The 57671-nt window shown below is 41.6% G+C and carries 55 protein-coding genes and 1 pseudogene (2 of these 56 only partly in view); 34 read left to right on the top strand and 22 right to left on the bottom strand.

What is annotated here, in order from left to right:
• Positions 1-324, top strand: the 3' portion of a protein-coding gene (locus ACSSTM_RS07040) for an EcsC family protein (protein WP_034663574.1). 384 nt of this gene lie to the left of the window's left edge; the window shows 324 of its 708 coding nt (coding positions 385-708); its start codon lies beyond the left edge, outside the window; the stop codon is at positions 322-324.
• A 225-nt stretch (positions 325-549) separates the two neighbouring features.
• Here the strand turns inward: ACSSTM_RS07040 and ACSSTM_RS07035 are convergent, their stop codons facing one another.
• Positions 550-1737: a M20 family metallopeptidase gene (locus tag ACSSTM_RS07035; RefSeq protein ID WP_034663572.1), complete on the bottom strand. Its 1188-nt coding sequence runs from the start codon at positions 1735-1737 to the stop codon at positions 550-552.
• Positions 1738-2020: 283 nt separating this feature from the next.
• On the opposite strand from ACSSTM_RS07035, the gene ACSSTM_RS07030 reads away from it, so the two are divergent.
• Positions 2021-2173 carry a hypothetical protein gene (locus ACSSTM_RS07030; protein ID WP_223249501.1) on the top strand — a complete coding sequence of 51 codons (153 nt, stop codon included), beginning with the start codon at positions 2021-2023 and terminating at the stop codon, positions 2171-2173.
• Between the two features lie 64 nt (positions 2174-2237).
• Here ACSSTM_RS07030 and ACSSTM_RS07025 read toward each other — a convergent pair whose 3' ends face one another.
• Positions 2238-2723 carry an antibiotic biosynthesis monooxygenase family protein gene (locus tag ACSSTM_RS07025; RefSeq protein WP_034663569.1) on the bottom strand — a complete coding sequence of 162 codons (486 nt, stop codon included), beginning with the start codon at positions 2721-2723 and terminating at the stop codon, positions 2238-2240.
• Positions 2724-2850: 127 nt separating this feature from the next.
• Between ACSSTM_RS07025 and ACSSTM_RS07020 the strand changes: the two genes are divergently transcribed.
• From ACSSTM_RS07020 to ACSSTM_RS06990, 7 genes are all read left to right on the top strand, one after another.
• Positions 2851-4986 (top strand): transglycosylase domain-containing protein, encoded by a 2136-nt coding sequence (locus ACSSTM_RS07020; RefSeq protein ID WP_034663567.1) that lies wholly within the window; start codon positions 2851-2853, stop codon positions 4984-4986.
• Positions 4987-5110: 124 nt separating this feature from the next.
• Positions 5111-6169 carry a uroporphyrinogen decarboxylase gene (hemE, locus tag ACSSTM_RS07015; RefSeq protein ID WP_095284974.1) on the top strand — a complete coding sequence of 353 codons (1059 nt, stop codon included), beginning with the start codon at positions 5111-5113 and terminating at the stop codon, positions 6167-6169.
• 32 nt (positions 6170-6201) lie between these two features.
• Positions 6202-7140 (top strand): ferrochelatase, encoded by a 939-nt coding sequence (gene hemH, locus ACSSTM_RS07010; RefSeq protein WP_095284975.1) that lies wholly within the window; start codon positions 6202-6204, stop codon positions 7138-7140.
• A 22-nt stretch (positions 7141-7162) separates the two neighbouring features.
• A complete protein-coding gene (gene hemY, locus ACSSTM_RS07005) occupies positions 7163-8575 on the top strand; it encodes a protoporphyrinogen oxidase (protein ID WP_095284976.1) in 1413 nt (470 codons plus the stop codon).
• A 174-nt stretch (positions 8576-8749) separates the two neighbouring features.
• Positions 8750-9328: a TetR/AcrR family transcriptional regulator gene (locus tag ACSSTM_RS07000; protein WP_034620016.1), complete on the top strand. Its 579-nt coding sequence runs from the start codon at positions 8750-8752 to the stop codon at positions 9326-9328.
• 64 nt (positions 9329-9392) lie between these two features.
• On the top strand, positions 9393-11702 hold the full coding sequence (locus ACSSTM_RS06995) for a YhgE/Pip domain-containing protein (RefSeq protein ID WP_095284977.1): 2310 nt from the start codon (positions 9393-9395) through the stop codon (positions 11700-11702).
• Between the two features lie 143 nt (positions 11703-11845).
• On the top strand, positions 11846-12895 hold the full coding sequence (locus ACSSTM_RS06990) for a M42 family metallopeptidase (protein ID WP_034663552.1): 1050 nt from the start codon (positions 11846-11848) through the stop codon (positions 12893-12895).
• A gap of 33 nt (positions 12896-12928) precedes the next feature.
• On the opposite strand, the gene ACSSTM_RS06985 is transcribed toward ACSSTM_RS06990, so the two are convergent.
• Positions 12929-14218 (bottom strand): cation:dicarboxylate symporter family transporter, encoded by a 1290-nt coding sequence (locus ACSSTM_RS06985; protein ID WP_034663550.1) that lies wholly within the window; start codon positions 14216-14218, stop codon positions 12929-12931.
• A gap of 339 nt (positions 14219-14557) precedes the next feature.
• The gene (gene yhfH / locus ACSSTM_RS06980) at positions 14558-14695 is read right to left on the bottom strand and encodes a protein YhfH (protein ID WP_008359029.1); all 138 of its coding nucleotides are present in this window, start codon (positions 14693-14695) and stop codon (positions 14558-14560) included.
• Positions 14696-14851: 156 nt separating this feature from the next.
• On the opposite strand from yhfH, the gene ACSSTM_RS06975 reads away from it, so the two are divergent.
• The 3 genes from ACSSTM_RS06975 (at position 14852) to ACSSTM_RS06965 (ending at position 18312) form a co-directional block, all read left to right on the top strand.
• Positions 14852-15595 (top strand): MBL fold metallo-hydrolase, encoded by a 744-nt coding sequence (locus tag ACSSTM_RS06975; protein ID WP_170938370.1) that lies wholly within the window; start codon positions 14852-14854, stop codon positions 15593-15595.
• A gap of 2 nt (positions 15596-15597) precedes the next feature.
• Entirely contained in the window at positions 15598-16587 is a 990-nt protein-coding gene (locus tag ACSSTM_RS06970; RefSeq protein ID WP_095284979.1) for a lipoate--protein ligase, read from the top strand.
• 171 nt (positions 16588-16758) lie between these two features.
• Positions 16759-18312 carry a fatty acid--CoA ligase family protein gene (locus ACSSTM_RS06965; protein WP_095284980.1) on the top strand — a complete coding sequence of 518 codons (1554 nt, stop codon included), beginning with the start codon at positions 16759-16761 and terminating at the stop codon, positions 18310-18312.
• A gap of 118 nt (positions 18313-18430) precedes the next feature.
• On the opposite strand, the gene ACSSTM_RS06960 is transcribed toward ACSSTM_RS06965, so the two are convergent.
• Positions 18431-18838, bottom strand: coding sequence for a sporulation protein (locus ACSSTM_RS06960; RefSeq protein ID WP_095284981.1), 408 nt, complete (start codon positions 18836-18838; stop codon positions 18431-18433).
• A 177-nt stretch (positions 18839-19015) separates the two neighbouring features.
• On the opposite strand from ACSSTM_RS06960, the gene ACSSTM_RS06955 reads away from it, so the two are divergent.
• Positions 19016-20299 (top strand): M48 family metallopeptidase, encoded by a 1284-nt coding sequence (locus ACSSTM_RS06955; protein WP_095284982.1) that lies wholly within the window; start codon positions 19016-19018, stop codon positions 20297-20299.
• Between the two features lie 45 nt (positions 20300-20344).
• Here ACSSTM_RS06955 and ACSSTM_RS06950 read toward each other — a convergent pair whose 3' ends face one another.
• The 5 genes and pseudogenes from ACSSTM_RS06950 to ACSSTM_RS06930 form a co-directional block, all read right to left on the bottom strand.
• Positions 20345-21490: a serine alkaline protease SapB gene (locus tag ACSSTM_RS06950; RefSeq protein ID WP_034663897.1), complete on the bottom strand. Its 1146-nt coding sequence runs from the start codon at positions 21488-21490 to the stop codon at positions 20345-20347.
• A gap of 385 nt (positions 21491-21875) precedes the next feature.
• Positions 21876-22460, bottom strand: a complete 585-nt coding sequence (locus ACSSTM_RS06945) for a histidine phosphatase family protein (RefSeq protein WP_034663536.1) — start codon at positions 22458-22460, stop codon at positions 21876-21878.
• A 61-nt stretch (positions 22461-22521) separates the two neighbouring features.
• Positions 22522-23037, bottom strand: a complete 516-nt coding sequence (locus tag ACSSTM_RS06940) for a methyl-accepting chemotaxis protein (RefSeq protein ID WP_407707228.1) — start codon at positions 23035-23037, stop codon at positions 22522-22524.
• A 240-nt stretch (positions 23038-23277) separates the two neighbouring features.
• Positions 23278-23817: pseudogene (locus ACSSTM_RS06935) on the bottom strand (protoglobin family protein); the annotation flags it as partial.
• Between the two features lie 91 nt (positions 23818-23908).
• Entirely contained in the window at positions 23909-25441 is a 1533-nt protein-coding gene (locus ACSSTM_RS06930; protein ID WP_095284984.1) for an FAD-dependent oxidoreductase, read from the bottom strand.
• A gap of 145 nt (positions 25442-25586) precedes the next feature.
• Between ACSSTM_RS06930 and ACSSTM_RS06925 the strand changes: the two genes are divergently transcribed.
• Positions 25587-26447: an SDR family oxidoreductase gene (locus ACSSTM_RS06925; RefSeq protein ID WP_095284985.1), complete on the top strand. Its 861-nt coding sequence runs from the start codon at positions 25587-25589 to the stop codon at positions 26445-26447.
• A gap of 56 nt (positions 26448-26503) precedes the next feature.
• On the opposite strand, the gene ACSSTM_RS06920 is transcribed toward ACSSTM_RS06925, so the two are convergent.
• The gene (locus tag ACSSTM_RS06920) at positions 26504-26740 is read right to left on the bottom strand and encodes an IDEAL domain-containing protein (protein ID WP_008348804.1); all 237 of its coding nucleotides are present in this window, start codon (positions 26738-26740) and stop codon (positions 26504-26506) included.
• 289 nt (positions 26741-27029) lie between these two features.
• Between ACSSTM_RS06920 and ACSSTM_RS06915 the strand changes: the two genes are divergently transcribed.
• From ACSSTM_RS06915 to ACSSTM_RS06905, 3 genes are all read left to right on the top strand, one after another.
• Positions 27030-27608: a competence protein ComK gene (locus tag ACSSTM_RS06915; protein WP_095284986.1), complete on the top strand. Its 579-nt coding sequence runs from the start codon at positions 27030-27032 to the stop codon at positions 27606-27608.
• 168 nt (positions 27609-27776) lie between these two features.
• Positions 27777-28883 carry a D-TA family PLP-dependent enzyme gene (locus ACSSTM_RS06910; RefSeq protein ID WP_034663522.1) on the top strand — a complete coding sequence of 369 codons (1107 nt, stop codon included), beginning with the start codon at positions 27777-27779 and terminating at the stop codon, positions 28881-28883.
• Between the two features lie 354 nt (positions 28884-29237).
• The gene (locus tag ACSSTM_RS06905) at positions 29238-29720 is read left to right on the top strand and encodes a hypothetical protein (RefSeq protein ID WP_060595940.1); all 483 of its coding nucleotides are present in this window, start codon (positions 29238-29240) and stop codon (positions 29718-29720) included.
• Between the two features lie 32 nt (positions 29721-29752).
• On the opposite strand, the gene ACSSTM_RS06900 is transcribed toward ACSSTM_RS06905, so the two are convergent.
• Positions 29753-31192: a PLP-dependent aminotransferase family protein gene (locus tag ACSSTM_RS06900; protein ID WP_034663517.1), complete on the bottom strand. Its 1440-nt coding sequence runs from the start codon at positions 31190-31192 to the stop codon at positions 29753-29755.
• Between the two features lie 145 nt (positions 31193-31337).
• Here ACSSTM_RS06900 and ACSSTM_RS06895 point away from each other — a divergent pair, with 145 nt between their 5' ends.
• From ACSSTM_RS06895 to ACSSTM_RS06865, 7 genes are all read left to right on the top strand, one after another.
• A complete protein-coding gene (locus tag ACSSTM_RS06895; protein ID WP_106041503.1) occupies positions 31338-32507 on the top strand; it encodes an MFS transporter in 1170 nt (389 codons plus the stop codon).
• 64 nt (positions 32508-32571) lie between these two features.
• The gene (locus tag ACSSTM_RS06890; RefSeq protein ID WP_060595943.1) at positions 32572-32847 is read left to right on the top strand and encodes a barstar family protein; all 276 of its coding nucleotides are present in this window, start codon (positions 32572-32574) and stop codon (positions 32845-32847) included.
• Between the two features lie 165 nt (positions 32848-33012).
• Complete coding sequence (locus tag ACSSTM_RS06885; protein WP_066031073.1) at positions 33013-33963, top strand: ABC transporter permease; 951 nt, start codon at positions 33013-33015, stop codon at positions 33961-33963.
• Positions 33956-34906, top strand: coding sequence for an iron chelate uptake ABC transporter family permease subunit (locus tag ACSSTM_RS06880; protein WP_034663507.1), 951 nt, complete (start codon positions 33956-33958; stop codon positions 34904-34906). The genes ACSSTM_RS06885 and ACSSTM_RS06880 overlap by 8 nt, the downstream gene beginning before the upstream one ends.
• Positions 34897-35655, top strand: a complete 759-nt coding sequence (locus ACSSTM_RS06875) for an iron ABC transporter ATP-binding protein (protein ID WP_106037877.1) — start codon at positions 34897-34899, stop codon at positions 35653-35655. Before ACSSTM_RS06880 ends, ACSSTM_RS06875 begins: the two co-directional genes overlap by 10 nt.
• Before the next feature lie 22 nt (positions 35656-35677).
• Positions 35678-36622 (top strand): siderophore ABC transporter substrate-binding protein, encoded by a 945-nt coding sequence (locus ACSSTM_RS06870; RefSeq protein WP_034663500.1) that lies wholly within the window; start codon positions 35678-35680, stop codon positions 36620-36622.
• Between the two features lie 140 nt (positions 36623-36762).
• Positions 36763-37719 (top strand): LCP family protein, encoded by a 957-nt coding sequence (locus ACSSTM_RS06865; RefSeq protein ID WP_034663498.1) that lies wholly within the window; start codon positions 36763-36765, stop codon positions 37717-37719.
• 68 nt (positions 37720-37787) lie between these two features.
• On the opposite strand, the gene ACSSTM_RS06860 is transcribed toward ACSSTM_RS06865, so the two are convergent.
• Complete coding sequence (locus tag ACSSTM_RS06860; protein ID WP_034663496.1) at positions 37788-38150, bottom strand: hypothetical protein; 363 nt, start codon at positions 38148-38150, stop codon at positions 37788-37790.
• 158 nt (positions 38151-38308) lie between these two features.
• On the opposite strand from ACSSTM_RS06860, the gene ACSSTM_RS06855 reads away from it, so the two are divergent.
• Complete coding sequence (locus ACSSTM_RS06855; protein ID WP_034663493.1) at positions 38309-38926, top strand: TVP38/TMEM64 family protein; 618 nt, start codon at positions 38309-38311, stop codon at positions 38924-38926.
• Complete coding sequence (lepB, locus tag ACSSTM_RS06850) at positions 38926-39438, top strand: signal peptidase I (RefSeq protein ID WP_034663490.1); 513 nt, start codon at positions 38926-38928, stop codon at positions 39436-39438. Before ACSSTM_RS06855 ends, lepB begins: the two co-directional genes overlap by 1 nt.
• Before the next feature lie 34 nt (positions 39439-39472).
• Here the strand turns inward: lepB and ACSSTM_RS06845 are convergent, their stop codons facing one another.
• Positions 39473-40618 carry an AbrB family transcriptional regulator gene (locus ACSSTM_RS06845; protein WP_034663485.1) on the bottom strand — a complete coding sequence of 382 codons (1146 nt, stop codon included), beginning with the start codon at positions 40616-40618 and terminating at the stop codon, positions 39473-39475.
• A gap of 266 nt (positions 40619-40884) precedes the next feature.
• On the opposite strand from ACSSTM_RS06845, the gene ACSSTM_RS06840 reads away from it, so the two are divergent.
• The 3 genes from ACSSTM_RS06840 to ACSSTM_RS06830 are packed head-to-tail and all read left to right on the top strand — an operon-like array spanning position 40885 to position 42606.
• A complete protein-coding gene (locus ACSSTM_RS06840) occupies positions 40885-41307 on the top strand; it encodes a BlaI/MecI/CopY family transcriptional regulator (RefSeq protein ID WP_024425495.1) in 423 nt (140 codons plus the stop codon).
• Positions 41300-42139 carry a M56 family metallopeptidase gene (locus tag ACSSTM_RS06835; RefSeq protein WP_034663481.1) on the top strand — a complete coding sequence of 280 codons (840 nt, stop codon included), beginning with the start codon at positions 41300-41302 and terminating at the stop codon, positions 42137-42139. Before ACSSTM_RS06840 ends, ACSSTM_RS06835 begins: the two co-directional genes overlap by 8 nt.
• A 56-nt stretch (positions 42140-42195) precedes the next feature.
• On the top strand, positions 42196-42606 hold the full coding sequence (locus tag ACSSTM_RS06830) for a DoxX family protein (RefSeq protein WP_034663477.1): 411 nt from the start codon (positions 42196-42198) through the stop codon (positions 42604-42606).
• 196 nt (positions 42607-42802) lie between these two features.
• Here ACSSTM_RS06830 and ACSSTM_RS06825 read toward each other — a convergent pair whose 3' ends face one another.
• Entirely contained in the window at positions 42803-43249 is a 447-nt protein-coding gene (locus ACSSTM_RS06825) for a ferritin-like domain-containing protein (protein ID WP_034663474.1), read from the bottom strand.
• A gap of 167 nt (positions 43250-43416) precedes the next feature.
• On the opposite strand from ACSSTM_RS06825, the gene addB reads away from it, so the two are divergent.
• The 5 genes from addB to ACSSTM_RS06800 are packed head-to-tail and all read left to right on the top strand — an operon-like array spanning position 43417 to position 55521.
• Positions 43417-46926 (top strand): helicase-exonuclease AddAB subunit AddB, encoded by a 3510-nt coding sequence (addB, locus tag ACSSTM_RS06820; protein ID WP_420735066.1) that lies wholly within the window; start codon positions 43417-43419, stop codon positions 46924-46926.
• Positions 46904-50608 carry a helicase-exonuclease AddAB subunit AddA gene (gene addA, locus ACSSTM_RS06815; protein WP_420735067.1) on the top strand — a complete coding sequence of 1235 codons (3705 nt, stop codon included), beginning with the start codon at positions 46904-46906 and terminating at the stop codon, positions 50606-50608. The genes addB and addA overlap by 23 nt, the downstream gene beginning before the upstream one ends.
• A 26-nt stretch (positions 50609-50634) precedes the next feature.
• Positions 50635-51810: an exonuclease subunit SbcD gene (gene sbcD, locus ACSSTM_RS06810; RefSeq protein WP_034663467.1), complete on the top strand. Its 1176-nt coding sequence runs from the start codon at positions 50635-50637 to the stop codon at positions 51808-51810.
• Positions 51807-55202: an AAA family ATPase gene (locus ACSSTM_RS06805; protein WP_034663465.1), complete on the top strand. Its 3396-nt coding sequence runs from the start codon at positions 51807-51809 to the stop codon at positions 55200-55202. Before sbcD ends, ACSSTM_RS06805 begins: the two co-directional genes overlap by 4 nt.
• Positions 55203-55221: 19 nt before the next feature.
• On the top strand, positions 55222-55521 hold the full coding sequence (locus ACSSTM_RS06800) for a hypothetical protein (RefSeq protein WP_034663464.1): 300 nt from the start codon (positions 55222-55224) through the stop codon (positions 55519-55521).
• A 46-nt stretch (positions 55522-55567) separates the two neighbouring features.
• Here the strand turns inward: ACSSTM_RS06800 and ACSSTM_RS06795 are convergent, their stop codons facing one another.
• From ACSSTM_RS06795 to ACSSTM_RS06765, 7 genes are all read right to left on the bottom strand, one after another.
• Positions 55568-55786 (bottom strand): spore germination protein, encoded by a 219-nt coding sequence (locus ACSSTM_RS06795; RefSeq protein WP_003211468.1) that lies wholly within the window; start codon positions 55784-55786, stop codon positions 55568-55570.
• 22 nt (positions 55787-55808) lie between these two features.
• Positions 55809-56240: a spore germination protein GerPE gene (locus ACSSTM_RS06790; RefSeq protein ID WP_034663462.1), complete on the bottom strand. Its 432-nt coding sequence runs from the start codon at positions 56238-56240 to the stop codon at positions 55809-55811.
• A complete protein-coding gene (locus tag ACSSTM_RS06785) occupies positions 56240-56416 on the bottom strand; it encodes a germination protein GerPD (protein WP_003210893.1) in 177 nt (58 codons plus the stop codon). Before ACSSTM_RS06785 ends, ACSSTM_RS06790 begins: the two co-directional genes overlap by 1 nt.
• On the bottom strand, positions 56413-57027 hold the full coding sequence (locus ACSSTM_RS06780; RefSeq protein WP_095284995.1) for a spore germination protein GerPC: 615 nt from the start codon (positions 57025-57027) through the stop codon (positions 56413-56415). Before ACSSTM_RS06780 ends, ACSSTM_RS06785 begins: the two co-directional genes overlap by 4 nt.
• A 31-nt stretch (positions 57028-57058) precedes the next feature.
• Positions 57059-57292 carry a spore germination protein GerPB gene (locus ACSSTM_RS06775; RefSeq protein ID WP_034663458.1) on the bottom strand — a complete coding sequence of 78 codons (234 nt, stop codon included), beginning with the start codon at positions 57290-57292 and terminating at the stop codon, positions 57059-57061.
• A 14-nt stretch (positions 57293-57306) separates the two neighbouring features.
• Positions 57307-57528, bottom strand: coding sequence for a spore germination protein (locus ACSSTM_RS06770; RefSeq protein WP_003211745.1), 222 nt, complete (start codon positions 57526-57528; stop codon positions 57307-57309).
• A gap of 127 nt (positions 57529-57655) precedes the next feature.
• A protein-coding gene (locus ACSSTM_RS06765; RefSeq protein ID WP_012009503.1) for an aspartyl-phosphate phosphatase Spo0E family protein crosses the window boundary here: on the bottom strand, positions 57656-57671 show its 3' end. Its footprint extends 146 nt past the window's final position; only the last 16 of its 162 coding nucleotides appear in the window; its start codon lies off the right edge, out of view; its stop codon occupies positions 57656-57658.

Genomic DNA, 57671 nt, shown 5'->3' with positions numbered 1-57671 from the left:
CTGGCATGTATTTATGGCTTTGATTTGTCTCAAAAAGAGGAAAGACTCTTTTTGCTCTGTATATTTCAACTCGCCTTTTCCGGCAGTGCACATCGTCAAAAAATGATGTACATCATAGATGATTGGGAAACGAGCCGCGAGGAAATGGATTGGTACAGCTTTCAGCAGGAGTATCGAGATTACATTGACCTAGTGAAGCTATTTCAATTAATGCCGATCGTCGGAGCCGCTGTTGGCGGTGTGGCAAATCATCAGCTGACAGGACAGCTCGGAGATGTCGCTCGTCATGTGTTTCACTTACGAGTGTTGAAAGAAATGAAATAGAAAAGCCGCTGGTGACAGCGGCATCAGCGTGTAGACAAACCCTCGCATTCGTTGTCAGGTCTGCGTTCCGGTACTCACGAATGTTCAATTCGCTCCGCTCCGGTACTCGTCCTTCCTAGACTTCAAAGGTTTTCTATCACACTGAAAAGAAGACAAAGGGCTAAAATAAAAATCATTTTAGCCCTTTGTCAATAATCTAAAGCCGCTGGCGACAGCGGCTTTTTTTCATTCATCGTAGGAAAGGACGGCACGGGCGAGTACCTTTGCTGCGACAGGCATTGCTTTTTCGTTGATATCAAATTTTGGGTGATGATGGGGATACACGTCTTGGCTGTTTTCAGGCATGGCGCCTGTGTAAAAGAAGGTACCAGGAACATGCTGAAGGTAGTAAGCAAAATCTTCTCCACCCATTTGGGTTTCCGCTTCTTTTACTTCTGTGACACCTTCTGTCTGTTTTGCGATGTCAGCAATATATTCAGTCGGCTTTGGATGATTTTTGACAGCAGGATATCCTCTCACATATTCATATGTGTAGTCGGCATCATGCATGTTGCACACCCCTTTCACGACCTGTTCAATTTCTCGTTCGATGGTGTGTCGTGCACTTTCTTCAAAGGATCGTGCAGTACCAGTTAAAACAGCTGAATCTGCAATGACGTTAAAAGCATTCTCTGCCACAAAACCTCCAACAGATACAACAGCAGAATCAACTGGATTGACTTTACGGGCAACGACTTGCTGCAGGTTTGCGACGATTTGTGAACCGATGAGTACAGCATCTTTCGTTAAGTGAGGCTGGGCGCCGTGTCCGCCTTTCCCCTGAACTCGAATAGAGAAGCGGTCGGCGGCTGCCATAAAGTTCCCGCTTTTATAAAGAACGGTGCCACAAGGCTCTGGAGACCAAAGGTGCGTACCGAATATGACATCGACACCGTCTAAGCAGCCGTCTTCAATCATTGGTTTTGCACCGCCTGGCGCATATTCTTCTGCGTGCTGATGAATGAGGACGATTTTCCCTTTTAATTGATCGCGGTGCTCATTCAAGATTTTCGCTAAGACAAGTAGTGTCGCTGTGTGCCCATCGTGCCCGCATGCATGCATCACACCTGGCTTTGTTGATTTGTAAGGCACTTCCTTTTCATCATGGATGGGAAGTGCATCAAAATCAGCCCTGAGGGCAATCGTCGGCCCCGGAGAAGCTCCTTCGATAAAGGCGAGTACACCATGGCCGCCCACCTGTGTGCATGTTGGTATATGTAATGTGTCATAGTAGTTGGCGATGAAAGCGGCTGTTTCTTCTTCCTGGAAAGAAAGTTCAGGATTCATGTGGAGATGGCGTCTAATTTCAACCATTTCCTCATAATGTTCATCAAGACGTTCATTAATGCTTTTTTGTAAAGTGGATATTGTCATTGAGTCGAAAACCTCCTTCATGCTCTTTTACTGATTGTATGGTAATTGTTAGAATCTTTCAACAGAAGAGGATTTCGCATGCTGCATCAAAAGGTCATTTTACATAAAAGTCGAAGTTGATATGAAGCGGGGAAAGGGAGGAATCGTGTTGGGAAGCTGTCCAAATTGTTCAAAAGCATTTTCTTTCGTTGAAAAGTTTCATCTATCACATACGAAAATGATGATGTGTCCAAGCTGTCGTCATCAAGTCAAAGAAACCTTTGTCTCCAAGATGAGTTTTTTCATGATCTGCTTGATTCCGCTATTGGTGATGCTCATTCAATTGAAAGGTGCTTCACCTATGTTGAAGTGGCCGATCTTATTAGGGTGGATACTATTGAATTTCTATGTGCTTCAGCCGATCATTCATCGGTACGAGCTGACATCACGACGATAAAATGAAAAGCCCAGCTATTGGGCTTTTTTTCATGAAAAAAAGAAGTGCTGCTTTCAGCACTTCCTTAATTGTCTGTAACGGCATGATAGGATGTGAGAAAAGCAGGACGAGAGAAGATGGAGCCAGTATCCTCATTTGGCTGAAAGAACGCTTCTGATTCTTGAAAGTCTTCAAATAAGTCCTCTGATTCCCAAAGTGTCATAATCAAATACACTTCTTCATCTTTTTTCGGTCTTAACACTCGAAGAGCCTGGAAGCCCCGCTGATGTTCTGAGATGTTCGTCTTCTTCTGAAAAGTAGATTCAAAAAGTGCTCTGCTTTCAAGCTTCACAGGGATATGATTCAAGGTGACGAAGCCAGATTGGACTAGCTCACCTTTCGCATAAATCACATCATAGGCATGAGGGGCTTTAAAAACAGTCTCGCCCTCCGTCTCATGGAAAAGAGCTGCTTGTTCTTTTCCGACCATATAAAGCAGATTCTCCTGATCGTGTTTCTTTGCGATTTTATGCAAGAAATCTGCTGTTCCATATGTGATATAGACATTCATCTAAACCGCCTCCTGCTTGATAGTATAACAAAAGAATGATATATAATTCTTTGGTAGTCAATCCATAAAACATATTATGAAGCAATACATCCCATACTATCCGTATAAAGGAATGAGGTGACCTAATTTGAAGAAAAAGAAGATAATCATTCCATTAGTCATTGCAGGAAGTACCATCGTACTTTCATTTATTGGCTATCTGACCATTTTATTTTTAGGACATTATGTCATAGATGAAAAGAAGCTTGTTTTTCACGCTTCATCCCAAATCATTGATCAGAATGGAAAAGAACTTACAAGTATGTATTCAGAAAATCGGGACCCTGTCTCATTAAAGGATGTACCTGATAAAGTAGCGAAAGCTTTTGTGGCTGTCGAGGACAAACGATTTTATGAGCATCATGGTATTGATGCACAGTCAATTTCAAGGGCGGTTTATCGAGATATATTAGCAGGAGGAAAGGTAGAGGGCGGCAGTACAATCACTCAGCAGCTCGCAAAAAATATTTTTCTCACAAATGACAAAACCTTTCTTCGAAAAACAAAAGAAGTCATTATTGCCATTAATTTAGAAAGAGATTATTCAAAGGATAAACTGCTCGAGATGTATCTGAATCAGCTTTACTTCGGTCATGGCGTCTACGGTATTCAGGCAGCAGCCAATTATTACTTTAGTAAAGATGTGAAAGATTTAACTGTCAGTGAAGGGGCTACACTCGCTGCGATGCCAAAAGCGCCGTCTACTTACTCGCCTGTTTTACACCCTGATAAAAATAAACAAAGGCGGGACACCATCCTTAATTTAATGAATGAGCAAGGATATTTATCATCAACAGAAACAGTAGAAGCAAAAGGGAGAACACTAGGCATTCATTTGAAAAAGAAATCAGAAACACCTTGGGTGGACAGCTATGTCGATCTCATCATTAAGGAAGCAGAATCAGAGTATGCCATTTCACATGAACAATTGCTTCAAGGCGGTTATACCATTACAGTTCCGATCGATATGAATCTGCAAAAGATCGCCTACGATGCGATGAAAAACAACCGTTATTTCCCGGGAAAAAGCGGTTCTCCTGAAAGCAGTGCCGTCTTTATTGATAACGAGTCTGGCGGAGTAAAAGCAGCGATTGGAGGACGAGAATATCAAGCAAGGGGCTATAACAGGGTTACCGCTGTTAGACAGCCTGGATCTGTTTTCAAGCCGATCGCGGTATATGGTCCGGCAATGCAGGAGAAAAAACTCCGGCCTTATTCCCTGCTTGAAGACAAAGAAAAAAGCTATGACGGCTATTCACCAAAGAATTACGATGGGCAGTATGAAGGCAAGGTCACGATGGTGGAGGCCCTCATGAAAAGTAAGAATACAGCTGCGGTGTGGACATTAAGCCAGCTTGGCATTGATACCTCGAAATCATATCTCGAGAAAATGGGAATAGATATTTCGGATCAAGGACTTGCCATGGCGCTTGGCGGTTTAGAAAAAGGGGTTTCTCCACTTCAAATCGCTGGAGCTTTCCACACATTTGCAAATGAAGGCGTATATAAAAAGCCTTTCTTCATTCAGAAAATCACCAATGATGAAGGAGAAACGGTAGAGAAGAATCACAGTAAGTCAGAACGAGTGTTTAGCGTTCAGAATGCTTGGAATATGACAAGAATGCTGCAACAAGTCGTCAAAGGCGGAACAGCTCAGAGCGGTTCATATGCTGGAGATTTAGCAGGTAAAACAGGCACGACCACATATTCAGGTGTGAAAGGTGCAACAAAAGATGCTTGGTTTGCCGGCTATACGCCAAGTACAACAGGTGCCATCTGGATGGGGTATGACAAAACCGATAACAGTCACTATTTAACTGGCGGCAGTCAATACCCGGTTCAGCTGTTTAAGGATATTTTAACGGCAGGCCAAATCACCAATGAAACATTTGAAAAACCAGAGGGGATTAAAGAACTTCAAGCGCCAATCCATTTAGAGGGACTTTCAGGATTTGAAGCCCGCTATGCGTTTAAAATCAAAGGGTTGTTTACATTAGAGCTGTCTTGGGACAAGCAAGAGGATAAACGGGTTGAATACCGTATTTATGAAAAGAGAAATGGAAACGAGACGATGATCGATTCAGTGACAGGCGTGGGCAGCTACACAATGCCGTATGCCAATGTGTTTTCAGATGCGGAGTATAAGGTGGTTCCATATAATACCCAAACGCAAGAAGAAGGAGAAGGCAGTCCATATGTCAAGCCAGAGGCTTTTGGACGTTAATATTCGGCGATTTTTTGAACAATGAGCCGGTTTAGTATACCGTGCCTTGAAAAAGCGGTATAGTAAAAGCAGTGTTTGAGCCTTATACAAAGAGAGTGTAAGGCGAAAGGTGGAATGAAAGGTAATGGGAAAAACGAAGGCTTTTAATGACACGTTCTTAAAGGCGTGCAAAGGGGAAAAAACAGACCATGTACCAGTTTGGTATATGAGGCAGGCAGGACGCTCACAGCCTGAATATCGTGCCCTTAAAGAAAAATACGGGCTATTTGAAATTACGCATCAGCCAGAATTATGCGCTTATGTAACACGACTTCCTGTAGAACAATATGGTGTAGATGCCGCGATTTTATATAAAGATATTATGACCCCGCTTCCGGCTATTGGAGTGGACGTTGAAATTAAAAATGGAATTGGACCTGTGATTGATTCACCGATACGGACAAAAGCAGATATCGAACGTCTTGGGGCACTTCATCCTGAAGAAGACCTGCCATATGTGCTTGACACCATTCACCTTTTAACGAAGGAGCAGCTGAATGTACCGCTCATCGGTTTTGCTGGTGCACCATTTACGATGGCTAGCTATATGATTGAAGGCGGCCCATCTAAAAACTATCATAAAACAAAAGCGCTAATGTACAGTGAGCCTGAGACATGGATGCTGCTCATGAACAAATTAGCTGATATGACGATCACGTACATACGCGCGCAGGTAAAAGCAGGGGTCAGTGCGTTTCAAATCTTTGACTCATGGGTTGGTGCTTTAAATGCAGCAGATTACCGGACATTCATTAAACCTGTCATGCAGCGAATTTTCACAGAGTTGAAGAGTGAAAATGTACCAATGATCATGTACGGAGTTGGGGCAAGTCATCTGGTGAAAGATTGGCATGACCTGCCGCTAGATGTCGTTGGACTGGATTGGCGTATGAGTGTAGACGAAGCTCGAAAAGAAGGGCTCGCAAAAACGTTACAAGGGAATCTTGATCCAACGATCTTACTTTCTCCTTGGGAAGTCATTGAAGAGAGAGCAAAAGATATTTTAGATCAAGGGATGAAATCAGATCACTTCATCTTTAACTTAGGTCATGGGGTATTTCCAGATGTTTCACCAGATACGTTAAAGAAGCTGACCGATTTTATTCACGACTATTCAGCTAAACATAAAAAAACATCCATCTAAACTATTTCAAATGATCTGAAGGAGTGTTGGTTGTGGAGAAAAAGAAAATGGGGCTTCTTGTCATGGCATATGGCACCCCATATAAAGAAGAAGACATTGAGCGTTATTATACACATATTCGTAGAGGCAGAAAGCCGGAGCCAGAAATGCTGCAAGATTTAAAGGATCGCTACAAGGCAATCGGCGGTATTTCTCCTTTATCAAAAATTACAGAGCAGCAGGCAAATGGTTTGTGTGAGCACTTGAATGACATTCAAGACGACATTGAATTTCATGTCTACATTGGCTTAAAACATATCGAGCCTTTCATTGAGGATGCAGTTGCTGAAATGCACAAGGACGGCGTTACAGAAGCCGTGAGTATCGTTCTTGCGCCGCATTTCTCAACCTTTAGTGTGAAATCGTATAACAAACGTGCACAAGATGAGGCAGACAAGCTGGGCAATTTACAGATTACGTCGGTTGAAAGCTGGTACGATGAGCCGAAGTTTGTGGACTATTGGGTGAAACAAGTGAAGGATACGTATGCATCAATGAGTCAAGAGGAACGAGATTCCGCGGTACTTATTGTGTCTGCACACAGTCTGCCTGAAAAAATTATTGCAGCAGGAGATCCATATCCTGATCAGCTCGCACAATCGGCCAAAATGATTGCGGAAGGTGCGGGAATTGAACACTATGAAATTGGCTGGCAAAGTGAAGGCAACACGCCGGATCCATGGCTTGGACCAGACGTGCAAGACTTAACGCGGGATTTATTTGAACAAAAAGGCTATCAAACATTCGTGTATGTGCCTGTTGGTTTTGTCGCTGATCATCTTGAAGTGTTATACGACAACGATTATGAATGTAAAGTCGTGACAGATGAAATTGGTGCAGCCTACTATCGTCCAGAAATGCCAAATGCGAAACCAGCATTTATTGATGCTCTGGCAACAGTCGTATTAAAGAAGCTTGACGAAAGCAAGTAATCATATAAAAGAAGGCGATCCTATGCATGACAATCAAAAACACCTTGTCATCATTGGCGGTGGCATCACTGGTTTAGCCGCCGCCTTCTATTTGGAAAAGGAAGTCGAAGAAAAAGGTCTTCCGATTCAAATATCTCTTATTGAAGCGAGCCCTAGGCTAGGTGGAAAAATACAAACATTATATAAAGACGGCTACATCATCGAACGTGGACCTGATTCATTTTTAGAAAGAAAGGTCAGTGGACCGCAGCTGGCTAAGGATGTCGGTTTGTCCGATCAGCTCGTCAATAATGAAACTGGGCAAGCGTATGTACTAGTCAACGAAACCCTTCATCCGATGCCAAAGGGTGCTGTGATGGGTATTCCAACTCAAATCAGCCCATTTATTACAACTGGTCTTTTTTCAGTTGCGGGAAAAGCGAGAGCGGCGATGGATTTCGTGTTGCCAAAAAGCAAGGAGACCGAAGATCAGTCGCTTGGTGAATTTTTTAGAAGACGTGTGGGTGATGAGGTCGTTGAGAATTTAATCGAGCCGCTTCTATCAGGCATTTACGCAGGGGATATTGACCGCCTGAGCTTAATGTCCACCTTCCCGCAATTTTATCAAACAGAACAGCAGCATCGCAGTTTGATTCTTGGGATGAAAAAATCACAGCAGCATGCGAAAGCACAGCAAGTGACTGCGAAAAAACAAGGACAGTTCCAAACGATCAATCAAGGACTGCAGTCGCTTGTGGAAGCAGTAGAAAGTAAGCTCAAGCTGACAACGGTGTATAAAGGGACAAAAGTGAAGCAGATTGAAAAAACAGAGGGAGGCTATGGTGTGCAATTAGACAGCGGTCAAACGCTTTTTGCCGATTCAGCCATTGTCACGACTCCGCATCAATCGATCTATTCCATGTTTCCTCAAGAAGCAGGGCTTGAGTATTTGCATGACATGACTTCTACTTCTGTTGCAACGGTAGCACTTGGTTTTAAAGAAGAGGATGTTCATAATGAATATGACGGCACTGGTTTTGTCATCTCAAGAAACAGTGATTTCTCTATTACGGCCTGTACATGGACAAACAAAAAATGGCCGCATACAGCTCCGAAAGGAAAAACGCTATTGCGTGCGTACGTCGGAAAAGCTGGCGACGAATCGATTGTCGAGCAGTCAGACAGTCAAATCGTCAGCATCGTGCTTGAAGATTTAAAGAGAATCATGGATATTAAAGCAGATCCAGAATTGACGACAGTGACTCGCTGGAAGACCAGTATGCCGCAATATCACGTCGGTCATCAAAAAGCTATTTCGAACATGCGAGAAACGTTTAAGCAATCATATCCTGGTGTTTATATCACAGGTGCTGCTTTTGAAGGTGTTGGAATCCCTGATTGTATTGATCAAGGAAAAGCCGCCATCTCAGAAGCTGTATCGTATCTATTTTCATAAAAAACAACTCCCTTTTCTGTCATGGAAAGGGAGTTTTTCATGTTCGAATCATTCGAAAAGAGTTGGGAATCATAAATGTGAACAAAGTTGTTGCATCCGGGGAAAAGGATATGGTATATTACTTTCTGTACTTAATGACCAAAACGTTCAAATAGTCATTTCGGGAGTGAGATCATGAGTGTTGATAGGAGACAAATGATTTTAGATGGTGCGACGAAGGCATTTACTCAATTCGGGTATAAAGCGACCACAATGGACCTCGTGGCGAAGCTTGCCAACGTCGGGAAAGGTACCATTTATACATTTTTCAAAAACAAAGAAGAGTTGTTCGATGAAATTTTCACATCCCTTTTACTAGAGATGAGGAAAATTGCGGATGAGGCGATTGATGAGAAGAATAGTTTCTCTGAAAACCTTCACTTAGCACTCTTTGCAATTTTAGAATTTCGAAAAAACCACCAGCTCACAATTAAGATTTTTCAGGAAAATGCGGAGCTTGGCACGTCAGCGGTCAAGGAAATGATCGAAAAGATGGAGCAGATGATCATTCGCTATATCAAAATGAAAGTACAAGAAGCGATGGATAAAGGCGACATTAAGCCTTGTGATCCTGAATTGACTGCATTTGTGATGGTGAAACTATATATTGCACTGATTTTTGATTGGGAAAAGCGATACGAGCCTTTAACAAAAGAAGAGGTAGCCGAATCGCTGGAGCTTTATGTCTTAAAAGGACTATCTGCAACAACATAATTTTTTTTGAGTTCATATGACCAAATTTTATATTTAGTCATTCATCTATGGGAGGAAAACAGCAATGAATTTAATTCGGAATCAATGGAAAGACATTGTAACGAGCAAAAAACTACTGATCCCGATTTTAGCTGTCTTATTTATTCCGCTGATTTACAGTGGTGTATTTTTAAAAGCATATTGGGATCCATATGGTACAGTTGATCAACTGCCTGTAGCGGTTGTCAACTTGGATGAAGGCAGTCATTATGACGGGAAAACCCTTCATGTCGGCGATGATTTAGTGAAGGAATTAAAGAAAAACGATAATTTCAAATGGAATTTTGTCGATAGTGAAGAAAAGGCCGTAAAGGGATTAAATAACGAGGATTATTATCTCGTTGTGGAAATACCAAAAGACTTCTCGAAAAATGCAAGTACAGTGTTAGATAAACATCCGAAAAAATCGAATCTGAAATATTATACGAATCCAGGCGCAAACTATGCGGCGTCACAAATTGCGAATAATGCCATTATCAAATTAAAAGATTCGGTTTCAAAGGAAGTCACAAAAAATTACGCCGAGGTCATCTTTGATAACTTCAAAACGATTGCAAAAGGATTAGATCAAGCAAGCGATGGCGCGAAGAAAATTGATGACGGAACAAAAAGCGCAAAAGATGGCAGTACAAAGTTAAAAGACAACTTAGCCAAATTGGCTGAAGGTACGTTAACCTATAGCGAAGGTGTTCATCAGTTCGCAGGGAAAATGGGTGAACTGAACACAGGCATACAGTCTCTAGACAGTGGGCTCGGTCAGCTCTTAACAGGCTATCAAACCATTGATCAGAAATTTGGAGATCTTGGTACAGGAATTGATACATTAACCGAAGGATTAAACACAAGCCGTGAAGGACATCAGCAGCTCGCTTCTAAAATGCCGCAATTCACAGCGGGCATTGAGCAGCTAAACAATAAAGCACAATCCTTTTCAGAAAAAATTGCAGCAGTAGAAAAAGTCTTATCGTCACCAGAATTAGCGAATCTTGAAAAGATGGCGCCTAAACTCGATCAGGTGAAAAAAGACGCAAAAACGTTCAGTACAAAACTTGCTTCATTAAAAGAAGCACTATCAAATCGAGATGCTAAAGTAAAAAGCATTATCCAAAACAGCTCTATGACAGATGAAGAGAAAAAGGCGGCAATGGATCAGCTGAACAGTCTGCCTAAAATCGAACTGCCTGATCTGTCTGGACTCGAACAAAGCTTAGCGGCCTTGCAGGAACTGCCTGATGCAAGTGAGGTTCAATCAGCAGTTGCATCTGCAAAAGCGCAGCTGCAGCAAGTCAAACAGCTGCCAAAGAAAACAGAACAGCTGTACACGTCTACCGTCGCGATACAAAACGCGATCGACCAAATGACATCAGGTACGAATAAATTGTATCAAGGTGCACTGAAGCTTCAAACAGGTCAAGACCAATTACAAGATGGTCTGCAAACAGCAAATGGAAAGCTTGATACGGCGAAAAGCGGAGCGGATAAGCTTGCAAGTGGATCAAGTCAGCTTAGCGCAGCGTTAAATAAGCTAGAAAGTGGTTCAACAAATATCCAAAGCAATACATCTAAGCTTGCCGAAGGCTCAAAATCGCTTGATAAAGGATTGGGAGATTTAAAGAGCGGTACAGGTAAACTGTCCAATAAATTGAAAAGCGCTGCTGATGAAACAGGTGAAATTGATGCAAATCAAGACAATTACAATATGATTGCAAGCCCTGTTAAAACAGAAAACGATACAGCGAAAAAGATTGATAATTATGGAACAGGGCTCACGCCTTATATTTTATCCATGGGACTCTTTGTTGGGGCTCTAATGCTCACCGTTGTATTCCCAATGAAAGACCCTGCTGGACGCCCTAGAAATGCGTTTGAATGGTTTGTCAGCAAATATAGCGTGCTTTTGCTTGTCGGTATCCTGCAAGCAGTCATTGCAAGTACTATGCTCATCTTTGGGCTTGGTCTTGAGGTGGAAAGTCTCTGGCGCTTCTATCTCTTTGCGATCGTCGTCAGTCTGACATTCTTAGCGATTATTCAGCTGCTAGCCACAACAATGGGGAACCCAGGACGCTTCATTGCCGTCATTATCTTAGTTCTTCAGCTCGCAGCAAGTGCTGGTACATTCCCGCTTGAGCTTGTGCCGAAATTCTTCCAAGTCATTCATAGTCTGCTTCCAATGACATATACAATCAATGGATTTAGAACGATCATTGCAAGCGGTGATGACAGCTATTTATGGCACCAAGCAGCGATTCTTGGAACAGTTGCGATCATCATGATGGCGGCAACAACCGCATACTTTGCTTGGAACGTAAGAAAAATGAAACAAGACGAAGCTTAATCAATGAATCCTTTCTCTTGATAGAGGAAGGATTTTTGATTTGAAATTAGACATCTTGAACCCGAAGCGATATATTTTAAGAAGAGATGCTATAAAAGGCATACATGGAAGGAATTGCTTTCAGACAAAGGAGGAAATGCCGAATGACAACTGAAGTAAACGAAACCGTTCAGCTGATTCAAAAGCTCGTATCGATCCCAAGTCCGTCAGGGAATACAGAAAAGGTGATTGGCTTTGTTGAACGCTTTTTACAGGATGTAAATATTGAGACAAAACGAAATCGAAAGGGCGGCTTAATTGCCACTATTAAAGGAACCGATGATAAGGAACACCGCATGCTGACAGCACATGTCGATACGCTTGGTGCGATGGTAAAGGAGATTAAATCAAATGGACGGCTTCGTCTTGCACTTATTGGAGGCTTTCAGTATAACTCAATCGAAGGTGAATACTGTGAAATTGAAACCGCTTCAGGCCATACATACACAGGAACCATTCTCATGCATCAAACGTCAGTTCATGTCTATGCGGATGCGGGAAAAGCAAAACGAAACCAAGAGAATATGGAGATCCGACTCGATGAAAAGGTGCAAAATGCAGACGATGTCAAAGCACTTGGCATTCAAGTAGGGGACTTTATCTCATTTGATCCTAGAGTGGAAGTGACGTCTTCAGGTTTTATTAAATCAAGACACCTTGATGACAAGGCAAGTGTGGCGCTCTTGCTGCGACTCATCCACCGCATTCAAAAGGAAAACATCACATTGCCGCATACGACGCACTTCTTAATTTCCAATAATGAAGAGATTGGCTACGGTGGAAATTCCAATATTCCAGAAGAAACGGTGGAATACCTCGCTGTCGATATGGGAGCTATCGGCGATGGTCAATCAACAGATGAATACAGTGTGTCTATTTGTGTGAAGGACTCAAGCGGTCCTTATCATTATGGATTACGCAAGCATTTAGCCGCATTAGCAGAGGAGAACAATATTGATTACCGTCTAGATATTTACCCTTATTACGGCTCTGATGCATCAGCAGCCATTAGAGCAGGGTATGATATCATTCATGGACTGATTGGTCCTGGCATAGATTCCTCGCATGCATTTGAACGAACACATGAAGATTCTCTCGTCCATACAGCGAATCTCCTTTATCACTATGTTCAATCAGAATTAATCACGGCATAAAAAAAGAACCCCGATAGATGGGGTTCTTTTTCGTTAGCTTGAAAGCTGTGTCGGTTCAGGTACTTCTTGTCCAGTCATCACGCGATGTCCTTTTTCAGGGTCATATTGTCCTTCCCATTTAGACATCACAACAGCTGCAAGTGCATTTCCTGTTAAGTTAACAACTGTTCGCGCCATATCCATGATACGATCCACACCTGCAATAAATGCAAGACCTTCAGCAGGTACACCGATCGTTCCTAATGTTGCGAGTAATACAACAAAGGAAGTGCCAGGAACGGCAGCCATTCCTTTAGATGTCACCATCAGTACAAGAACAAGTGTGAGCTGCTGGACGATCGTGAGGTCAATGCCATATACCTGTGCAAGGAAAAGCGCAGCAATAGCTTGATACAGTACGGAGCCGTCTAGGTTAAACGTATAACCGATTGGGATAACGAAAGAAACAATTCCCTTCGGACATCCAATGCGCTCCATTTTATCCATGACTCTTGGTAAAACTGTTTCAGAGCTGGATGTACTAAAGGCAAGAAGCATTTCGTCTTTCATGTAAGCAAGAAATCTGAAAATATTGACGCCAATCATCTTTCCAATAATTCCGAATACAACGATAAGGAAGAGAGCGAGCGCAAAATAAACAAGACCTACAAGCTTACCTAATGAAATAAGAGATTCAAGACCAAATTTTGATACAGTCACACCAATGAGTGCGAAGACACCAAATGGTGCAGCTTTCATCACAACATTGACGACATGGAACATGGCGTGTGATACACCTTCGAAGAAGGCGAGCACTGGTTTGCCGCGTTCACCAATGGCTGAAACGCCAAGAGCAAATAACACAGTGAAGAAAATAATCGCAAGCAAATCACCTTCCGCCAATGATTGGAAGAAGTTCGTTGGAACGATATGAAGGAACGTATCAGCAACTGATTTGCTGCTTTGCTCTTTTTCCGTTTCAACATACTGGCTAATATCTTGTTTTTCCGTATTTCCAAAGTCAACGCCTGCACCAGGTTGAACAAAGTTTGCAAGCGCAAGACCAAGAATAATCGCAAATGTTGTGATAATTTCAAAATAAAGAATAGTCCTAAAACCAAGTTTCCCTACTTTTTTACCATCACCGGCACCTGCAACACCTAAAATTAAGCTAGATACGACAATTGGTATAACAATCATCTTAATGAGTCTTAAGAAGAAGTCTCCAATTGGTTTTAAATAAGTCTCAACGCCTGGGTTACCGAAAAAGATTGCCCCAACAACGACACCGAGAATAAGACCGATTAGGATTTGTGTAGCTAATCCAAATTTTAATTTTTTCATAGATTTCCTCCCTAACATATTCATTAAAGGAATATTCCCATCATATTAAGTTTTAATATATGAATTAAAGTATAACTAAAATTAAAGAGGCTCGTCCACGATTAAATTATATTAAGAAAATACAAAATTGTTTGAAAAAATGAACATTTAGAACCTCCTTTATTGATTCAAGTCAATAAAAAGTGTCTTCAGAACTAAAACTCATCATATAAAAATACTAAAAAACCCTTTTATGACAAGGGTTTTACCTTTTTACCTATTTTTCAGAAAAAATAAAAAGCACTTTTGACTCCAACTGACGATGGAGGAAAAAAGTGCTTTTTATTTCAATTTTTTACCTTATTTAAGATAACTTACTTGTGAGCATTCCTCACATTCATTACCGTAACACTCGTGTTGTTCCATTAAATCATTTCCACATTTTGTGCATTTCTTTGAGGGCAAATTTCTAAAAAACTCAGTGATTTTTCCTAGCATTTGTCATCCTCCAATACGTTTTGTTGCTATTATTGTATTATAACAGATTGATAATTGTCAATCTGTTTTGTAACAATAGGCAAGAAGAATGCTTTTTTCATGAAAAATGGGTATATTGTAAGAAGGGGATTTTTAGAAAAGGAGGGAAAAATGACGATGAAATTAACTGTCATTGGATGCTACGGAGGGTTTCCGGCCGCTGGTGAAGCGACGTCAGGGTACCTTTTTGAATCAGATGGCTTTCGTCTGCTTGTAGACTGCGGGAGCGGTGTTCTTTCCAAACTGCAGCAATACATTGATATAGAAGAACTAGATGCTGTTTTCCTTTCTCATTATCACCACGATCATATTGCGGATATCGGACCACTCCAATATGCGAAGCTAGTGGGATATCATTTAGGAAAAAGCAGCGGTCCGCTTCCGATCTATGGACATACGGGTGATCAAAAAGTATTTGGGCGACTTGCGGATGATGTACATACTAAGGCAGAGGCTTATCAGCCAGAAGAGGGTATTCAAATTGGTCCATTTCAAATTGATTTTTTGAGAACGGTTCATCCGGCAGAATGCTATGCTATGAGAATTCAGGCAGGGGATGCTGTGGTGGTGTATACAGCAGACTCAAGTTATCAGGACGCATTTATCCCATTTAGCAAGGATGCAGATCTACTGATTGCTGAAAGCAATTTTTATGCTGGACAGGACGGATCGAGTGCAGGACATATGAACAGTACAGAGGCGGGCAAGCTTGCAAAGGAAGCAAATGTTGGGGAACTCATCATCACCCATCTGCCCCATTTTGGCCGTCATAAAGACCTAGTCAATGAAGCACAGGCGTTATATACTGGCAATATACAGCTTGCCCATTCAGGGCTTAGATGGAACAAGGAAGGAAGATAGAGATGCTGTTTATCGATAACGAACAACATTATGATCCAATGATTAATTTGGCAATAGAAGAGTATTGCTTAAAATATTTAGATCCTGATGAAACGTATTTGCTGTTTTACATCAATCAGCCGTCGATTATTATTGGAAAGAACCAAAATACAATAGAAGAAATCAATACGAAGTATGTAGAAGACAACGGCATCAAAGTTGTCCGCCGCCTGTCTGGTGGTGGCGCAGTTTATCATGACAAAGGAAACTTAAACTTCAGCTTTATCACAAAAGACGATGGGGACAGCTTCCATAACTTCAAAAAGTTCACCGAGCCAGTCATCAAAGCGCTTGAAAAGCTTGGTGTCAAAGCGGAATTAAGCGGGAGAAATGACATCATGGCAGATGGGCGGAAAATTTCTGGAAATGCCCAGTTCGCTACAAGAGGACGTATTTTCAGCCATGGCACGCTGCTATTTGATTCAGAAATCGAACATGTCGTTTCGGCTTTAAATGTGAAAAAAGAAAAGATTGAATCAAAAGGCATTAAATCCATTAGAAGCAGGGTTGCCAATATTAGTGAATTGATGGATCAAAAGATGACAACAGAAGAATTTAGAAAAATTCTTCTAAGTTACATTTTCGATACGAATGGGGATGTCCCTCAATATCAGTTGACTGAGAAGGATTGGGAAAAGATTCACGAGATTTCTCGGGATCGATATCAAAAATGGGAATGGAACTACGGCCGTTCACCGAAATTTAATTTACAGCATTCTAAAAGATTCCCAGCCGGCTCCATTGATCTTCGATTAGAAGTGAAAAAAGGCATCATCCAAGACTGCAAAATCTTTGGTGATTTCTTTGGTGTAGGGGATATTGCTGATATTGAAAAAAGACTCATTGGGGAGCAATATGATCGCAAAACGATCAGCGGCGTATTAGAAGATATGGATATGCGCCACTACTTCGGCAACGTATCAAAAGAGGATTTTCTTGATTTGATTTATTAAAAGGGACAAGCACGGCTAGAGATAGCGGTGCTTTTTTGATTGAAAGAAATGAAAGCGATTCACATTTGATCTTGTGGATTTTTTCGATTGTCTATTATAATAGAAAGGAGGAATGTTTGGCTATAAAATGAATGGCTATTCATTCATTGATGACATGTAAGGGGTGGGAGAATGGATTTGATCAAAAATCTAGAGCAGACGGCGATGACGAAAGGAGAAAATATCGCATTGATCTTTGAAGGAAATAAGTGGACCTATCGAGAGCTGATGACAAGTATCGAGCGATTTGCAGATGGAATAGTCAACGAAGGGTTTCAAGCTGGGGATCATATCGCGCTTATTTTAGGAAATTCACCGCATTTTGTCATTTCTTTTTTTGGTGCCTTAAAGGCAGGACTTGTCGTAGTACCAGTCAATCCAACATACACACCTAGTGAAATTGGCTATATGCTGATTACAGGTGATGTAAAAGGGATTGTTGCCCCTGAACAGCTACTGCCAGTGTACGAGCAGGTGTACGAACAGCTTCCGTCTATTGAACGAGTGATTATTTGTGCAGAAAATGAATCTGCATGCAGATCAAGTTTTAAGGAAGTATCTGATCGTCTTGTCTTCTTTGGAAAGCTTGTGTCTGGTCATGCGAAAGAGAACGTGCATCCTTCTATTCATCAGGACGATACGGCAGTTATTCTATTTACATCTGGCACGACAGGAAAACCAAAGGGTGCGATGCTGACTCATTTCAACCTTTATTCAAATGCCAGAGACGTCGCTGAGTACCTATCCATTGATGAAAAGGACAAGGTCATTGCCGCTTTGCCGATGTTCCACGTATTTTGTTTAACGGTTTGTATGAATGCACCATTGATTCATGGCGCGACCATTTATGTCATGCCGCATTTCAGCCCATCGGAGCTTTTGCGTATGATGGAAAAAGAGAAGCCAACGTTATTTGTTGGTGTTCCGACTATGTATAACTATTTGTACCGCCAGGAAGGGCACGAGGAAGCGATGTCCTCAGTGAGGATTTGTATATCTGGCGGTGCCTCAATGCCTGTTGCCTTACTTCACGGTTTTGAGAAAAAATTTGGTGTCACGGTGCTGGAGGGCTACGGATTATCAGAGGCTTCCCCAGTAACTGCATTCAATCCTCTTGATGGAAAAAGAAAACCCGGTTCAGTTGGGACCGACATTATGAATGTGAAGAATAAGATCGTGAATGAACTGGGAGAAGAAGTCGGTCCAAATGAAGTCGGAGAGCTGACAGCAAAAGGACCAAACATTATGAAAGGCTACTATCAAATGCCAGAAGATACTGAAGCTGCACTAAGAGGCGGCTGGCTGTATACCGGTGATTTAGCGAGAAGAGATGAAGAAGGATACATTTATATTGTCGACCGGAAAAAGGATATGATTCTCGTTGGCGGGTATAATGTTTATCCAAGAGAAGTAGAAGAAGTGCTTTATCAACATGAAGCTGTAGCAGAAGCCGTCGTCATCGGTGTGCCAGATCCGAACACCGGAGAAGCTGTCGTCTGTTACATTTCCCCTAAGAAACATGCTCACATCGATCAAGAAGACATCATCACACATTGTTCACGCTTTTTAGCGAAATATAAGCAGCCCCAAACGATCCATTTCATAGATGATATTCCAAAGAACACAACAGGTAAAATTTTAAGAAGAGCACTAAAGGAAAAGTATCAAGCAGAGGAAAGTAAATAAAAAAAGGGAGTCTCTTATGAGGAGGCTCCCTCAGCATGTAGACAAACCCTCGCATTCAGGTCTGAAAAGGTTTTCTATCGCGCTGAAAAGAAGACAAAGGGCTAAAATAAAGATCATTTTAGCCCTTTTGAATCGCTTCTTTTAACTGTTTCTGAAAAGAATTAGACTGTTTTTGATTCAGTTCATAATACGTGCCATCTACTAAAAAAACGACCTGTGAACGGCTCGTCCAGAGCTGAAAGGTGGTGCCGTTTGTTCGGCCGTACATCACCTTGGCGATATAATCTGGTTCCTTTAAATTTTTCTTAAGATGATTGCTTGTTTGTTTGCCTTTGTTTAATTCTTCTATTAAATCTTCTGCTGTGTCCTTATCATCTATTTCATAAGATATGGACTCGTTTACAGGTGAAAGCAGCAATTTTTCTGCTCGATTCTCATCAAAGATTTCGCTCGTCCGGCTGAACACATAAAAGAAGGTAATGAGTAAAAGTCCAAAGATCACAACTCCTGCAAGGATTTTCTTCATTTTAATCCTCCAACTCTCTGTTTTATATGTAGCATCTCCGATTTTCGAGTAGCATAATCATTTTTTTCGCGAAAGCTTTTTCAGATGGGGCATGCTATGATGGAGCCACATGAGACAGGTTCTAAACAAAAAAATGGTTGATTAGAATAGAGAGAGGGATGGAAAGGAGGCTGACCAGTGCGAGTACGTAAATGGGTAGCTCTTGCAACGGTAGCTTACATATTGTACGGTCTTTTTATTTATTCTTATTTGTTTCTATTTGGGGATTCATCGGTTCCTGAAAGTGTAAAAGGAACAAGTGCAGATCCGCATACCTTTATGACAAGCCATGAACTTGTCATCAGCGAGAATTTCTCGAACATACGTAATCTGCTGTATTTCATGACAATTCCATTAGATTGGTATGTTTTTTTTCTTCTGCTCATTTCAGGGTTTTCACGAAAAATAGCAGACTGGAGCCTGGCAGCAGCTCGTTTCACATTTTTAAGCAAACTTGTATATGTGTTTGTGTTGTCGCTTTTGACAATGCTGATTTCATTGCCCATTAAGTGGATTGGCTATCAGCTGTCTTTGCACTACGGAGTATCTGCTCAAAGTACGGCAAGCTGGTTTAAAGATCAAATACTGGATTTCTGGATTCAATATCCACTTCTTGCCCTATGTGCTATTGTATTCTTTTGGCTCATTCAAAAAAGAAGAAAGCGTTGGTGGCTGTATGCTTGGTGTTTGACAGTCCCCTTCACGCTATTTCTCTTCTTTATACAGCCGGTCGTCATTGATCCGTTATATAACAATTTTTATCCACTAAAGGATCAAGCTCTTGAGAACAAGATCTTAACGCTTGCAGACAAAGCACATATCCCGGCAGATCATGTATATGAGGTCAATATGTCTGAGAAAACGAATACAATGAATGCTTATGTCACAGGGATTGGTGAAAATAAGCGTATTGTGTTATGGGATACGACACTGCAAAAGCTGAAAGATCGCGAAATTTTATTTATTATGGCACATGAAATGGGACATTACGTCATGAAGCATGTCTATATAGGATTAGCAGGATATCTAGTGCTGTCACTTGCCGGATTTTTTGCGATCGACCGTCTCTATTTTTATTTTTATCAAAAGGGAGCAGTTCCATTTCGGCTGAGGGTGTCAAACGACATCGCTGCTCTTCCGCTTCTTCTCATTATCGTATCGATGCTGTCATTTGCAGCTTCACCTTTTACAAATGCAGTTTCAAGACAACAAGAACGAGCAGCTGACGAATATGCGGTAAACCTGACAAAAGACGGAGAGGCAGGGGTGACGTCTTTTCAAAAGCTTGCAAAATCAGGGCTGTCTCAGGTGAATCCACCGCTTTTAGTGAAGGTCTTCCGCTATGGACACCCAACCATGATGGAGAGAATCATGGAGATGGAAAATGCAGCGGAAAAAGAGGAAACGTCGAGGAAGCAATAAACAAATAAAATCCGGCTGGATCAGCCGGATTTTTTTCGCGCTTGTTTAGTTAGAAGCCGCTTGAGCGTTGATTAACCCTTTGCCGTAATAGAAGGAGTTACCAAGCGGTGTTGCCGTGTTTTCTAAGCGCTGGCGAACCTGTGAATTTGATAGGTTCGGATTTTTAGAAAGAATAAGCGCTGCTGCTCCTGCTACATGAGGAGACGCCATAGAAGTTCCAGTATAAGATGTGTATCCACTGCTTGGTACTGTACTTAAAATAGAAGTACCAGGTGCAGAAACATCTAATTCAGGACCTGCGCTGGAAGACGAGTTTCTGACATTGCTGCTGTTTACATTGGCAACGGCAATTGTAGAATCATATTTTGCTGGATAGCCAACTGTACTTGTAGAGCCAGTGGAACCTGAATTACCTGCGGCCGCCACAACAACGACTCCGCGGTTATTTGCTGTATCAACGGCATTTTTAAGCGCTGTTGAACCGTTTGGTCCACCTAAGCTCATATTGATGACATCCATGTTATTGGCTACAGCCCATTCAATACCGCTAATGATCCAGCTGTATTGTCCGTCGCCATTGCGGTCTAATACTTTAACAGCATATAGGGAAGCACTTGGAGCGACCCCAAGAACACCAATTGTGTTATCAAGGGCAGCAATGGTTCCGGCTACGTGAGTTCCATGTGATTGAAAGTCTTGGGTGGCATTTGGCTCTGAAGGGACGAAGCTGGCACCGCCTGCAACATTTAAGTCAGGATGTGCAGCGTGGATTCCAGTATCAAGGACAGCTACTTTGACATTAGCACCTTTATAACCTTGAGCGTGTACAGCTGGAGCTTTGATTTGAGGGATTCCATAAGGGACGGTTTGTGCATATGCTTCTGCTTTGTGGTCTTCTTCTACGTAAGCAATGCTAGGGTCATGTTCAAGTTTTTTTGCGGCTTGTTCGGACATCTTTACTTGTGCGGCATTAATAAGACGATATTGCTTTTCTAGTTTTCCGCCATTTTGAGTGACGGCTTGTTTCTTAGAGCTGTTTGTGGTGGCAGAGGCTTTAAAGCCAACAATATAGCTCTTTTCACTAGCTGACTTTGAGACCGTCTCGGCATTTGCCATGGAGCCTCCAAACCCTGCTGAAAACAGAAGAGGGACAGCCAATAAAACACTTGTCATCACATTTTTCTTTTTCACGCACAATCCACATCCCTTTTTTCTTATTTCAGAATAATCATTCGTAGTCTATAAGAATGATTCGTTTGATTATTCTGTATATTCAGTTTAAGGGAAGTAGGCAAATAAGAGTAGACCCGAATTTTTGTGAAAGTCCTAGCGAAAATTGGGGAATTAAGCCACTTGGAAACGTTGGGAAAATATGTTTGTTCTGCTGTTTCAGCGGTTATCTATTAAAAAGGAAGTGTGCTTTTTTTCTTATGATCCATTTTCGGACAAATATTCGATACCCGAAAAGCCTTAAAATAGGTAGAAACGTCTAGCATCTATTTCGAATTTCGATATAAAAAAATATTATTTTTTTGTTTTTGTCATTTAAAAAGAACCTGTTACAATAACAGGTTCTTTAAGAAGGGGAGGATTGAGTTAAATGGCTGACCACGTTGTAATCAAGGACCTTCCATTCACCATCTTTCCATTCCACATAATTTAAGCAAGCATTGACAAGTCTCGTGTTCTCTAGACCCAGATGTTCATCCGCTAAGGTGGTAAGTAAAGCATGGATAGCAGCGCCGTGTGCCACGATCAGGACTTGTTGATTTGGATAGGCTGCTCTGACTTTCTCAATGCCTTCTACCATTCGATCTTGAATCGCCTCAAGCGGCTCCATGTTTGGATACTGTTTATCTGGAAACAGCTTTTGGCGCTCCTCAAACGACATGCCTTCAGCGTCACCATAATCACGTTCAATGAAATCATCCATGATGACAAGAGGCGCATCTACATGTTTTAAAATCAAGTGAGCCGTTTCTTTTGCCCTTGTGAGTGGACTGGAAATGACAACATCCCAATGGGCATTCTTTAAGTAAAGTCCCGTTTGTTCAGCCTGCCATTTACCAGTGTCGTTTAAAGGGATATCTGTTCGCCCTTGAATTCGTTTCGCTGCATTCCAATCTGTTTCCCCGTGTCTGACTAGGCAAATTGTTGTCAAGCAAATCCCGCCTTTTCTATCTTTTCTTCTATTATACTAAAGCAGAAGAAAAAAGACTGGATCAGCGATTTGTGAGACTTGTTAAGGATTCGACTGAGCTGGCAACTTGGGACACCGTTTGTTTGACTTCCTTCAATTCGTTAAGGAAGGTTTGAAGGTCGATTTCAATTTTTCCATTTTGGTTTTTACTTAAGTTCATGCTGCTGACGATATCATCGAAGAGCGAATTGATTTGAGTCATTTTTTCTTTACTGTCTGTCACGAGTAAATTCACGTCCCCAATGTGCTGAGACACAATGGAGATTTGTGAATTGGTATTGTTGACGAGTTCAGACACGGTTGAAACCGTTTTCTTTGTGTCCTCTGACAATTTACGAACCTCGTTTGCGACGACAGCAAAGCCTTTACCATGTTCACCAGCTCGTGCAGATTCGATTGAGGCATTTAAAGATAACAAATTCGTCTGCTCTGCAATGCCTGTGACAATCCCAAAGATTTGTTCAATCTGTTTGGCGATTTCTTCTAAACGCTTAATTTCTGTTTCAATCTTTGTCATGCTGCCATCAATTTGGTTCATTTGTGTTTGTTGAATTTCTAATTCTTTTTTACCGCCGATCGATTTTTCCTCGACCTGTGCTGAAATTTGCGTTCCAGCTTGCGACATGTCCGCCATCTCATCAGATTTTGATACAAGCTTGTCCACTGCATTTGTTGTGTTTGAGAAGAGAGAAGCAAGCGAATTTGATGTTTCTGTGATTTTTGTATGAAGCTCCTGCTGCTGCTGTTCTGCTTCATCACGAATTTTAGAATATTCATTTTGGAATGTATCCAGGACAAGCTGCTGCTCTAAATTTAAGATTTTCGTCGTCGCTTTGACTGCTGTCTGATATTCTTTGAAATCTTGGATATGCTGAGCAAATAAATCCATAATCGATAGCAGAAGATCCTGGAATGCTGCCATATACCATTTAGGCTGGAGGCCAATCCGTAAATGAACTTGCGCAATTTTAATTCGTTTTGCCACATAGGCTTCATCAACCACACCTGCAAACATTTCACTAATATGAATGCGGAGTGTTTTTTTCAAACGTTCGACAGAACTATTATCTTGAATGATATGCATCAAGGAAGATTCGACTTCTAAATTTTTATAAAATTTATCAACGATATGTGCAATATCCTCCTGAACAATTGGATTGAGCTGTTTTAGAATAAAGAGGTCATGCTGCGTCAGGTCTATCATTTTGATTTGTTTCGCGATATCCGTATTGTTTAAAAAGTTGATTCGTTTTATTCCATCATCCTGCTGTGTGAAAAAAGCAGTGTTTTTTCTTTTCGTCTCTTTTTTAAATAACAATGTTTTGGTCCCCCCATAATCATCACAAATTATCAGACTTTATATTATTTATCGGATAATATTGGATTTTTTAAAGGGAATCAGTAAAATTTTACTGTTCTTTATAAGACCTTTTTAGTGGTTTCTTTGCTGGGCCTTCTACTACCTCTCCAGTAATGGAAAAACGTGAGCCGTGACACGGGCAATCCCAAGTGCGGTCGCTATTATTCCAAGCGACTTCACAGCCTAGGTGAGTACACGTTGTATCCACAAGAAAGATATTCCCGTCCTCTGATTTAAAGGCGCCGCATTTTTTATGTTCGTAAGATACAATGCCGCCTTCGCCTGGCTTTAAATCATCAATTGTTTGATCGGTTCGTTTTAATTTACCACTGATCAGCTTGGCAGCGACATTGCTGTTTTCTTTAATAAAATCTTTGACGAAAGAGTCAGAAACAGGTCTTGATGGCGTAAAAATCGATTCGTATGGATTCGATTTTCCCTCAATTAAATCACTGATAAGAGTGGCTGCGACATGGCTTGTCGTCATGCCCCATTTTCTAAAACCGGTCGCAACGAAGATATTTTGGTGGTGTTTGGTCAGGCGGCCAATGTAAGGGATTTGATCCATTGTGACCATATCGTGTGTCGACCAGCGATACAGCACCTCTTCAATTCCAAGGGTGGCGTCTCCAAACCTTTCTAATCCTTCATAGTGAGCAGATTCATCCCCGCCTTGTCCAGTTTTATGGCCTTCTCCTCCGATGAGAACCACTTCCTCACCATGCCATTCTGCGGTTCTTAAAGAATGAGCAGGCTGGTCGATTCCTAAATACATCCCGTCTGGGAGCGGCTTCGTTGTTTTGGCTGCTACCACATAAGATTGCTCTGGGTGAATTCGCGTGAAATAAAGTCCTTTCCCATCATAAAAAGGAAAGTGCGAACAGGAAATGATATAGCGTCCTGTCAGGTGATGGCCGTCTTTTGTGACGACAGCAGGGCGGTTTCCTTCTTTCACGTCAACAGCGGTAGTCTGTTCAAAAATACGTACACCTCGCTCTAGGAGCTGGTCGATTAGTGCATTTAGATAATGAAGGGGATGAAACTGTGCCTGCTGCGTCATTGCTAGGGCAGCTTTGATGTCAGCATCAAAAGGAAGCGCTGTTTTCCATTCTCGGTCAATTCCAAGCTGTTTGTAGGCATCTAATTCCTTCTTTAACTTTTTTACACCGCTTTCTTCCTTTGTATAAAGGTAAGCATCTTTTATCTCTAGCTGACAATCGATGTCGTACTCTTTGACACGAGTTTGAATCAGCTCTTTTGCTTTCTCGTTTGCTTCTACATACAATCGAGCTTTGGGCATGCCAATTTGCTGAATCAGCTCATGGTAGTACATATCGTGCTGTGAGGTAATCTTAGCTGTCGTATGTCCGGTCGTACCTTGCAGCAGTTGATCGGCATCAATGAGGATGACATCCAGCCCGCGCTCTGTCATTTCAAACGCAGTAGCGATACCGGTAATACCGCCGCCAACAATGATGACATCTGCTGTGAGATCCTCATGTACAGCAGGAAAAGAATGCTTCTGACTTTCTGCTATCCATAACGATTTTGCCTGTTCCGATCCTTTATGTTCTTGTTTCATGTTGTCGCCTCCAGTTAGTGACTTGTTGTGTATAATTTTTCCACAATAATGAAAATCATACATTTGAAAGGAAACAAGTTCGACATACATAAAAAAATAACCAACACATAAAAATAAACAAGATAAAAGGAAGGAGTGGACAGACGTGTCAACAAAGCAGCCGAAGAAAACATTGCCGCCTCAGCATCAAAATGAACGTCCAGGTCTGGAATATAAAATGAACCCTAGACCTGTTTTTGATCGAGAGGTGCCGGATAAAAAGTTAGCAGGGAAAACAGCCATTGTGACAGGTGGAGACAGCGGGATCGGAAGAGCAGTCTCGGTCTTATTTGCGAAGGAAGGAGCCAATGTCGCCATTGTTTACTTGAGTGAACACCGCGATGCAGAGGAAACGAAGGACTATATTGAAAAGGCGGGAGGCCGCGCCATTTTAATTGCAGGTGATTTAGGAGATGAGGCGTTTTCAAACGAGGTCGTCAAAAAAACGAAGGATGCTTTCGGTTCCATCGATATTTTGGTGAACAACGCCGGGGAACAGCATCCGCAAAAAAGCATTGAACAGATTACCTCGCATCAGCTTCTTCGAACATTTCAAACGAATATTTTTGCCATGTTTTATTTGACAAAAGCGGTTCTTCCTCATTTAAAGAAAGGAAGCAGTATCATTAATACCACATCTGTTACAGCCTATAAAGGGCATGAAACCTTGATCGACTATTCATCTACAAAAGGGGCAGTCGTGACATTTACGAGATCATTATCTTTATCGCTCATTAAACAGGGGATTAGAGTGAATGGGGTAGCCCCAGGGCCTATTTGGACACCGCTCATTCCATCGACCTTTACGGAAAATGAAGTCTCAGAATTTGGCGGAGATGTTCCAATGGAACGTCCTGGTGAGCCAGTAGAGCTTGCGCCGAGCTATTTATTTTTAGCGAGCGAAGACTCCTCTTATATGAATGGACAAATCCTGCATGTAAATGGCGGAACCATTTTAAATGGATAAACAAAAAACTTGCGGTAAAGAGACGAGTTGCTGTCTCTTTGCCGCAAGTAAAATCATCATGATTGATGTAAGCAGTGTTCTGCATATTGAGCTGACAGGTCGTTGAATCGCTTTTCATCACGCTGATCCAGTGCCTTATCAATCTCTTCTCTAAGGAAGGTTAAGCGCTGTTTATAAAGCGCCTCATCTAAAACCATTTGAATATAGATGTCTAAAATAGTGACGCCGTTTTCTTCGGTTTTTTGGGTGTTGCGGGACTTCATGAGCTCAGCATACGTTTTTTTCTCTTTCATAAAGAATCCCCCCGATGCCTTTTTTATAGTATATGGATTGGCGGAGAAAAAATCAACAAGAATTTATAATTTTTAGACAATTTATTTTTGAGCGAAATCGACATCTCTTGTCCGATCGACAGGATGTGATATATCATTAAAAAAGGCTTTTCGATAGATCGAATGGACTAAAAAATACGATAAAAAGATGATTTTTAATAAATTTTGAAAAAATCCTGTCGTTTCTTATATGTTGGTGATAGATTAATAGTATCTAAAATAACCAAAAATTAACACAGGAGGAAATGAAGTGTCAGGAATTAGTGAAACACCTTTAGATTCATACGTCATTAATCAAACAACAATGGCGGTCCTTCCGGTTGAAGAAGGAAAAAGAGTATATTCAAAAGTCATAGAAAGAGAGACAAGCTTTTACGTTGAATTAAAGCCCCTGCAAATTATTGAACGGAGCTGCAGATTCTTCGGCTCAAGCTATGCGGGCAGAAAAGCGGGAACATATGAAGTAATAGGAATTTCTCACAAGCCTCCAATTGTGATTGACTCATCCAATCATCTGTATTTCTTCCCAACCTATTCATCCAACCGTCCTCAGTGCGGCTGGATCTCCCACAAATACATTCATACCTTCCAGGAATCATCCCTCGGAGACACGGTGGTCATCTTTACAAATGAGCAAACCGTCAAACTCGATGTCTCATATAAATCATTTGAGAGTCAGGTGCACAGAACAGCGTATCTCCGAACGAAATTTCAAGATCGCCTTGATGGAGGTCTTCCTAAAAAACAAGAATTTATGCTGTATCCAAAGGAACAACAGCTCAACCTTGTATACGATTTTATATTAAGGGAGCTTCGGAACAGATATTAACTAAAACCAGCGGCAGGACAGCCGCTGGACTCCTTATGAAGCGAGGGTTTAGCATATCGTCTTTCTTTCTCGAAGAAAAAAACATTGATAATTATATAAAAAATTATATAATTTAACTATAACGTATAAAATTTTATATAACGAGCAGCAGTGAAAGGGGATATGATGATGACTTATGATGAACTAGATACACCGGCGCTATTAATTGATAAACGGGTAATGATGGAGAATCTAGCTGCTATGCAGCAATATGCGGATCGTCAGCAAGTCAAACTGCGTCCTCATACGAAAACACATAAAACACCTAGTCTTGCGAAGGTGCAGGAGGAGATGGGCGCATCTGGCTTAACTGTAGCGAAAGTAGGAGAAGCGGAAGTAATGGCGGCGCATGGGCTGACAGATATCTTTATCGCCAATCAAATTGTAGGCGAGACAAAGCTCAAGCGAATTCGAAAGCTGGCAGAGTCGATACAAATTTCATTTGGAATAGATTGTGTAGAGCATGTGCATCAAATTGAACATGTCTTTCGTGGAGCAGAGAAAAAAGCGGAGGTTCTAATTGAGATAGAAGTTGGAGAAGAAAGATCTGGTGTCATTGAAGAGAGTGATTTCCGTCAAATCTTGCAGGCGATTCAAACATGTGACTTCGTTCATTTAAAGGGGATTTTTTCTCATGATGGACATACATATAAGGCGGAAAGTAAAGCGCATTGTCAGACATTATACGAAGACGCTGTGAATCGCACGCTTCAGTTTGCACAGATTGCGAAAGAAGCAGGCATGCTGCTAGAGGTGGTGAGCATTGGATCAACACCGCCGTTCTTATTTCAATTTGATATTCCAAAGGGAGTCACCGAAATCAGACCAGGCACTTACATCTTCATGGATGCCTCTCAATCCAATGTGATCGGCACTTTTTCACATTGTGCGGCAGCTGTGCTGACGACGGTGATCAGTAAGCCAACAAAGGCTCGTGTCATTACAGATGTTGGAGCCAAAGGGCTCACGGCTCAAACCCGTACAAAAGGGCTGACGAAAACAAAAGGACTAGGCAAAGTAAAAGACTATGATGATGTATTTGTTTCAAGTGTATTTGATGAGCATGCCATCATCTATCACGAAGGCTTCCGTCAGACTGTCCAGATCGGTGAGAAGGTGCAAATCATTCCAAATCATATTTGTCCCGCTGTCAATCTCCATGAAAAAGCATATCTCATTCAGGATGGTGAAGTAGTCGAAGAGCTTGAGATTGCTTGTAAAGGTAAACTTCAATAAATCAACAGGATGTATAATTTAAGACTTGGAAAATACAAGGCGACTTCGTTTGGCATCATCATGATGACACGAACGAAGTATTTCTTTTCATTAGAAAATATCCACCATGAACTTATTGAAACCAAATCCATATATCCAGTCGTCTATTAAGTGTATCGGTAGACTGTCAACCAAATGACAGGAAAATGTGGATCCTTAGACGTATTTTCATCCATTTACTCATAAATCGCAGAAGTGACACGAGCCGTCTGTTACAATAAAAGAAATCATTTCTTGCAAAGTGTTCGTATGTGGTAAAGGATACTCCTATTTTGACCGATATGAACGAATGGGAATAAGAAATGGAGGCTCTGTATGAAAAAACAATCGCAATTGATGCTGCTATTCACATTGACAGTGACATTACTAGCAGCCTGTCAGCAAGCAGGTCAATCGCCTTCAAAACAAGACACAAAAGAAGCTGCGTATGAACAATGGGTTCAGCGTTATATGGATGAGTTAAATGAAGCTTATGAAAACATGACCGACCAATTTATTTCAGATGGACATGGAAAGATCCAAGTAAATAAAAAATTGAAAAAAGCGACGAAAGCCTTTGATCGTGTGATTCAAAAGGGGCTTGCTCATCAAGAAGTTCCAGCCGCTTATCAAAAGGCGGATCAACAATTAAAGACAGGTCTTCATTCATTTGAAAAAGGAATCGGTCAGGTGGAGCAGCTATTAAAGCACCCAGGTCAAGAAAAGCTGTTTATTTCCGCTACCCATCATCTGCAAGATGGATTGCAGCAGACAGCTGCATTTATTGAAGAAGTAGGCCGCATTCAGCAATCAACGTAAAAAAGCTTGGAAGGCGGACTTCCAGGCTTTTTTTACATATAAAGTATTTGCTTTAAGCGGCGGACACCCTCTTGAATCATGTTTTCGTCCGTACAGGCGAAGCCTAGCAGTAATCCCTTTCGATTGCTCTCAAAACAATAAGGACTTAATGGATAAATGCCAACGCCCGCTGCTTTGGCTGCTTCAATACTGCCTTTTTCGTCAAAGTCTGGCGCTCCTTCTAAAAAGACATGAAGACCCGTATCGGTTCCATAGATATGAAAGTGCTTGTCAAAGTGTTGTGTCAAAAGGGCATCCATCATGGCAGCCTGTCTTTTTTTATACAGCTGTCTCATTCGCCTGACATATCGCGTGAATTCTCCTTCTCTGAAAAAAGAAGCGAGCGTGATCTGTTCCATAATGGGCAGCTGTCTTTGAATGAGTGATTGCAGGGAAGCGATTTCTTTTATGACCGCTTTGGAGCCGATAATGGCAGCAAGGCGGATGCCGGGTGTCAGCACCTTGGAGAAGCTTAAGATGTAAATCACATGGTCGGGTGCTTCTGAAAATAATGAAGGAAGCGGTCCGCCATGATAACGATAATCTCCATCAAAATCATCCTCTAGTATATAAGACTGATGGCTGACAGCAAATTTCAGCAGCTGCTGCCTTCTGTTGACACTCATACATACACCGGTTGGACGCTGATGGGAGGGCGTCACCGCAATCAGCTTTGTTTGCCGTGGCACTGTATTCACCATGATTCCTTCTTCATCGACGGGTGCGGGATAAATGTTCATTTCACGATACATAAATGAAAGCCTTGCCCCAGGAAAGCCTGGATCTTCAACAGCTACTGTATCGCCTTTTTTAAGCAATACCTGTGAAATCAAATCAATGGCTTGCTGCGTGCCACCTGTTAACACCATTTGATTTTCTTCTACATCGATTCCGCGTTCTACAGATAAGTATTGGCGTATTTCTGAACGTACTTCCCATAATCCGTGCGGGGAGGAATAGCCCCAATCTTTCATATCTAATCGCTGTAATGCTTTCGTGAGCGACCGTTTCCATATATTTTGAAAATGTTCATCGATGGCTGGCTCCTGATGTCGAAAATCAATATCGAGTTTCTCATGAAATTGATTGGCCGACAGCCAGTGGTCCATTTGTTTCTCCGCCTCTTGAAAGTGTGGTCTTACAGGAAGAGGGAAAGGCGGCTCACTTTGATGGGGAGTGGAGGCTGCATAGTGGTCACTCGAAATGACCTTTGTACCGCCTCTTCTAGATGTGCTGACATATCCTCTTGCCAGCAGTTCATCATAGGCAAGCTGTATAGTTGATCTTGATACATTGAGCTCCTGTGCTAATACCCGTGTTGGTGTTAACTGATCGTCAGGATTCAGTTTTTGTGAATGAATTTGTTGAATGATTCCAGTCACGATTTGCTGCCAGAGCGGGGTTGTACTTGAGCGGTCTAAATAAATATACATCGGACACCTTCTCTCATTGTCACATATAACTTGATGATGACACGGAATTATGGAGTGGTCAATAGCATCATTTTTGGATATAGGAAGTAACCCAAAAGGTGTGTACACTGTTCTCATATGCTTATGACATAGAGGAGAGAGTCAAATGATCCCTGCTTCTAAAGAAGAAACAGCACACCTATCCATCATTCCATTTATATTCGTTTTATTTGGTCTTTTTATGATTACGACCGCAGTGAATCTGCAAGTGCCCCTTTATACGTTGTATGCCGAACAAGCAGGGTACGGAAAGGCGGCTACAGCACTTGTATTTGCTGCATATGTCTTCGGACTGATTCCAGTCTTGCTTTTTCTTGGCGGCATATCTGATCGGGCTGGACGCAAACCGGTTTTATTGGTCGCGCTAAGCTTTTCGTTATGTGCTACCCTATTGATGATCGTGCACCCTACCATACAAATGCTCTTTGCAGCCCGGCTGCTGCAAGGGGTGGGGCTTGGTCTGAGTGTTGGCACATGCACCGCTTATTTGATTGCTTTATATCCAGAAAAATCAAGCTGGATTCCAACTTTTATTGCGTTATGCAGTTCGGTTGGCTTTGGGGGCGGTGCTCTTTTTACGGCACTGCTTTCTTTTCAGCGTATGTCGCTTGCGCCTCTTAGCTATTGGATTGTGCTGGGCCTTTTAATCCTAACCATCGTGGGTGTCTTCTTTTTCGTTCCGCCTGTACAAGGAGATTCAGGTAAACCGATGATGAACATGCCAACATTTCCAAAAGGAACAATGCCGGCGAATGCAGCGATTGCCATCGCGTGGTCGGTGTGCGGCCTCGTCATTTCGGTTTTGCCAGCACAGCTTAAATTGAATGGATATGAATTATGGGTAGGGCCGGCACTCTTTTTGATTAATATGGCAGGTGTCCTGATGCAGCCTTTTGTTCGCAAGATGAATAGCACAGTAGCGCTCTTTGCCGGGTTTATCTGTCTTCCATGCGGATACGGCCTTTTGCTATTTGGAGCAAATAGCGGGTCCATCCTTCTTGTGCTTGCCGGAACGATGCTTGCGGGTACTGCCTGCTATGGATTTACTTATTTAGGTGGTCTTCAGCTTATTGTCGAACGGGGGAAAAAGGAGTCAGCTAGAGCCGTTGCAGGGTTTTACTTGTTTGCCTATTTAGGTCTGGGTATTCCGAGTGTTTTTATCGGTCTTTTTGCTGATCTGTACGGGACCCAGATGGTGTTAACCGTCTTTTTCTTGGTCGTTTTGGCTGCTTGTCTCATCCTTTTGATCTCAAGTGTCAGACAGAAACAAAAGTGAGGAGTCCCGCTTTCTCTTTTTCCTTCTGTTCGTTTAAAATAAAGGCATGAGAGGGGAAGATGACATGAAAAAAGTGCAGCTGGACGGCGCATCGTGCAGGTCGCAAGAAGAGCTTCATGACCAACTAAAAACAGTTTTACACCTTCCTGACTATTACGGGAAAAATCTTGATGCCCTATGGGACTGTTTGACAGGAGAAGTAAATCTTCCAATAGAGCTGACATGGGTAAATTTTGAAACGAGCAAAGACGCTCTTGGCGAGTATGCAGAAAGCGTAAGGCAGTTATTTCAAGAAGCAGAAGAGGAATTGAAAGGACAATTTCAAGTGAGCATTCAATAATGGTGAAAAAGCAGCCGCTGCCGCAGGCTGTTTTTTCATGAGTTTCCGTCTTTCTCAATCTGCTATTGAATATTTTACTAGATGTGATAATATATGAACTGTCGCTTAATTGATAATGATAATCATTTTTAGCGGAAAGAGCTTGATAGAAAGAGAGAAACCAGTATGAAGTTGTATCAATTAAGTTTATTATTTGTATGTTTGGCATGTGTATCACTGTTTGTCGGTGTACAGGATCTGTCCATTTTACAGATGTTTCATTTAACAGATGAACAATTACATACGTTAGTTTCAAGTCGCATCCCGCGTCTCATGAGTATTGTGCTTGCTGGCATGAGCCTTAGTTTATGCGGCTTTATTATGCAAAGCATGACGAGGAATAAATTTGTTTCACCAACCACTGCAGGAACGATGGATTGGGCGAAGCTTGGTATTTTAGCAGCAATGCTTGTTTTTACACATGCGAGCCCGCTCATGAAAATGGGAATCGCGTTTCTATTTACTTTAGCTGGGAATCTTCTTTTCTTAAAAATCCTGCGGCATATTAAGGTGAACGATACGATCTATGTACCGTTAGTCGGCTTAATGTTTGGCGGGATTGTCAGTTCAATATCTACGTTTATAGCCTATAAATATGATCTGATCCAAAACGTATCTGCATGGCTTCAAGGGGATTTTTCTCTTATTGTTCAGGGGCGTTATGAACTGCTCTATGTGAGTGTTCCACTATTGATCATCGCGTATTTATATGCTGACCGCTTTACAGTGGCGGGTATGGGTGAGAGCTTTGCCATCAACTTAGGTTTAACGTATAAACGTGTGATGGCGGTTGGTTTGGTGATCGTTTCGATGATTACATCTGTCACCATATTAACTGTCGGAATGTTGCCATTCCTAGGCTTAATCATTCCGAATATTGTATCGATCTACCGCGGCGATCACTTGAAAAAGAGCCTTCCGCATACAGCCTTACTAGGAGCCATTTTTGTTCTGATTTGTGATGTGCTCGGAAGGGTGATCATTTATCCATATGAAATTTCAGTTGGGCTCATGGTAGGCATCGTCGGAAGTGCGATCTTCCTGTACATGTTATTAAGGAGGAAACGCTATGCATAAGAAACGTACATTATGCCTGATTGCAGCCATTGCAGCCGTGCTGATCGTGATTTTCATTACCTTTCAAATGGGGTACTGGCCGTACACAGTGCCAAGTCGTTTAAAGAAAGTGCTGGCGATGACATTGACGGGAGGCGCGATTGCCTTTTCATCTGTTGTCTTCCAAACCTTGACCAACAATCGAATCTTAACGCCGAGCATACTGGGTTTAGACGCACTGTACTTGTTTTTGCAAACAGCGATTATTTATCTGTTTGGCTCGGCCAATTTTATGATCGTCAATAAAAACCTGAATTTTTTCCTTTGCGTTGGGCTGATGATTCTATTTTCTGTGCTGTTATATACGGTGATGTTCAAACGCAAAAATAAACACATTTTCTTGCTTCTGCTTGTTGGTATTGTCTTTGGGACATTGTTCAAAAGCCTTTCTTCTTTTATGGAAATGCTGATTGATCCAAATGAATACCAGGTCGTACAAGATAAATCCTTTGCAAGCTTTAATCACATGAACACAGATATCTTACTCATTGCTTCTGTTTTATTTGCGGCGCTGTGCCTTTACATTTGGACATTCCGCTCCAAATTAGATGTCATGTCACTTGGGAAGGAGCATGCGGTGAATCTGGGAATTGACTATGACAGCATCACAAAAAAGATGCTGATCGTGATAGCCGTTCTTGTGTCCATCGCAACAGCACTTGTCGGACCGATTACGTTCCTTGGCTTACTCGTCGTGAACGTGGCAAGAGAGCTATTTCGTACATACCGGCATACGTACTTGCTGCTAGGCTCTTTTTTCATCAGTGTGATTGCCCTTGTAGGCGGGGAGTTTCTTGTAGAAAAGGTATTTACTTTTCAAACGCCGCTGAGTGTCCTGATTGATTTAGTAGGCGGATTGTATTTTATTTACTTACTTTTAAAGGAGAGTCGTTCATGGTCGTAATGAAGGGAGTCAGTAAGACATATAACGGAAAAACAGTGCTTCACAAAACAACTGTCAGTGTGAAAAAAGGACAGCTGACCTCTCTCATTGGTCCAAATGGTGCGGGTAAGAGCACGCTTTTGTCCATCATGAGCCGCCTGATTCAGCCAGACACAGGTGCAGCTTATTTACAGGACAAACCATATAGCGCGTATCCTCCGCAGGAGCTAGCGAAAAAGATGAGCATTTTAAAGCAGGCCAATCACATGAGTGTGCGCCTGACCGTACGGGAGCTTGTCAGCTTTGGCCGTTTTCCTTACTCACAGGGTCATCTGACAAAAGAAGATGAGAAGATGATCGATGTGTCTCTTCAATACATGAGGCTTGCCGATATCCAGCATCAATATGTAGATGAACTGAGCGGCGGACAAAGGCAAAGAGCCTTTATTGCGATGGTGCTGGCTCAGGATACGGATTATATTTTCTTAGATGAGCCTTTAAACAATTTGGATATGAATCATTCTGTTGAGATGATGAAGCTCTTTCAGCAGCTCGTCAAAGATCTTGGGAAAACAATTGTTGTGGTTCTCCATGATATTAACTTTGCATCTGTGTATTCCGATCATATCGTCGCTTTAAAAGATGGACAGGTGATCAAAGAAGGCGGAGTAGAAGAAGTGATTCAAACAGATGCACTTGAACAAATTTATGACATGCGCATACCGATTGAAGTCATTCACGGTGAGCGTATTTGCTTATATTTTTCTTAAAAAAATGAAGAGGTGATCAAGTATGAAAAAATGGATTTGGATGATGACTGTATTAACAGCGATTGTTGTACTCGCTGCCTGCGGGAACCAAGGAAAAACAGAAGGAACAAAAGAGGAAACCGTCACGGTAAAAGACATGCTGAATAAAGATGGCGTGAAGATCAAGAAAAACCCGAAAAAAGTCGTCGTGTTTGATATGGGAAGTCTTGATACGCTGGACAAACTAGGTGTGGATGTGACAGCTTTACCAAAACAAGTCGTGCCTAAATATTTATCCAAATATGAAGGTGACAAATATGAGAATGTCGGCGGTTTAAAAGAGCCGAACTTCGAAAAAATTGCAGAGATTAAGCCCGATTTGATTATTATTCAGTCTCGTCAATCAGATGCATTCGATGAATTTTCTGAAATTGCTCCTACGATTTTGATGGATGTAGACACTGCCAACTATATGGAATCATTTAAAAAGAATGCCACGACGTTAGGGGAAATTTTTGATAAGGAAGATGAAGTCAAAAAAGAATTAGCAGCCATTGATCAAAAAGTAGATGCATTAAAGAAACAGGCAAAAGAGTTGAAACAGAATGGTTTAATGATCATGGCCAACGACAGTAAAATGACAGCCTTTGGTGCTAAGTCAAGATACGGACTCATCCATGATGTGTTTGGTATCACGCCGGCAGATCAAAAGCTTGAGCCATCTGACAAACACGGACAAAGCATTTCATATGAGTACATGGTCAAAACGAATCCGGATTACTTATTTGTCATTGATCGAGGCGCAGCGATCGGAGAAGAAACTTCTGCGAAACAGCTTGTTGAAAATGATTATGTGAAATCAGTCAAAGCGGTCAAAAACAACCATGTGGTGTATTTGAACTCTGACATGTGGTATTTATCTGGCGGCGGCCTTGAATCATTGACTGCCATGATTGATGAAGTAAAACAAGGAATTGACCAAAAATAATGGAAGAAAAGCTGCTCATACTGAGCGGCTTTTTTTATTGTGGATTCATAAAAATATGTTGCGTGCAGGAAACTTTCATCAAAATATGTTATAGTGGAACCTACATTGATAGACTAAGATAGAGTGAGGGTTCGGAAAGGATGAAGGAAAAAACAAGATCAAAAAGAAGGCTGAGACCTTGGGTGAAAGCCGTGCTGTTTATCATGGCTTTTGTCATGGTGATGGCAGTGTCCGTGACAGGATATGCTTACTATAAAATTTCAAAAGCGTCGGATAAGGCGCAAGTGTCATTAGAAAGAGGAGACACCTCGCAAAAGCGTGTGAAAGCTTTTGATCCAGGAAAAGACAGCTTCTCGGTGCTCTTGCTTGGAATTGACAGCCGTCCAGGTGAAACGGTAGACGAAGCAAGAAGTGATGCGGTCTTACTGGCGGCGGTGAACCGAACAGAGAAAACCATCAAGCTCCTCAGTATTCCTCGTGATTCTTATGTTGATATACCGGGAAGAGGATATGATAAAATCGCCCACGCCCATGCGTTTGGGAGTGCAGATTTGTCAGTCAAAACGGTCGAAAACCTGCTGAACATTCCTGTAGATTATGTGATTTCAGGGAACTTTAAGGCGTTTCAAGACATTGTGGATGAGTTAAACGGAATTGACGTCACGATTGAAGATGAAGGTATCGCAAAACAAATGGAAAAGGATTCAAAGGGAAAAGTTCATGTGCAGACAGGCGCCCATACATTAAATGGTGAAGAAGCATTAGCCTTTGTGAGAACGAGAAAGGCAGACAGTGACCTCATGCGCGGAAAGCGCCAAATGGAAGCACTTCAAGCCATCTTTGAAAAATCTAAATCCATTTCTTCGATCCCGTCATATGATAACATCATTGATACACTTAGTGATAACGTCTCAACCAATCTGACTATGAAGCAGTTTATCGGTCTTTTCCCGTTATTGAGCTCATTGAAATCAGTGGATACCATTCAGCTAAAGGGCCATGATTATCAGCCTGGGAATGTGTATTACTTTGAGTTAGATGGCGCTGGATTAGACGAAGTGAGAACAGAGCTAAGAGAACAGCTTGAATTATCATAAACAAGAAGGAGCCTGCCGCTGTGGCAGGCTTTTTGCTTTGAATGGGTAAGCGCGACAATGAAGCAAATTCAGTTCGCTTGATGAAGAAAATACTGAGTCAGCAGTTCCTCTACCCGGTGGCGTATACGTGGATTAAAGTATTTATGCTTTTCTTCATAGCCATTCATGATAAATAGGTACGTTGTAAATCCTTCATCGTGTTCAATTTGCTGTACCTTCATTTTTTCTTTACGTAAATGCTGCTTCAGTTCATAAAGTGCTTTCTGTGCTTCCTTTAAGGCAGAGGTTACAAGCTGAATGTATGGTTCATTTAGTTTAAATGTTTGATGTTGTTTTAAGTGAGTCAAATCACGATTGAGGATGGAGATGACCATTGGAAGAAAGATGGCCTGTTCCATCATCTGAAGCTGTATTCTTGATAGTCTCGTCATGTCCAAGCCTGCTTTCTTTATATATATAGAACGCTTGTTCTTATTTATTATATCGAATGAGTCAACCAATCTCAAGGGGGCAGGGGGGATTCATTTGTATATTTTTATGTTTTCCATGTAAAATGAAAAGTAGACAAACCTTGAAGGAGTCAAAGAAGTTGACATCATTTCTTTCCCTATTTACTCATGAAAATATCACATCATTTTTTGAAAGCTACAAGGCCTTTGGACCAATTGTGGCCATATTGCTACCCTTAATAGAAGCATTTCTTCCGTTTTTACCACTCGTTGCGTTTGCTGTAGCGAATGCAAATGCATTTGGCCTTTGGGAAGGCTTTTTATTGACCTGGATTGGCGCAAGTGCAGGGTCTATTCTTGTCTTTTTGCTGATCAGAAAATTTGGACAGATGAGAATGCTCAACTTTATCAGTAGGCATCCTTCCATTAAAAAATTGATGCTTTGGGTGGAGAAGCGGGGGTTTGGTCCGTTATTTATTTTACTTTGCTTTCCTTTCACGCCCTCTGCTGCCGTCAATGTTGTAGCGGGTTTATCAAGAATTAGCTTTTGGCAATTCTCATTAGCTGCTTTATCTGGCAAGTGTGTCATGCTCTTTATCATTAGTTTTATTGGCTATGATCTTTCTGCTTTAGTTAAGAATCCGTTAAGAAGTGTTTTTGCGGTTCTAGTTATCGCGTTATTATGGTATGTTGGAAAGAGAGTAGAAAATAGGTTGAACATTCGAATGAGCAAGCGTGAGGACAAAGGAGGCTCTTAATGAAAAAGAAGCCATTGCTATGGTTGATGATTATTACAGGCATCGTCTTATTGTTCCAAGTAAAGAATTTCATGTTTGTCACGTACAAAGTAGAAGGGGTTAGTATGGACCCAACTTTTACAGATGGAACAGAATTATTAATCAATAAGTTCTCGCCAAAACTCACGAAAATTAGCCGGTTTGATTATGTGTTATTTCACGGACCTAAAAATCAAATCTTGATCAAACGGGTCATTGGACTCCCAGGAGAAACGATCAAGTATGAAGATGATCAGTTATTTGTCGATGGTGAAAAAAAGAAGGAACCTTATTTAAAAGAGCAGAAAAAACATAAAATGGGGAACGTCCTGACAGGAGATTTTCAGCTGAAAGCCATCACAGGAGACGATAAAATCAAAAACAATCATTACTTTGTGGTTGGAGATAACCGAATACATAGCTTTGACAGCCGGCATTTTGGCACCATTTCAAAGGATCAAGTCGTCGGTGTCAAAAGGAATACCAGCGAATAAAAAAGGCGCTCTGCATATGCAAAGCGTCTCTTTTTTATTTTGCGGCTTTATAATCAGGCTGCCTTTTTGCCCAGACATGATGTAAGAACCGGAAAAACGGTGGCAGCATTGCAATGACGAGAATAATTCTGATGACTTGTACAGCCACAACAAAGGTAGAATCCTCGTGAAGTGTGACCGCTGTTGTTGCCATCTCTGCAATACCGCCAGGCGAAAAGGCAAGAATGGCTGTAATGACAGAAATGCCTGTGATCTCAGCAATGGCAATAGAGCTGAGGACAGTCGCAGCAATTAGCCCGGCTGAGCTGACAACAGCCACAATGAGAGTGTTTTTTAGTCCGACAAACATCTGTTTATTCATTTTTGATCCGATGGTTGCACCTAGAAATATTTGAGACGCAATGTTCGCTTGTGCCGGCCAATAAGGAATCAAATCATAACCTATGAGTGCGCCCGTACCAACTTGAAGAGCTGCGACGCCTAGCATGCTGCCGATCAGCCAAGGGGCAGGGAAATGAAGACGAACTGCCAGGCGTGACATGAGCCAGGCACCTAAAATAAGCGCAGCGGTCCAAGAGATGTTTGACAGGGTGAAAACGCCCGAAGAAAAGGCGCTCCCTTGCGTAGCTACAGCCGCATCCGCTTCGTTTTTTGTATTTAAATAAAACACTGTAAAAGGGATAGTGAGTACAACCATTAATACACGTATCGTTTGCACGAGACTCACAACAGCTGTATTTGCTCCCACCTCTTGGGCAATCCCAGGCATAGCGGATAAACCGCCGGGGGCAGTTCCGACAAAGCTTGTCAGCATATCTGTTTTGCTCAGCTTCCATAAGGCAAAGCCTGAGAGCATCGCCAGTAGAATAGAAAAGACGAGCATGAAACTCACAGGGAGCCAATTTTCAGCGAAAATGTGAAGGACCTTCATATTCATTTTCTGTCCGAGTTCGATTCCGAGAATGAATTGACCAAGGAGCAGCCATCTGCTGTGAATACGTAAGGTGCTGGTTCCTTTACGCTGAAACAGGGTGGGGCGGCGCATGGCAATAAAAGCTGCTGTGATTAATGTACCAACCATCCAGCCAATAGACATTCCTGTTAAAGACAAAAGAAATCCACCTAAACCGCTTATCGCAATCAGAATGAGATCGGTTCGAAGGCTGTTTCCTTGTTTCATCACATGTAAACCTTCTTCCTATATGTTTGTTCAGTAAGTGAAATGTTGTTATCTTCACTATAATACAAAAGTCTCTATAAATAAAATACGATTTTTTTTACCATTTTCATAAGATTATCTTATCAATAAATGGTTAGCAAATTCTTATAAAGAAAGAAATAATTTATACCAAAAGCAAAGTCAATATACAACGATTTTCCCCTATTTATCTTATCAGTTGACTATCATTTTCAATTACACTACAATGCTTAGTGTGGGGTGATAACATGAAAATTCCTTCTTTTAAATATAATGAAAAGGGATTGAATCGTTTTTTTGGTCCTTTAGAGGGAAGAATTATGGAGATCCTTTATCAAGGTGAGGATATGCCGATTAAAGAGGTGCAGCAGAAGCTGTCAGATGAAAAGCCGATTAATTTCAACACGGTGATGACTGTGCTGAACCGCTTAACCGAAAAAGGAATTGTGGAGAAGAAAACAAAAGGGCGCTCATCTATTTATAATCCCATTTTAACAAAAGAAGAATTTCTAAATGAGCAAACAAAATGGATTACGCAAGGATTGATGGACGATTTTGGTCCATTGGCAGTGAATCATATGGTGGATGCGATTGAAAGTGCTGATCCTGAATTACTCAAAGTTCTAGAAGCAAGGCTAGCATCTAAAAAAGAGGAGCAGCAAAATGAATAAAATGAAGTCGAGTCTGCTGTTTTTAGGCGGTATATTGATTGGTTTAGCCATTTTTTATCAGATGGGGTATTACGTGCTTTCAAGCTTTTTTGGCTGGAACCAAGCATATAACCTGATCCATGTATGCCAGTCCGTGCTCGAATTCTATGGATTCACTCCTTTAAAATACTTTCTGGATGCCTTAGTCCTCTACACATTGGGATTTGCAATTTTCTATATGGCAAAGCAAATTAGAAAGTACATTCAATTCAAACGACATATGATGTTGGCAGTCGAACAACAGTCAACCGAATCTCTGTCAGAGAAATATCAAAACGATATCATTGTGTTTCGCTGTCAAGAACCGCTTGCCTTTGCAATGGGGATGCTTCACCCAAAGGTTTATTTATCAACAGCTCTCATGGACATGCTGGATAAAGAGGAGATTGACGCTGTTGTTCATCATGAATTGCATCACAAATACAGCTATGATCCCTTAAAAGCTTTCATGTTCTCAATGCTCACAAAAGTCATTTGGTACATTCCAGTGTTAAAGCATATGAGACAAAGCTACTCTGTTTTTCGCGAAGTGATTGCAGATGACTATGCCATTCAGCAGACAGGTACAGAGCTTGGAGTAGGGCAGGCCCTTTTGAAACTGATTAAAAAGAAAACCCAGTTTCAAAAACAAACAAAGTTTGCGGTGTCCTTTGGAGATCGGGCATTGAATTTAAGAATACAAAAAATCTTAAATCCAACTTACAATATTCCTTTTAATGTACCAATTATTCCAATTGTCACATCAGCCATTCTGATGGTGGTCTTAATGATTATGCTCAACTTAAATTACTAATTTTTTTACTTATTAACATTACATTATGTAGTGTAAAAACAGGAGGAATTCACTATATGAAAACGAATCAAGAAATAGGAACACTTTTTGTACGCGTTATTTTAGGTATTATTTTCTTTTTACATGGACTTCAGGCATATCAAGGAGGACTGGGAGGAACAGCAGCATTCTTTGGGCAAATCGGTTTACCCGAATTTATGGCCTATATTGTCAAGACAATTGAGCTAGTCGGGGGTATCGCTTTGATTTTAGGTCTAGGAACACGTATTTTCGCAGCATTATTTGTACCAATTATGGCTGTAGCGATTATTACTGTTGGTTTTTCTAAAGGATTTGTTGGCGGTTATGAATTTGAACTTTCGCTGCTCGTCATGGCGCTTTATTTAACACTTAGCGGCAGTAAGCTGCTGTCAATTGATGGGGTTCTCAAGCATCAGCAGCAAAGCAATGAAGCAAAATTTCATTAAAAGATCATGAAAAAACTCCTTCTGCATTTGTGGCAGAGGAGTTTTTTTAATGGTCAAATTCTCATTTTCTCGTTTGAAAATGAGAAAGGGATGTGAGATTTTGCTACATTTAGCGCTAACTTTGACATATTGAAGGAACGAAAAATCGATTTCATTTTTTGACGGAACATATGATCTCCTATTAAAATAGGACTATCTAAGACACATGGTGCGTTAAAAGGTATAAAAACCATACAGCATGCTGCTGTTCATCTTGAGCGATACGTTTCATTAGCTCTTTTGTTCCTTGGTCACGGACATAGTCTGATACGCTTAAGTAAAAATCGACCGTTTTTTGTTCATCTTTAAAGGCAAACATAAGTCCTTCTCTGAATTGTTCTGGACAAGGTTCTGTTACGCTTGGTTTGTGGTTTCTACCTGTTAAAGAATAATATAGCTTTGAAAATAGTTGATAGTGTCTGACTTCATCCTGACGTATTTCTTGAATGACCTTTTTCGCCTCAGGGTTTTTTGCTTTTTGGGCAAGTTTTTCGTAGCATTGGATCGCAGAATATTCACCATTGATCGCCTTCTCAAGGTCTGAAATGATCCTTGTGTTTTGGCGCATGTCATATGGCGAGTAGTCATAGTAATCGTAATACATGATATTGCCAGCCTCCTTTTTGTTCATGATGGTTTATGATATGAAAAGAGTGAGGAAAGGTGCCTATGTTATTTCAATCAGATAGGAGAACGGGAACGTGATAGGAAAATAGCTATTTCCCTTTATTTTCGCTAGAATATGAGTACATAAGAAAGGTGTTGTGGAACGTGGAGATTCAGTTTTTAGCAGGCAGATCGGGGAGTGGAAAAACGACTGCAATCTTAGAGGAAATCAAAGAACAGCTTCGGCTTGATCCGTTGGGTCCGCCAATCATTTTTTTAGTCCCGGATCAAATGACATTTTTAATGGAATATGAGCTTGCAAAAACGTCTGAAGCTGGCGGAATGATCAGGGCCAAAGTATTTAGTTTCACACGTCTTGCTTGGTCTATTTTACAGCAGACTGGCGGAGCGAACCGGCAATTTGTGACAAGCACAGGAATTCAAATGCTTTTAAGAAAAGTGATTGAAGAGCAGAAAGAAAAGTTTAAAGTATTCAAAAAAGCGAGTGATAAGCCGGGATTTGTGGAGCAAATTGAAAAGACGATGGCTGAATTCAAAAGGTATTGTATGTTGCCGGAGGATATTGAAAAAATTTCAATGTCGAGCATGTATTCAGAGTATACAGAAGAAAGACGGGCAGCCGAAAAATTGCATGATCTGCATGTTCTTTATCAGCAGATGGAGCAGTATTTACAAGATGAATATGTGCACTCAGAAGACTATTTGACACTTCTTACGCAGCAAATTCCTTCATCTGAAGAAATAAAAGGAGCACACATTTATATAGATGGTTTTTATCAATTTACACCGCAGCAGCTTCTTGTCATTGAACAGCTCCTGCTGCATGCAGCAAAAATAACTGCTGCTTTCACAGTGGATCGCTCCTATCATGATAAGCAGCCAAATGAACTTGATTTATTTCGTATGACAGGTAAAACGTATTTCCAGCTCTATCAGCTTGCTAGAGAGTGCGGAGCTGACATTTCTGAAAACGTTTTGGAAAGAAATAAACGGCACATTTATACACCAGATCTTGCTTATTTAGAACACCAATATGAGCAGAGACCAGTGCAGCCATATCAGGAAAACACCCCTCATCTCACAGTGTCTAAAAGTGCAAATAAACGAGCTGAAATTGAGGGAGTAGCCAGAGATATACTTGATTTAGTGAGAGAAAAAGGACTTAGATTGAGAGATATCTCGATTGTTGCACGACATGTAGACGACTATAAAGATACATTAAAAGAGGTTTTTCGAGATTACGATATTCCTTTTTTTATTGATGGAAATGAATCGATGCAGTATCATCCGCTCATTGAATTGATTCGTTCGAGCTTGGATGTCATAAGGGGAAACTGGCGGTATGAAGCGGTATTTCGCTGCGTGAAAACAGAGTTCTTATTTCCGCTTGAACTCGCTAAGAACAAAGCGAGAGAGCAGGCAGATCAGCTCGAAAACTATTGTATTGCTTATGGTGTAAAAGGAGAACGCTGGACAAACGGTTCCCGGTTTCATTACAGGCGATTCCAATCATTAGATGAGGATTTTGGACAAACAGATCAAGAAATTGAAATGGAACAAATGCTAAATGACGTCAAAGAATGGATCGTGCCCCCGCTTTACCAGTTGCAGATTAGGCTCAAAAAAGCGCAAAAGGTAAGAGACATGGTAGAGGCTGTCTATGTCTTTTTAGAAGAGATACAAGTACCAGATAAGCTTGAAAAAGCGAGGCTTGAGGCTGAAGAAGCAGGTAGATTAGCTGAAGCAATGCAGCACGGACAAGTATGGGATGCGGTTATTCAATTAATGGATGAATTTGTTGAAATGCTAGGTGAAGAAGAGCTCTCATTTCCTTTATTCCAACAAATGATGGATACAGGATTAGCTTCTCTAAAATTCGCTTTGATTCCGCCTTCACTCGACCAAGTATTTATTGGAAGTATGGATTTATCGAGAATGTATCAAGTGAAATGTACGTTTATCGTTGGTGTAAATGATGGCGTTATTCCCGCACGCCCCTCTGATGAGAGTGTATTGTCTGAGGATGACCGTGAATGGTTAAAACGAGCAGGAGCAGAGCTGGCAGAGACAGGAAAGGAACGGCTGCTAGATGAGCAATTTTTAATTTACCAAGCGTTATCGAGTCCATCACGTCATTTGTATCTATCCTATTCGGCTGCTGATGCAGAAGGACGTTCTCTTTTGCCTTCGACACTCATCAAGTATTGTCAAGAGCTTATGCCAAATCATCAGCAGGCTCTTTATGTGTTAGATCCAGAACAACTGGATGACGAGGAGCAATTAAAATTTGTAGCGAATGAGCATGTTTCGTTATCGTATACCGTCTCACAGCTGCAGCAATGGCTCAATCAATATCCCATTAGTGGTGTATGGTGGAGTGTCTATAACTACTTAATGACATCTCCTAATCGGGATGTATCAAAAAACATCATGTCAAGTTTGTTTTTTACAAATCGAGCGAAGCCATTAAAGCCTAATGTCACAAAAGAGCTTTATGGTGATCATATTCAGGGCAGTGTTTCAAGAATGGAGAAATTCAATGCGTGTGCATTTTCTCACTTTGCTTCCCATGGGTTAAAACTAAAGGATCGACAATTTTACAAATTGGAAGCACCTGATATCGGCCAGTTGTTTCACTCGGCTTTAAAACATATTTCAGATACGCTTGTTGAACAAAAAAAGGATTGGAAAAACCTAACGAAGGAAGATTGTGTCACTTATTCAAAACATGCGATTGAACAGCTTGCTCCGCGTCTTCAAAAGGAAATTCTATTAAGCTCTAATCGGCATGCTTATATTAAAGAAAAGCTCCAGAAAATCTTGATTCGAGTCTCTTCTATATTAAGTGAACATGCCAAAGTGAGTGGATTTTCTCCAGTAGGGCTAGAGTTAGGTTTTGGGGGGCAAGGGCCATTGCCGCCGTTTACTTTTCAATTAAAGAATGGCTGCACGATGGAGCTTGTCGGAAGAATTGACCGGGTAGATAAAGCAGAAGGTTCAAAAGGGCTGCTCTTGAGAATAGTCGACTACAAATCCAGTGAGAAAGGTCTTGACTTAGCAGAAGTATACTATGGGCTGGCCTTGCAAATGCTCACTTACTTAGACCTGACCATTACGTATTCGAAAGAGTGGCTCGGGGTTGAAGCGACGCCTGCTGGCATTTTATATTTCCATATCCATGATCCGCTCATTCAAGCACCTATTCCGCTTGCAGAGGATGACATTGAGCAGGAAATATTCAAGAAATTTAAAATGAAGGGTTTATTGCTTGAAGATATAGAAGCAGTAAAGCTCATGGATCAAACGCTTGATTCAGGTAGATCACAAGTCATTCAAGCCGGCTTGAAAAAGGATGGGTCTTTCCGTTCTGATTCTGCAGTTTTAAGTGAAGATCATTTCCATATACTCACACAACACGTTCGGCGCACATTTGAAGAAGCAGGCGAAAGAATTACAAATGGAGAGGTCGCAATTAATCCATATAAATTGAAGGATCAAACACCTTGCCGCTTTTGTTCATTCAAGTCTATTTGCCAATTCGATGAATCAATAGAGGATAATGATTTTAGGGTGCTCACCTCTGAGAAAGATGATGTTGTGATAGACCGGATCAAAAAAGAAGGGGATCAGTATGCAAATACCAAAACCGAATAACAGTACGTGGACGGATGACCAATGGGAAGCCATCGTTTCAGAAGGACAAGATATCTTGGTTGCGGCGGCGGCAGGGTCAGGAAAAACAGCTGTTTTGGTTGAACGGCTGATTCGAAAAATGACCCGGCCTGAACATCCAGTTGATGTGGACCGTCTGCTCGTTGTGACTTTCACAAATGCATCTGCGGCAGAGATGAAGCATCGGATTACAGAAGCACTTGAAAAAGAATTAGCCAAAAACCCTGGGTCCCTTCATATGAGAAGGCAGCTGTCCCTCATGAATCGTGCTAATATTTCTACCTTGCACTCCTTTTGCTTGCAGGTTTTGCGCACCTTTTACTATGAAATTGATCTTGACCCAGGCTTTCGTTTGGCAGATCAAACAGAAGGAGAATTATTAGGAGATGAAGTGTTAGATGAACTGTTCGAGGATGAATATAAGGCTGGAAAGCCATCATTCTTTGAACTGGTTGATCGTTACACTTCTGACCGCCATGACTTAGATTTGCAATGGCTTGTGAAGAGAATTTATGAGTTTTCTAGGTCTCATCCTTTACCTGAGCAATGGATGAGGGCATTCCTTTCACTTTATGATGTAGATGCACAAACAAAAGTAGAAGAATTACCGTTTTATCCATATATCAAAGAAGATCTTTCTCTCGTTCTCCGGAGCTGCCAGGAGCTGCTTGAACGAGCTCTTTCGCTATCAAAAGAGCCGGGCGGCCCAGCACCGAGAGCAGAGAATTTTATAGATGATTTAGAGCAAGTCAATGAATTAATCCATCATCAAGATGATTTTGAGGAGCTTTACGAACTTTTGCCGAACGTCAATTTTAAAAGGCTCAAAACGTGCAAAGGGGATGAATATGACCCTGTTTTGTTAGAAAAGGCCACAGATGCACGTAATCAAGCAAAAAAACAACTAGAAAAGCTAAAAGATGAATACTTTATGCGCAGTCCTTCCCAGCATTTAAAAAGCTTAGCTGAAATGAAGCCAGTTGTGGAGACGCTTGTAGAGCTTGTGATCAAATTTGGTGAGCGTTTCGAAAGAGCGAAGCAGGAAAAGTCAATCGTCGACTTTTCGGATTTAGAGCACTATTGCTTACGCATTTTAGCGGAGCAGGATGCAGAAGGACATTTGATCGAAACAGAAGCTGCTAAGTACTATCAACAGCAGTTTGAAGAAGTGCTCGTTGATGAATACCAGGATACAAACCTCGTACAAGAAACGATTTTAAAGCTTGTGTCTAAAGGGGAACATTCTGCAGAGGGCAATCTGTTTATGGTTGGTGATGTAAAGCAGTCCATTTATCGTTTTAGACTGGCTGAGCCCATGCTCTTTTTAAACAAATATAAACACTTTCAACCAGACGGCAAAGAAACAGGGAAGAGAATTGATTTAAATAAAAACTTCCGAAGCCGTTCAGATGTTTTAGATAGTACGAACTTTTTGTTCAAGCAGCTGATGGGGCAAACAGTTGGAGAAATTGAATATGATGAACAAGCTGAATTAAAGCTTGGAGCGAGTTATCCAGAAAGCAAAGATACAACGACAGAAATGCTCCTTGTCCACTTAGATCAGCAGGAAGCGGAAAGCGACGAAGAGCGAGAAGAACTTGAGACCGTCCAATTTGAAGCGAGAATCATTGCTAAAAAAATAAGAGAATTGGTGGAGCAGCCATTTCAAGTGTACGATGCAAAACAGCAAATGACCCGTAACTTGCAGTATCGTGACATTGTCATTTTGCTTCGGTCTATGCCGTGGGCTCCGCAAATGATGGAAGAATTAAAGAAGCAGGGAATCCCTGTATATGCGAATCTTTCCTCTGGTTATTTTGAAGCAACAGAGGTGTCTGTCATTCTTTCTTTGTTAAAAGTCATCGATAATCCGTATCAGGATATTCCGCTTGCAGCTGTTTTAAGATCACCTATTGTTCATTTAGATGAAAATGAAATGGCACTTATTCGAACGAGTGATAAAAAAGGCACTTATTATGATGCTGTAAAGGCATTCATGAGTGTGACGCATTCAGATCACCCTACATGCAAAAAATTAGAGCGATTTTTCCAATTGCTGCATAAGTGGCGTGATTTCTCCATCAATCATTCGGTGGCAGAATTAATTTGGGAAGTCTACCGAGATACGCAGTATCTTGATTATGTTGGCGGGATGCCTGGAGGTAAGCAGCGGCAGGCGAATCTTCGTGCCCTTTATGATCGAGCCAAGCAATATGAAAAAGCTGCCTTTAGAGGGCTATTTCGATTCCTTCGTTTTATTGAAAGAATGCAGGAGCGTGGAGATGATCTTGGTGCGGCAAAAATGTTCAGTGAAACAGAGGACGTTGTGCGCATGATGACGATCCACAGCAGTAAAGGATTAGAATTTCCAGTCGTCTTTACTGCAGGACTCGGCAGGAACTTTAATATGATGGACTTAAACCAGTCCTACTTACTTGATAAAGAGCTAGGCTTTGGAAGCAAGTATATCCATCCTGAGCTGAGAATTAGTTATGCGACATTACCGCTTGTGGCGATGAAAAAAAAGATGAGAAAAGAGTTATTATCTGAAGAGCTGAGGGTCCTATATGTGGCGCTCACAAGGGCTAAGGAAAAATTATTTCTGGTCGGCTCTGTCAAAAATCAGGTGAAAGCATTAAGCAAATGGCAAAATGCCGCGACTGGAGAAGAGTGGCTGCTCCCTGATTTTGAACGTTATCAATCGAAAACATACTTAGATTTTATTGGTCCTGCTCTCATCCGTCATCAAGCGATGTCATCTATTTTAGAAGAAACAGGCGATGTCGTTCTTTCGCATCCGTCCACATTCACCATCTCATTTACTCAAGCTTCTGATCTTCTAAAGGAAGATATGTCACTTGAAAAGAAGCAGCAAGACGAGGTAGTACAAGCATTGATGGATGGTCTGCCTGTTGAAGGATATGGTGATGCTGATGAGAAGGTGGCAGAGAGACTTTCATGGAAATATCCATATCTAGCGGCCTCGCAAGTCGGCACAAAGCAGTCTGTTTCCGAGATAAAAAGGATGAAAGAAATACAGGATGAGTACAGTGTTCCTTCTTCTATTCGAAAAGCTCGTGCAACATTGTATGACCGGCCGGCTTTCATGAAGAAAAAAACACTCACTGCCGCAGAACAAGGCACCGCAATGCATACAGTCATGCAGCATATCACGCTTCCTTCTGAGGAGCCCTATGATGAATCACGTATAAGGCACCTGCTCGAATCCTTACAGCAGCGAGACTTGCTAACAGATGAGCAAGTCCGGTCAATTGATCAAGAAGGAATTGCTGCTTTCTTCTCTACTTCAATTGGTCAAAAACTGCTGAAAGCGGACTGGGTAAAACGAGAAGTATCATTTAGTATGGTGTTACCTGTTAAAGAGGTATACAGTCATATTGATACTGAGGGAGAGCCTGTTCTGATTCAAGGAATGATTGACTGTTTATTTGAAACAGATGGAAAGCTATATTTACTAGATTATAAAACGGATAGAGTGCAAGGCAGATATACAGGTGGACTTGACGCTGCTGAATCTATCTTGAAAAAGCGCTATGAAACCCAAATAGCGTTATATGCAAAAGCAGTAGAGCGTTTGACAAACAGAACATTAGAGGAGAAAATTCTCTATTTCTTCGATGGGAATTTAGAAATCTCTTTATAAATGTATCGGAATGAGAGGTGAAACACATGAGGATTCTGCATACAGCGGATTGGCATTTAGGGAAAACCCTTGAAGGTCGAAGCCGGCTTGATGAGCAAGCACAGTTTTTAGATGAACTGTATCAAATCGTGAAAGACGAACACATTGATGTCATTGTGATGGCCGGTGATGCCTTTGATACAGTGAATCCGCCTGCTAGAGCAGAGCAGCTTTTTTATGAAAGTCTATCTGCCTTATCTGATAAAGGAAAACGGCAGGTAGTGGTCATCTCAGGCAATCACGATAATCCGGATCGCTTATCAGCCGCATCTCCTTTAACAAATGATCAGGGTATTCATTTAATTGGATATCCGACAAATGACATCATCCGTGTCGATGTTCCTTCTTCGAGTGAACGTTTATCCATTGCAGCACTCGCTTATCCGTCTGAGGCGAGACTAAATGAGGTGCTGGCTGAAACATTTGAAGAGAAAGTGCTTCGTGATCATTACAATTTAAAAATTCAACAAGCGTTTCAACATTTAAGTACTCAATTCCAGCTGGATACAGTTAATATTGCAACAAGCCACATTTATGTGGCAGGAGGAAGTCAAACAGATTCAGAAAGACCGATTGAAGTAGGCGGCGCATATACCGTTGCGGCTGAAAGCCTGCCAGAAGCAGCTTGCTATGTTGCACTTGGTCATTTGCACCGCCCGCAAACGATCAAACGTGCCAAAACGATTGCCCGGTATTCTGGATCACCTCTTGCTTATAGCTTTTCTGAATCAGGCTATGCCAAATCAGTCACAATTGTAGAGGCAAAACCTAATGAAAAGGCAAGCTGGAAAGAAGTGTTTTTATCAAGCGGAAAACCACTTGTGAAATGGAAGGCGACTGAGGGACTGAGTCAAGTGCACGAGTGGCTGGATGAAAAACGTGATCTTCAGGCGTGGATTGATTTAGAGGTTCATTTAACAGACCAGCTCTCTATTGAAGAGATTCATCAGCTCCGTAAGCAGCATAGTGGGTTTGTTCACATTCGACCAAAGTTCAAAGAACTACAGCAAATAGAAGAGCAAAAGCAAGTGGAAAAGCTCTCGATCGAAGAGCGGTTCGTGAAATTTTATGAGCGCCAGACAGGTGGCGGTTTACCCGATGAAAAAACAGTCAAACTGTTTTTAGAGCTAGCCAATGAAATGCAAGAGGAGGAAGCGACTTGAAGCCGATTACGCTGACCATTAAAGGACTTCATAGCTTCAGAGAAGAACAAACAATTGACTTTAGCTCATTATGTGATGCAGGTGTGTTTGGCATATTTGGACCGACAGGAAGTGGAAAGTCGTCCATATTAGACGCCATGACCCTGGCACTCTATGGCAAAGTGGAACGTGCGTTAAATAATACACATGGTATTTTGAACCAAGCGGAAGAAAAGCTGTCGGTTTCCTTTACATTTGCTTTGCAAAAGGAACATCATATTTCTTATAAAGTTGAACGTGCTTTCAAACGAGCGGATGAAATGAAAGTCAGAACGACATTATGCCGCCTGATTGAAATCGGTGATACGCAGACCGTTCTCGCAGATAAAGCGAGTGAGGTCAATCGTAAAGTAGAAGAATTACTCGGATTAACCATTGATGATTTTACACGAGCGGTTGTCTTACCTCAAGGGAAATTTGCAGAATTTCTCTCCCTAAAAGGGGCAGACAGACGTCAAATGCTTCAGCGGTTGTTTAACTTGGAAAAGTATGGGGACCAGCTCGTCAAGCGTTTGCGTGCAAAAGCTCAGAATCAATATGGGCAAAAAAATGAACTGCTGGCTGAACTGAATGGTTTAGGGGAAGCTGGCCCAGAGGCGCTGGCAAAAGCAAAGGAAGCAGCAGAGCAGGCAAAAGCCATTTTTCATGAGAAAAAACAAGCGCGGGACGAAGCGTTCACTGCTTTTACAAAGGCGCAAGCGATCTGGCAGTATCAAAAGGAACAAGAAGCTTATGAGACTGAACAAAACAAACTGAATCTACTGGCACCATCAATGGAAGAGAAAAAGGCCAAGCTCAATATCGCAGAGCAGGCAGAGGCGCTAAAGCCCTATGCGGATGCATTAACAAAGGCTGAAAAACAGCTTTCTCAAGCATCAAAGGAGAAGCAGGAAGCAGAAAAGCAGCTGCTGCATCAACGAACGATCTATGATCAAATGACGCAGGAGTATGAGCAAGCCCGGCAAAAGAAAATAGAGACTGAGCCAGAACTTCTCCAAAAGAAAGAGCAGCTGATTCATCTAAAGGAAATTGAACGAAAAAAAGAGACAGCTCTTCAGGAAAAGACAGGAATAGAACAGCAAAAAAATGAAAAAACGCAGCAATTCATACAAAAGAAAAAAGAAGCGGACAATCTTCAATCTCTATTAGAGCGTGCACTGACGAAACAAACACAGCTGAAGCATGAGCTGGAGCAGTTACAAGTCTCAGTAAAAGAACGGAAAAGTGTACAGGATGCTTTACGTTTAAGTGAAAATGTTGAAAGAATAAACCGCAGCATTCAAAAAGAAAAGCAAAAGATGGAGGAGGTCAAAAAGCGAGCCACACAGACTTCAGAAGCATATGAAAAGCTTCAAAAACAGCAAAACGACCATCATGAAAAAATAGACCAATCGTTTCAAGCAATTGAACACCTCTATTTTTATGTATGTGAATTCGAACGAGCTCTAACAGAATGGAGTAAAAAAGAACAACATCAGAAGCTCGAAAAATTAAAACAGCGTGATGTTGTAAGGGCGGCTGAATTAAGAAAAGAATTAGCGGCAGAGCTAGTAGATGGTGAACCATGTCCGGTTTGTGGATCAATTCATCATGATCCAAAGGCTTTGGAATACAATGACCATGAAGAAACCGTGGCACAAGTCGATGAAGTCATTCAACGGATGGACAAAGAGCTCAAGCAGGCAGAGGAGTATGCGAGAGACATGTATGCCGCAAAGCAGCTCCTCGAAACGAATGCCAATCAATTAGTGAAACAATTTGCTTTCTTATCTCAGAAAGCCCCGGGAGCGGAAGTAGCTGCAGCAGTAGAAACCGTACAAAATCCGCAGTCTTTGCAGGATCTGATGCAAGAATGGAAAGGCATAAAGCAGGATATTCAAGAAGTTGAACGTAAACGAGCTCGTTTAATGGATGAAACGCATAATCAAGCAGCAGAGATGAGCAAGATGAAAGAGCAAATGACTTTTGAACAGCAGCGCATCGAAGAATTAGAGGTGCTGATCAAAGAGCTTCAATCTGAGCTTTCAGTGCAAACGACTCAATTTGAACAGGCCTTCCCTCATTTTACATTGAATCAAGTACAAGAGCTGCAAAAGCAAATCGATGAAAAGGACCAACAAGCGGAAGGCTATAAAGAACGTATTGAGAAAAGCATTTCGTTTTTGGAAGAAAAACAGCTAGCAAAAGAGCAGCTGCAGACAGCGATATACAATGTCGAGAAAGAACTTGATAAACTAGCGCATCAGCTAGAAAGTCAGCATCAGCTTATCCATCAATATGAAACAGATTTAGGCCGATATCCATTAAAAGCTGCCTCTATTTCTGATGAACTTATTGAGGTTGAACATTCTCTTGCTCTTCTTAATGAAAAAGAACAGCAATCGTACAAGCAATTGCAGCACGCGCAGCAGTTGTTTAGTGAGGCGCAAAGCCATTTTTCAAGCAGTGAGCGTCAGCTTCAAGAGGCGAACCGGCGAAAACAAGAAGCAGAAGCAGCATGGGAAAAAGAAACAGAATTCTCTCCTTTTCATATGCCGCAGGAAATTGAGTCTGCTTCAATGGAACAGGCAGTACGTCAATCGGTCAAACAGGAAATTGAGGAATTTGAGGATAAAAGAAAGGAATGTGCCGCAAACTTAAAGCGAATTTCTGAATTACTGAAAGAAGAGTCACTGGATGAAAAGCAGTGGACTGACATTCAGCACAGAAAAGATGCAGCTGAAAAAGCATTGGAAGAAGCGACAGCAATGAGTGGGTCCGCACATGAACACCTGCGTGTGGTTGAAGAAAATCATCAGCGCTTTGCAAGTATTCACGAACGCTTGGAAGCACTGCAGCAAGAAATTGATCGCCTCGATAAACTGCAAACCGTTTTTAAAGGGAATACGTTTGTTGAATTTTTAGCAGAAGAACAGCTGGAAAGTGTCAGTCGTGATGCATCCGCCCGCTTGGGTATGTTGACGAGACAAAGATATGCGATTGAGGTCGACTCAGAAGGCGGCTTTGTTATGCGTGATGATGCAAATGGTGGTGTCAGGCGTCCTGTGTCCAGCTTGTCCGGCGGGGAAACCTTCCTGACATCGCTGGCGCTTGCCCTTGCTCTTTCTGCACAAATTCAGCTGAGAGGTGAATTCCCGCTGCAATTCTTTTTCCTTGATGAAGGATTCGGTACGCTCGATCAAGACTTGCTTGATACGGTCATTACCGCATTAGAGAAACTGCAGTCTCACAATTTAGCAGTTGGTGTGATTAGCCACGTGGAAGAATTGAAAATGAGACTGCCGAAAAAACTGATTGTCCATCCAGCAGATCCAAGCGGGAAAGGGACAACGGTCTCAATGGAATTAATGTAAATGTTGAGGTGATGACAGGGTGGCAAAGCAAACCATTGGATTATGTGAGCTGTGCGGAAGACAAAATGTCCTGCTCACAGAACACCACTTAACACCAAGAGAAGAAGGTGGGGCTTTTTTACCGACTGCCTTCCTGTGTATCCCCTGCCATAAACAAGTGCATGCACTCTTTACAAACCAGGAGCTTGCCGCACGCTTGAACACACTTGATGCACTAAGGCAGGATGAAAAGCTTGCTTCGTACATCAAATGGATTCGAAAACAGCCGGCAAGCAAGCTGGTTAAAACAAAAAAATCGAGACAACGCAGAAAAAAATAAGCATAAAAAGCGCTCCTCTAAATGAAATGACTGTAGAGGAGCTGCTTTATGCATTGCCTACCATATTCTGATCATTTAAGTCAGGATCCACATAGTTGGTGGCGCTAATGCCATTATTTAATATCAAGAAATCTCCGGTATTTCCCGCTCCAGAGCCTAAAGCAGATTTTGACGAACTTTTAGGCGACAGGTAGAATGAGTCACCGACGTTTACGACGCCTCCAGAAATAGAGTTAATGTAAATGGGTCCGACAATTGCTGGCATAATCGACATCCTTTATTCGAAGTCATATCACCATCATATGCGCAGGTAGGTCCATTTGTGAGTTTGGCGGACTTTCGTCGTTGCTAAATAACTCTCGAATATGCTTCACTCTTGCAACGCCATTCACTCCACACGTAGAGCCAATTTGATAAATAGAAGAGGACGAAACCCCTTCGACAATGACGGAAGACACTTTAATCACAGGCTTTTCATGGTAAAAAGCTGTTCTGACGAATCGTTCCGGCAGCATCAATGGAATAGGCTCATAATACACTTCAAATTCTTTCGCATCTAAGTTTTCTGCTTCATTGCCATAAAACAAACTAATGGTTCTTTGAACAGCTAACACCTTGACCTTCGGGCATAGCTCCTGTGTATCACCGATTTGAACAACACTTGAAATCCCGACAGAATTCACCTTCGTGAACTTCACTTGAGATGTGCGCTTTATCATTATCGAGGTGCCAGAGGAACAAACGGGCCAATGATAAGAGATTCTGGCGGTGTATCAAAAATGGAAGATAATTGTACATGATCTGTGTCCCCGATGATAAATAGGGAAGAGGACGAAACCCCAACTACTTTAATGCTTCCGGTCTCGATGTTGCGGTTGACGACTGTGAAATTCATCCGTTTTCCTCTCCTTTCGTTTCATTTGGAATATGGGCTAAGAAGTGCTCAATCGCCCGTTTGACATCATGCTTTACATATTCAGCAATTTGCTCTGAACGCTGCAGCGGGGTCATATCTTCCCGGTGCGGGAGCTGTCCTGCATAGTATTTGATTCTGCTGTCAATTTGCTTGCGAATGTCCTCAATGATGTGGTGTTTGTTGCTCTCATCAAGAGACCCTTCATATCGCTGCTCTAGCTCTTCAAGAAGTTCTGGCGCTTCTTCGTTTAAGAATGCGTCGACAAGCTGGCGTGTTTGATTGAAAAATTGATCAGCCATTTCTTGCTGCATCATTCCAATGCCCGGGGTTGTTGTTTGGCCCACTTCAAAGTTTTGAACACTGTTTGGATCAGATGGATTGAGGCCGATGTTCAGTGTGCCTTCAAGCCGCTCGATTTTCAGTTGATCAAATTGATAATCAATCCGTTCAATCGTCGTTGTCGGTTTATCTTTGATCATTTGCATTTCCTGCTGAAGTTCGTTAAGCCTTTTTTCAAGCATCATAATTTTTTGTGTTTGCTTTTGAATGATGCCATGCACCTGTGAAGCGTTGCTTTGATAATCATACATTGACATACACCTCCGGGGATTGCAGATGAACTTAAGTTGTTGGTGACTGGAGCGGTACAAAAGGTGTTGTGCTTGCGCCTTGGGATTCTTCAATTCCTTGTGTGCCTGCTGCGGCAGGTGCTGCTTCTACGTAGCTGCCCGTGTTATACAGATTAGAAAGAGCTTTAATTGAACCAGCGCTCCCAATTTGCAGCACAGAGGAGTTACTTACAGACTCTACACGCAAATAATTAATTTGTATCGCTTGATTAATATAGAAGTTCAACTGATTTTCACTCCTTACAAGTTACCAACAAGCGGTTGATCAATGACATCACTGTCGTACGTATTTGTCACACTTTTATAGTTGCTAATGCGCAATTGATCACCAGTGTTAAAACTGCCTGCGCCAGCAAACGTTTTAACCTGACTATTTGGAGAAATGGTGATGCAGTCTCCAACATGAACGACTCCGCTCGTTCCGACGGCATTTACTTTAAAGGCTCCAACAATAGCCGGCATAGCGGTGCACATCCTTTATAAAAATAAGGCACTTTGTTTTTGGGCGTTTCACCATAGCTTATGATGGGTCTTTTAATGTGTGATTGTCTTTTTGAAAGCTTTTGATGAGAGGAATTAGGTGTATGGTTTACCCTTTTTTAGAG

The organism is Bacillus sp. RK1064, assembly GCF_051488405.1.
Taxonomy (GTDB): Bacteria; Bacillota; Bacilli; order Bacillales; family Bacillaceae; genus Bacillus.
Note: the sequence above shows the minus strand (reverse complement) of the source record. Positions and strands in the feature narration are given on the sequence as shown.

Bases quoted from the DNA above. Each gene is read 5' to 3' on its own strand.
- ACSSTM_RS07035 (WP_034663572.1), bottom strand. From the start codon at position 1,737: ATGACAATATCCACTTTACAAAAAAGCATTAATGAACGTCTTGATGAA.
- ACSSTM_RS07030 (WP_223249501.1), top strand. From the start codon at position 2,021: ATGATCTGCTTGATTCCGCTATTGGTGATGCTCATTCAATTGAAAGGT.
- ACSSTM_RS07025 (WP_034663569.1), bottom strand. From the start codon at position 2,723: ATGAATGTCTATATCACATATGGAACAGCAGATTTCTTGCATAAAATC.
- hemE (WP_095284974.1), top strand. From the start codon at position 5,111: ATGGGAAAAACGAAGGCTTTTAATGACACGTTCTTAAAGGCGTGCAAA.
- hemY (WP_095284976.1), top strand. From the start codon at position 7,163: ATGCATGACAATCAAAAACACCTTGTCATCATTGGCGGTGGCATCACT.
- ACSSTM_RS07000 (WP_034620016.1), top strand. From the start codon at position 8,750: ATGAGTGTTGATAGGAGACAAATGATTTTAGATGGTGCGACGAAGGCA.
- ACSSTM_RS06995 (WP_095284977.1), top strand. From the start codon at position 9,393: ATGAATTTAATTCGGAATCAATGGAAAGACATTGTAACGAGCAAAAAA.
- ACSSTM_RS06990 (WP_034663552.1), top strand. From the start codon at position 11,846: ATGACAACTGAAGTAAACGAAACCGTTCAGCTGATTCAAAAGCTCGTA.
- ACSSTM_RS06985 (WP_034663550.1), bottom strand. From the start codon at position 14,218: ATGAAAAAATTAAAATTTGGATTAGCTACACAAATCCTAATCGGTCTT.
- yhfH (WP_008359029.1), bottom strand. From the start codon at position 14,695: ATGCTAGGAAAAATCACTGAGTTTTTTAGAAATTTGCCCTCAAAGAAA.
- ACSSTM_RS06975 (WP_170938370.1), top strand. From the start codon at position 14,852: ATGAAATTAACTGTCATTGGATGCTACGGAGGGTTTCCGGCCGCTGGT.
- ACSSTM_RS06970 (WP_095284979.1), top strand. From the start codon at position 15,598: ATGCTGTTTATCGATAACGAACAACATTATGATCCAATGATTAATTTG.
- ACSSTM_RS06965 (WP_095284980.1), top strand. From the start codon at position 16,759: ATGGATTTGATCAAAAATCTAGAGCAGACGGCGATGACGAAAGGAGAA.
- ACSSTM_RS06960 (WP_095284981.1), bottom strand. From the start codon at position 18,838: ATGAAGAAAATCCTTGCAGGAGTTGTGATCTTTGGACTTTTACTCATT.
- ACSSTM_RS06940 (WP_407707228.1), bottom strand. From the start codon at position 23,037: ATGAACCAAATTGATGGCAGCATGACAAAGATTGAAACAGAAATTAAG.
- ACSSTM_RS06930 (WP_095284984.1), bottom strand. From the start codon at position 25,441: ATGAAACAAGAACATAAAGGATCGGAACAGGCAAAATCGTTATGGATA.
- ACSSTM_RS06920 (WP_008348804.1), bottom strand. From the start codon at position 26,740: ATGAAAGAGAAAAAAACGTATGCTGAGCTCATGAAGTCCCGCAACACC.
- ACSSTM_RS06910 (WP_034663522.1), top strand. From the start codon at position 27,777: ATGACTTATGATGAACTAGATACACCGGCGCTATTAATTGATAAACGG.
- ACSSTM_RS06905 (WP_060595940.1), top strand. From the start codon at position 29,238: ATGAAAAAACAATCGCAATTGATGCTGCTATTCACATTGACAGTGACA.
- ACSSTM_RS06900 (WP_034663517.1), bottom strand. From the start codon at position 31,192: ATGTATATTTATTTAGACCGCTCAAGTACAACCCCGCTCTGGCAGCAA.
- ACSSTM_RS06895 (WP_106041503.1), top strand. From the start codon at position 31,338: ATGATCCCTGCTTCTAAAGAAGAAACAGCACACCTATCCATCATTCCA.
- ACSSTM_RS06890 (WP_060595943.1), top strand. From the start codon at position 32,572: ATGAAAAAAGTGCAGCTGGACGGCGCATCGTGCAGGTCGCAAGAAGAG.
- ACSSTM_RS06885 (WP_066031073.1), top strand. From the start codon at position 33,013: ATGAAGTTGTATCAATTAAGTTTATTATTTGTATGTTTGGCATGTGTA.
- ACSSTM_RS06880 (WP_034663507.1), top strand. From the start codon at position 33,956: ATGCATAAGAAACGTACATTATGCCTGATTGCAGCCATTGCAGCCGTG.
- ACSSTM_RS06875 (WP_106037877.1), top strand. From the start codon at position 34,897: ATGGTCGTAATGAAGGGAGTCAGTAAGACATATAACGGAAAAACAGTG.
- ACSSTM_RS06870 (WP_034663500.1), top strand. From the start codon at position 35,678: ATGAAAAAATGGATTTGGATGATGACTGTATTAACAGCGATTGTTGTA.
- ACSSTM_RS06865 (WP_034663498.1), top strand. From the start codon at position 36,763: ATGAAGGAAAAAACAAGATCAAAAAGAAGGCTGAGACCTTGGGTGAAA.
- ACSSTM_RS06860 (WP_034663496.1), bottom strand. From the start codon at position 38,150: ATGACGAGACTATCAAGAATACAGCTTCAGATGATGGAACAGGCCATC.
- lepB (WP_034663490.1), top strand. From the start codon at position 38,926: ATGAAAAAGAAGCCATTGCTATGGTTGATGATTATTACAGGCATCGTC.
- ACSSTM_RS06845 (WP_034663485.1), bottom strand. From the start codon at position 40,618: ATGAAACAAGGAAACAGCCTTCGAACCGATCTCATTCTGATTGCGATA.
- ACSSTM_RS06840 (WP_024425495.1), top strand. From the start codon at position 40,885: ATGAAAATTCCTTCTTTTAAATATAATGAAAAGGGATTGAATCGTTTT.
- ACSSTM_RS06835 (WP_034663481.1), top strand. From the start codon at position 41,300: ATGAATAAAATGAAGTCGAGTCTGCTGTTTTTAGGCGGTATATTGATT.
- ACSSTM_RS06830 (WP_034663477.1), top strand. From the start codon at position 42,196: ATGAAAACGAATCAAGAAATAGGAACACTTTTTGTACGCGTTATTTTA.
- ACSSTM_RS06825 (WP_034663474.1), bottom strand. From the start codon at position 43,249: ATGTATTACGATTACTATGACTACTCGCCATATGACATGCGCCAAAAC.
- addA (WP_420735067.1), top strand. From the start codon at position 46,904: ATGCAAATACCAAAACCGAATAACAGTACGTGGACGGATGACCAATGG.
- sbcD (WP_034663467.1), top strand. From the start codon at position 50,635: ATGAGGATTCTGCATACAGCGGATTGGCATTTAGGGAAAACCCTTGAA.
- ACSSTM_RS06795 (WP_003211468.1), bottom strand. From the start codon at position 55,786: ATGCCAGCAATTGTCGGACCCATTTACATTAACTCTATTTCTGGAGGC.
- ACSSTM_RS06790 (WP_034663462.1), bottom strand. From the start codon at position 56,240: ATGATAAAGCGCACATCTCAAGTGAAGTTCACGAAGGTGAATTCTGTC.
- ACSSTM_RS06785 (WP_003210893.1), bottom strand. From the start codon at position 56,416: ATGAATTTCACAGTCGTCAACCGCAACATCGAGACCGGAAGCATTAAA.
- ACSSTM_RS06780 (WP_095284995.1), bottom strand. From the start codon at position 57,027: ATGTATGATTATCAAAGCAACGCTTCACAGGTGCATGGCATCATTCAA.
- ACSSTM_RS06770 (WP_003211745.1), bottom strand. From the start codon at position 57,528: ATGCCGGCTATTGTTGGAGCCTTTAAAGTAAATGCCGTCGGAACGAGC.